General features: G+C 30.3%; 49 protein-coding genes (2 of these 49 cut by a window edge). 33 read left to right on the top strand and 16 right to left on the bottom strand.

Translation table 11 applies throughout. The features are described 5' to 3' along the window. Together Q0820_RS04275 and gltX are read right to left on the bottom strand one after the other, a co-directional pair. Positions 1-872 carry the 5' portion of an SPFH domain-containing protein gene (locus Q0820_RS04275; protein WP_298485413.1) on the bottom strand. The gene continues 85 nt to the left of window position 1, outside the view, so only the first 872 of its 957 coding nucleotides appear in the window; the start codon lies at positions 870-872; its stop codon lies beyond the left edge, outside the window. 88 nt (positions 873-960) lie between these two features. Then, positions 961-2,469 carry a glutamate--tRNA ligase gene (gene gltX, locus Q0820_RS04270; protein ID WP_298485411.1) on the bottom strand — a complete coding sequence of 503 codons (1,509 nt, stop codon included), beginning with the start codon at positions 2,467-2,469 and terminating at the stop codon, positions 961-963. 153 nt (positions 2,470-2,622) lie between these two features. On the opposite strand from gltX, the gene Q0820_RS04265 reads away from it, so the two are divergent. From Q0820_RS04265 to Q0820_RS04235, 7 genes are all read left to right on the top strand, one after another. Continuing rightward, positions 2,623-6,042, top strand: a complete 3,420-nt coding sequence (locus Q0820_RS04265; RefSeq protein ID WP_298485408.1) for a hypothetical protein — start codon at positions 2,623-2,625, stop codon at positions 6,040-6,042. Then, positions 6,035-6,454, top strand: coding sequence for an rRNA maturation RNase YbeY (ybeY, locus tag Q0820_RS04260; RefSeq protein ID WP_298485406.1), 420 nt, complete (start codon positions 6,035-6,037; stop codon positions 6,452-6,454). The genes Q0820_RS04265 and ybeY overlap by 8 nt, the downstream gene beginning before the upstream one ends. A gap of 4 nt (positions 6,455-6,458) precedes the next feature. Continuing rightward, complete coding sequence (mnmG, locus tag Q0820_RS04255; RefSeq protein WP_298485404.1) at positions 6,459-8,327, top strand: tRNA uridine-5-carboxymethylaminomethyl(34) synthesis enzyme MnmG; 1,869 nt, start codon at positions 6,459-6,461, stop codon at positions 8,325-8,327. Next, the gene (locus tag Q0820_RS04250; protein ID WP_298485402.1) at positions 8,324-8,800 is read left to right on the top strand and encodes a hypothetical protein; all 477 of its coding nucleotides are present in this window, start codon (positions 8,324-8,326) and stop codon (positions 8,798-8,800) included. Before mnmG ends, Q0820_RS04250 begins: the two co-directional genes overlap by 4 nt. An 84-nt stretch (positions 8,801-8,884) precedes the next feature. Further along, the gene (locus Q0820_RS04245) at positions 8,885-9,436 is read left to right on the top strand and encodes a hypothetical protein (RefSeq protein WP_298485400.1); all 552 of its coding nucleotides are present in this window, start codon (positions 8,885-8,887) and stop codon (positions 9,434-9,436) included. Further along, positions 9,414-10,241, top strand: a complete 828-nt coding sequence (locus Q0820_RS04240; protein WP_298485398.1) for a class I SAM-dependent methyltransferase — start codon at positions 9,414-9,416, stop codon at positions 10,239-10,241. Before Q0820_RS04245 ends, Q0820_RS04240 begins: the two co-directional genes overlap by 23 nt. Positions 10,242-10,534: 293 nt before the next feature. Continuing rightward, on the top strand, positions 10,535-11,041 hold the full coding sequence (locus Q0820_RS04235; protein WP_298485396.1) for an OmpH family outer membrane protein: 507 nt from the start codon (positions 10,535-10,537) through the stop codon (positions 11,039-11,041). Positions 11,042-11,207: 166 nt separating this feature from the next. On the opposite strand, the gene Q0820_RS04230 is transcribed toward Q0820_RS04235, so the two are convergent. Both Q0820_RS04230 and Q0820_RS04225 read right to left on the bottom strand, forming a co-directional pair. Beyond that, positions 11,208-11,606, bottom strand: coding sequence for a DoxX family membrane protein (locus Q0820_RS04230; RefSeq protein WP_298485394.1), 399 nt, complete (start codon positions 11,604-11,606; stop codon positions 11,208-11,210). A gap of 13 nt (positions 11,607-11,619) precedes the next feature. After that, complete coding sequence (locus Q0820_RS04225; RefSeq protein ID WP_298485392.1) at positions 11,620-12,771, bottom strand: DNA polymerase III subunit delta'; 1,152 nt, start codon at positions 12,769-12,771, stop codon at positions 11,620-11,622. A gap of 174 nt (positions 12,772-12,945) precedes the next feature. Between Q0820_RS04225 and Q0820_RS04220 the strand changes: the two genes are divergently transcribed. The 3 genes from Q0820_RS04220 (at position 12,946) to Q0820_RS04210 (ending at position 16,914) form a co-directional block, all read left to right on the top strand. Further along, the gene (locus tag Q0820_RS04220; protein WP_298485390.1) at positions 12,946-14,136 is read left to right on the top strand and encodes a phosphoglycerate kinase; all 1,191 of its coding nucleotides are present in this window, start codon (positions 12,946-12,948) and stop codon (positions 14,134-14,136) included. Positions 14,137-14,252: 116 nt separating this feature from the next. Beyond that, positions 14,253-15,896, top strand: a complete 1,644-nt coding sequence (locus tag Q0820_RS04215) for a LysM peptidoglycan-binding domain-containing protein (protein WP_298485389.1) — start codon at positions 14,253-14,255, stop codon at positions 15,894-15,896. Positions 15,897-15,906: 10 nt separating this feature from the next. Then, entirely contained in the window at positions 15,907-16,914 is a 1,008-nt protein-coding gene (locus tag Q0820_RS04210) for a DUF4837 family protein (protein WP_298485387.1), read from the top strand. Positions 16,915-17,023: 109 nt separating this feature from the next. On the opposite strand, the gene Q0820_RS04205 is transcribed toward Q0820_RS04210, so the two are convergent. The 6 genes from Q0820_RS04205 to tatA all read right to left on the bottom strand — a co-directional run bounded on the left by Q0820_RS04205 (position 17,024) and on the right by tatA (position 28,388). Continuing rightward, positions 17,024-17,194 (bottom strand): DUF6747 family protein, encoded by a 171-nt coding sequence (locus Q0820_RS04205; protein ID WP_298485385.1) that lies wholly within the window; start codon positions 17,192-17,194, stop codon positions 17,024-17,026. Positions 17,195-17,509: 315 nt separating this feature from the next. Beyond that, entirely contained in the window at positions 17,510-17,680 is a 171-nt protein-coding gene (locus Q0820_RS16960; RefSeq protein WP_366135784.1) for a DUF6747 family protein, read from the bottom strand. A gap of 215 nt (positions 17,681-17,895) precedes the next feature. After that, the gene (locus Q0820_RS04200) at positions 17,896-20,340 is read right to left on the bottom strand and encodes an OmpA family protein (protein WP_298485383.1); all 2,445 of its coding nucleotides are present in this window, start codon (positions 20,338-20,340) and stop codon (positions 17,896-17,898) included. 11 nt (positions 20,341-20,351) lie between these two features. After that, entirely contained in the window at positions 20,352-21,287 is a 936-nt protein-coding gene (locus tag Q0820_RS04195; RefSeq protein ID WP_298485381.1) for a type IX secretion system membrane protein PorP/SprF, read from the bottom strand. 4 nt (positions 21,288-21,291) lie between these two features. Then, positions 21,292-27,909: a gliding motility-associated C-terminal domain-containing protein gene (locus tag Q0820_RS04190; protein WP_298485379.1), complete on the bottom strand. Its 6,618-nt coding sequence runs from the start codon at positions 27,907-27,909 to the stop codon at positions 21,292-21,294. 293 nt (positions 27,910-28,202) lie between these two features. Further along, on the bottom strand, positions 28,203-28,388 hold the full coding sequence (tatA, locus tag Q0820_RS04185; protein WP_298485377.1) for a twin-arginine translocase TatA/TatE family subunit: 186 nt from the start codon (positions 28,386-28,388) through the stop codon (positions 28,203-28,205). A gap of 175 nt (positions 28,389-28,563) precedes the next feature. On the opposite strand from tatA, the gene Q0820_RS04180 reads away from it, so the two are divergent. The 20 genes from Q0820_RS04180 (at position 28,564) to purD (ending at position 50,095) form a co-directional block, all read left to right on the top strand. Then, positions 28,564-29,433: a M23 family metallopeptidase gene (locus tag Q0820_RS04180; RefSeq protein ID WP_298485375.1), complete on the top strand. Its 870-nt coding sequence runs from the start codon at positions 28,564-28,566 to the stop codon at positions 29,431-29,433. 5 nt (positions 29,434-29,438) lie between these two features. Further along, entirely contained in the window at positions 29,439-30,944 is a 1,506-nt protein-coding gene (locus tag Q0820_RS04175) for a GH3 auxin-responsive promoter family protein (protein ID WP_298485373.1), read from the top strand. Positions 30,945-30,974: 30 nt separating this feature from the next. Next, positions 30,975-32,666, top strand: a complete 1,692-nt coding sequence (locus tag Q0820_RS04170; RefSeq protein WP_298485372.1) for a hypothetical protein — start codon at positions 30,975-30,977, stop codon at positions 32,664-32,666. A 1-nt stretch (position 32,667) separates the two neighbouring features. Beyond that, a complete protein-coding gene (locus Q0820_RS04165) occupies positions 32,668-33,675 on the top strand; it encodes a hypothetical protein (protein WP_298485371.1) in 1,008 nt (335 codons plus the stop codon). Beyond that, a complete protein-coding gene (gene rfbB, locus Q0820_RS04160) occupies positions 33,676-34,740 on the top strand; it encodes a dTDP-glucose 4,6-dehydratase (RefSeq protein ID WP_298485369.1) in 1,065 nt (354 codons plus the stop codon). 3 nt (positions 34,741-34,743) lie between these two features. Further along, positions 34,744-35,601 (top strand): glucose-1-phosphate thymidylyltransferase RfbA, encoded by an 858-nt coding sequence (rfbA, locus tag Q0820_RS04155; protein WP_298485367.1) that lies wholly within the window; start codon positions 34,744-34,746, stop codon positions 35,599-35,601. A gap of 5 nt (positions 35,602-35,606) precedes the next feature. Next, positions 35,607-36,149: a dTDP-4-dehydrorhamnose 3,5-epimerase gene (rfbC, locus tag Q0820_RS04150; protein ID WP_298485365.1), complete on the top strand. Its 543-nt coding sequence runs from the start codon at positions 35,607-35,609 to the stop codon at positions 36,147-36,149. Next, positions 36,146-36,931, top strand: coding sequence for a dTDP-4-dehydrorhamnose reductase (rfbD, locus tag Q0820_RS04145; RefSeq protein ID WP_298485363.1), 786 nt, complete (start codon positions 36,146-36,148; stop codon positions 36,929-36,931). The genes rfbC and rfbD overlap by 4 nt, the downstream gene beginning before the upstream one ends. Then, positions 36,928-37,935, top strand: coding sequence for an NAD-dependent epimerase/dehydratase family protein (locus Q0820_RS04140; protein WP_298485361.1), 1,008 nt, complete (start codon positions 36,928-36,930; stop codon positions 37,933-37,935). Before rfbD ends, Q0820_RS04140 begins: the two co-directional genes overlap by 4 nt. A gap of 9 nt (positions 37,936-37,944) precedes the next feature. Further along, positions 37,945-39,198, top strand: a complete 1,254-nt coding sequence (locus Q0820_RS04135) for an oligosaccharide flippase family protein (RefSeq protein ID WP_298485359.1) — start codon at positions 37,945-37,947, stop codon at positions 39,196-39,198. Positions 39,199-39,209: 11 nt separating this feature from the next. After that, positions 39,210-39,785: an acyltransferase gene (locus Q0820_RS04130; protein ID WP_298485357.1), complete on the top strand. Its 576-nt coding sequence runs from the start codon at positions 39,210-39,212 to the stop codon at positions 39,783-39,785. Between the two features lie 21 nt (positions 39,786-39,806). After that, positions 39,807-40,592 carry a glycosyltransferase family 2 protein gene (locus Q0820_RS04125; protein WP_298485355.1) on the top strand — a complete coding sequence of 262 codons (786 nt, stop codon included), beginning with the start codon at positions 39,807-39,809 and terminating at the stop codon, positions 40,590-40,592. Positions 40,593-40,912: 320 nt separating this feature from the next. Next, positions 40,913-41,776, top strand: coding sequence for an O-antigen ligase (locus Q0820_RS04120; protein WP_298485354.1), 864 nt, complete (start codon positions 40,913-40,915; stop codon positions 41,774-41,776). Then, positions 41,773-42,858 (top strand): glycosyltransferase, encoded by a 1,086-nt coding sequence (locus Q0820_RS04115; protein ID WP_298485352.1) that lies wholly within the window; start codon positions 41,773-41,775, stop codon positions 42,856-42,858. The genes Q0820_RS04120 and Q0820_RS04115 overlap by 4 nt, the downstream gene beginning before the upstream one ends. Continuing rightward, on the top strand, positions 42,859-44,013 hold the full coding sequence (locus tag Q0820_RS04110; protein WP_298485350.1) for a hypothetical protein: 1,155 nt from the start codon (positions 42,859-42,861) through the stop codon (positions 44,011-44,013). A 4-nt stretch (positions 44,014-44,017) separates the two neighbouring features. Next, a complete protein-coding gene (locus tag Q0820_RS04105) occupies positions 44,018-45,133 on the top strand; it encodes a glycosyltransferase family 4 protein (protein ID WP_298485349.1) in 1,116 nt (371 codons plus the stop codon). Positions 45,134-45,342: 209 nt separating this feature from the next. After that, on the top strand, positions 45,343-46,383 hold the full coding sequence (locus tag Q0820_RS04100) for an O-antigen ligase (RefSeq protein WP_298485347.1): 1,041 nt from the start codon (positions 45,343-45,345) through the stop codon (positions 46,381-46,383). 43 nt (positions 46,384-46,426) lie between these two features. Further along, positions 46,427-47,791: a sugar transferase gene (locus tag Q0820_RS04095; protein WP_298485345.1), complete on the top strand. Its 1,365-nt coding sequence runs from the start codon at positions 46,427-46,429 to the stop codon at positions 47,789-47,791. A gap of 9 nt (positions 47,792-47,800) precedes the next feature. After that, a complete protein-coding gene (locus tag Q0820_RS04090; RefSeq protein WP_298485343.1) occupies positions 47,801-48,772 on the top strand; it encodes a UDP-glucuronic acid decarboxylase family protein in 972 nt (323 codons plus the stop codon). A 51-nt stretch (positions 48,773-48,823) separates the two neighbouring features. Then, the gene (purD, locus tag Q0820_RS04085) at positions 48,824-50,095 is read left to right on the top strand and encodes a phosphoribosylamine--glycine ligase (RefSeq protein ID WP_298485341.1); all 1,272 of its coding nucleotides are present in this window, start codon (positions 48,824-48,826) and stop codon (positions 50,093-50,095) included. Here purD and Q0820_RS04080 read toward each other — a convergent pair. Further along, positions 50,090-50,311, bottom strand: a complete 222-nt coding sequence (locus Q0820_RS04080) for a uracil phosphoribosyltransferase (protein WP_298485339.1) — start codon at positions 50,309-50,311, stop codon at positions 50,090-50,092. The genes purD and Q0820_RS04080 overlap by 6 nt on opposite strands. Positions 50,312-50,351: 40 nt before the next feature. Between Q0820_RS04080 and Q0820_RS04075 the strand changes: the two genes are divergently transcribed. From Q0820_RS04075 to Q0820_RS04065, 3 genes are read left to right on the top strand one after another with little or no spacing between them, the layout of a single operon-like run. Next, on the top strand, positions 50,352-51,287 hold the full coding sequence (locus Q0820_RS04075) for a DUF6427 family protein (protein ID WP_298485338.1): 936 nt from the start codon (positions 50,352-50,354) through the stop codon (positions 51,285-51,287). A 30-nt stretch (positions 51,288-51,317) separates the two neighbouring features. Beyond that, on the top strand, positions 51,318-51,920 hold the full coding sequence (locus tag Q0820_RS04070) for a DUF4254 domain-containing protein (protein ID WP_298485337.1): 603 nt from the start codon (positions 51,318-51,320) through the stop codon (positions 51,918-51,920). Between the two features lie 17 nt (positions 51,921-51,937). Further along, entirely contained in the window at positions 51,938-53,005 is a 1,068-nt protein-coding gene (locus tag Q0820_RS04065; protein WP_298485336.1) for a glycosyltransferase family 9 protein, read from the top strand. A gap of 71 nt (positions 53,006-53,076) precedes the next feature. On the opposite strand, the gene Q0820_RS04060 is transcribed toward Q0820_RS04065, so the two are convergent. The 5 genes from Q0820_RS04060 to Q0820_RS04040 all read right to left on the bottom strand — a co-directional run. After that, the gene (locus tag Q0820_RS04060; protein WP_298485334.1) at positions 53,077-53,694 is read right to left on the bottom strand and encodes a TetR/AcrR family transcriptional regulator; all 618 of its coding nucleotides are present in this window, start codon (positions 53,692-53,694) and stop codon (positions 53,077-53,079) included. A gap of 301 nt (positions 53,695-53,995) precedes the next feature. Continuing rightward, on the bottom strand, positions 53,996-55,051 hold the full coding sequence (arsS, locus tag Q0820_RS04055; protein ID WP_298485332.1) for an arsenosugar biosynthesis radical SAM (seleno)protein ArsS: 1,056 nt from the start codon (positions 55,049-55,051) through the stop codon (positions 53,996-53,998). 103 nt (positions 55,052-55,154) lie between these two features. Further along, positions 55,155-55,490 carry an arsenosugar biosynthesis-associated peroxidase-like protein gene (locus tag Q0820_RS04050; protein ID WP_121064259.1) on the bottom strand — a complete coding sequence of 112 codons (336 nt, stop codon included), beginning with the start codon at positions 55,488-55,490 and terminating at the stop codon, positions 55,155-55,157. Between the two features lie 2 nt (positions 55,491-55,492). Beyond that, on the bottom strand, positions 55,493-56,356 hold the full coding sequence (locus Q0820_RS04045) for a metallophosphoesterase family protein (RefSeq protein WP_298485330.1): 864 nt from the start codon (positions 56,354-56,356) through the stop codon (positions 55,493-55,495). Continuing rightward, positions 56,341-57,671: the 3' portion of a sodium:solute symporter gene (locus Q0820_RS04040; protein WP_298485328.1), read on the bottom strand. Its footprint extends 49 nt past the window's final position; 1,331 of the gene's 1,380 nt are visible here — the last part of the coding sequence; its start codon lies beyond the right edge, outside the window; its stop codon occupies positions 56,341-56,343. Before Q0820_RS04040 ends, Q0820_RS04045 begins: the two co-directional genes overlap by 16 nt.

The raw sequence follows: 57,671 nt of genomic DNA, 5'->3' as shown, positions 1-57,671 counted from the left end.
GACGCTGTGAAAGATGCAATCATATTATTTAGCATATCGCTACCAGCTTGTGGCGAGTTTGGTAATAATATTAAGTTAGAATTAGTTTCTTCTCCAATAGATTGTAAGGTATCGTAATGTTGTGTTACTACAATAAGAGCAGACGCTTCTTGTGAGTTAATACCAACGTTATTTAAAACGTCTACAGACTCTTCTAAACCACGAGCAATTTCTCTACGTTGGTCTGCAATACCTTGCCCTTGTAAACGCTTACTTTCTGCTTCTGCTTTTGCTTTTTCTACAATAAGAATACGAGCAGCATCTCCTTCAAACTGAGCGGCAATTTTTTCTCTTTCAGATGCATTAATACGGTTCATTGCTTCTTTTACTTGTGCATCTGGATCAATATCCGTTACTAAGGTTTTAATAATTGTAAAACCATAATTAGTCATCGCATCTTGTAATTCTGCTTTTACGGCAATAGCAATATCATCTTTCTTTACAAAGACATCATCTAATTTCATTTTAGGAACTTCCGCACGTACCACATCAAAAACATAAGAAGTAATTTGATCGTGAGGATATTCTAACTTATAAAAAGCATCATATACTTTATCTTTATGTACAACGTATTGCACAGATACCTTTAGTTTGGTAAAAACATCATCAAGTGTCTTAGTTTCTACAATTACATCTAATTGCTGAATTTTTAAACTTACACGTCCGGCAATACGCTGTACAATTGGAATTTTAAATTGTAATCCAGATTGGCGAATGCTACTAAATTTACCGAAGCTTTCTATAATTACTGCGGTTTGTTGTTTTACTATAAATATCCCAGAAAAAAGAATTACTGCGACTAGTACTAAAATGGGTATTAATGTTAAATTCATGGTTGTGCGGTTTTAGGTTAAAAAATCAATTTACAAACTCTTTCACTAATTTGTAGGTAAAATACTCCTTTTGTTACACTTTTCTCTCTTAAAGAGTATTAATTGCTTTTTTAATCCTTGCAATGGTTTCTTCTTTTCCTATCATTTCTAGTATGTCAAAAATATGTGGGCCCTTCATATCGCCAACAATAACAAGACGTAATGGAGGCATAACTTTACCAAAAGAAAGCTCTTTATCTGTAATCCACTTTTTTACAATAGTTTCTACATTAGCAGAATTAAAATCTTCTATTGTACTTATTACAGAAAGTACTTCTTTCATGATATCTGGTGTGCCTTCTTTCCATTGCTTTTTTACAGCTTTTTCTGGATAGGAGGTAGGAGCAACAAAAAAGTAATCACTTAAACCCCAAAAATCTTTTACAAAAACTGCACGTTCTTTAATTAAAGAAACTACTTTTTCTATCCATTCATCATTATATTCTTGTGAAGGAATCTGTTTTTCGGCAAGTATTATTTTAAATAACGAGGCCAATTCTGCATCCTTCTTATTTTGTAAATATTGCTGATTGTACCACTTTGTTTTATCTGGATCAAAACGTGCTCCAGATTTGTTTACACGTTCTAAACTAAATTCTTTTACTAATTCTTCTAAGCTAAATATTTCTTGCTCGGTTCCAGGATTCCATCCTAATAATGCTAAAAAGTTTACTACGGCTTCTGAAAAGTATCCTTCTTCTTTATATCCAGTAGATTCATTCCAAGATAAAGGAAATACAGGAAATCCTAATTTTTCCCCGTCACGTTTGCTTAGTTTTCCTTTACCAACAGGTTTCATAATAAGTGGTAAATGTGCAAAAGTAGGAGCAGACCAACCAAAAGCGTCATACAATTGTTGGTGTAATGCAAGAGAAGGCAACCATTCTTCCCCACGAATAACATGGCTAATTTCCATTAAATGGTCATCTACAATATTTGCTAAATGGTATGTTGGCATACCATCACTCTTATAAAGAACTTTATCATCTAACACATTGGTATCTATAGTGATTGTTCCACGAATAACATCTTGTAAAACTAGAGTTTCGTTTTCTGGTGTTTTAAATCGTATAACATAAGCATCCCCATTATCTAATTTTTCTTGGGTTTCTTCTTTAGTTAACGCAAGTGAATTATCTAACTTTAATCTATTATGCCAATTGTATATAAAGGTTTCCCCTTTTTCTTCGTGGTCTTTTCTATGCGCATTTAAACTATCGGCAGTATCAAAAGCATAATAGGCCATTCCTTTTTCTATAAGCTCATCGGCATATTTTTTGTACAAATGTTTACGTTCGCTTTGTCTGTAAGGACCAAAAGCACCTTCTTTTCCTGGGCCTTCATCAAAAGAAAGTCCGCACCAATTTAGTGCATCAACAATATAGTTTTCTGCACCTTCTACATATCTATTTTGGTCTGTATCTTCTATTCTAAGAATAAAATCTCCGCCATTTTTTTTTGCAAATAAATAATTAAATAAAGCAGTACGCACACCGCCAATATGTAAAGGTCCGGTAGGACTAGGTGCAAAACGTACACGAACTTTGTTATGAGCCATTATTTTCTAATTTTTAAGGTGTAAAGATAGGTTTAACGGCCTTAAACCCCAAAGCCCTTTTTTTGTAACTTTGGTATAAATTTATTTGTATTGCACAGTTACCAAGATGTACTATTTAAAATAAACCTCTTTATTCGTAAGTATTATACCAATATGCTTATTAAAGGGGCTTTGCTTTTTATAGCATTTGGTTTTCTTTTTTTAATTGCAGTATTAGGAGTAGAGTATTTTCTCTGGCTTAATTCAACAGGCAGACTCTTATTATTTGTATTAGGAATAGGTATTATTACATACCTTCTTATTACATATTTATGTATTCCGTTATTCTACTTATTTAGATTAAAAAAAGGGTTATCTAACAAAGAGGCAGCTGTAATTATTGGTAAACATTTTCCAGAAGTAGGAGATAAGCTCTATAATCTTTTAGATTTAGAAGAAGACCCAAATAAGTCGGAATTATTATTGGCAAGTATAGAACAAAGAAGTAAAAATTTACAACCAATTCCTTTTGTAAATGCCGTTACTTTTAAAGACGGATTAAAGTATATAAAGTATGCTGCAATTCCTCTAGTTATAATTTTAATTATTGGTTTAACAGGAAATTTAAAATCGTATTTTGCTTCTTATAAAAGAGTTGTTAATTATGATTTAGCATATGAGCCACCTGCACCTTTTTCTTTTCACTTGTTATCTACTAATTTAACCGTTTTAGAGAACCAAGATTTTACTATACAATTAAACGTTGTTGGCAAAATAAGACCAGACGAAGTTTACATTATTGTAGATGGTAAAGAAATGTTACTGCAAGAAAATAATGGGGAATATGAATACACTTTTAATGCGCCTTTAGTTTCCACTAATTTTTATTTTAAAGGGAATGAAGTTGCCTCTAAAACCTATTCACTTATTGCATTAAAAACGCCGGGCATTGAAAATTTTAAAATGATTTTAGACTATCCAAACTATACAGGACTGTCTAATGCTATTATAGAGAGTACAGGTAATGCAAGTTTTCCGGAAGGCACAAAAGTAAGTTGGAATATTATTGGGAAAAACACCGATGCTATTCATATTAATACAAAAGATTCTATCTATACTTTTCTAAATAATAATAACACGCATACACTTTCGGATCGCGTATATAAGGATAGGGAGTATACACTTACTACCTCTAATAAAAATGTCTCTGATTTTGAAAAACTTAATTATACTTTTAAAGTTGTAAAAGATGCTAGTCCTACTATTTCAGTAAATCAGGTAATAGACAGTTTAAACCCAACTATTTCCTATTTTGTTGGTAATGCCACTGATGATTATAAGTTAAAAGAACTTAGGGTTGTTTGTTTTGAAAAAGGACAACCAAATTCTTCACAAAGTATTGTTTTAGAGAAACTTAACACTAATTATAACCAATTTTATTATACGTTTCCTTCTGGCTTTTCTTTAGTGAAAGGTAAAGAATATAGTCTTTATTTTGAAGTAACAGATAATGATGCCTTGCATAATGGTAAAACTACAAAAAGTGAAGTATTTAATTTTGGATTATTAAATGATAACCAATTAAAAAACAAAGAATTAGAGTCTCAAAAATCATTGATTAATAATTTGGATAAGTCCTTAGAAAAGGCCAAGGAGCAGAAGCAAAGTCTTAAAGAAATTAATAACAATCAAAAAGAAAAAGAAAACCTTAGTTATAATGAGAAAAAGAATATTCAAGATTTTCTTGAGAAACAACAAGAGCAAGAATCTTTAATGCAAAAATTTAGTAAAGAGCTTAAAGACAATTTGGATAAACAAGACAAAAATTCTGAGAAAAATAAATTATTACAGGAGCGTTTAGAGAGACAAGAATTACAAGCTAAGAAAAACCAAAAATTATTAGAAGACTTAAAAAAGGTTGCTGATAAAATTAATAAAGAAGACTTATCCAAAAAATTAGAAGAGGTTGCTAAAAAACAAAAGAACAGTGAGCGAAATTTAGAGCAATTACTAGAGCTTACAAAACGTTATTATGTTACCGAAAAACTAAATCAACTTTCTAAAGATTTAAAAGAACTTTCTGAAAAACAAGAAGAATTATCTACAAAAAATGAAGAAGAAAATGCTTTAGAAGAACAATTAAAATTAAATAAAGAGTTCCAAGAAATATCTAATAATATAGAAGAACTTTATAAAGATAATCAGGATTTAAAAAAGCCATTAGATTTAGATACAAATCCTGAAAAGCAAAATGCAATCAAGGATAACCAAAATGATGCTAAAGAATCTTTAGAAGAAAAAAACAAAAAATCTTCTCAAGAGAGTAAAGACAGCGAAATAAAAAATGCGAGTTCTAAGCAAAAGTCTGCTGCCCAAAAAATGAAAGAATTAAGTGAAGCAATGGAAGAGAGTTCTAGTGCTTCTAGTGGTTCTTCTTCGGTTGCAGAAGATGCAGAAATGTTACGTCAAATCTTAGATAATCTTATTACATTTTCTTTTAAACAGGAAGCTCTTTATAAAAAAATGAATGTACAAGATGGTGGTCAAAATGTTTTTGGTAATAACATTAAAGAACAACAACAGCTAAGACTTTTATTTGAACATGTAGATGATAGCCTTTTTGCACTTTCTTTGCGGAGAGAAGAATTATCAGAATTTGTTAATGAACAAATTACTGAGGTTTATTATAATGTAGACAAGGCCTTAGAAAATGTAGCTGATGGTCGTTTATATCAAGGTGCATCTAATCAAAAATATGTTATTACAGCTGCCAATAGTTTATCTGATTTTCTTGCTAATATTTTGGATAATATGCAACAAAGTATGCAAATGGGAAAAGGTGAGGGGGATAGTCAAAAAGGTTTTCAGTTACCAGATATTATTAAATCTCAAGGCGATTTAAAGGAGAAAATGAATGGTAGTGGTAAACCAGGACAGGGCCAATCTGGTGGTAAATCTGGTGAAGGTAAGAGTGGTGCTAATGGTGAAAAAGGAAAAGGTAAAGAAGGAAATAATCCAGGCGGTAAAAATGGTTCTGGTTCTGAAAAAGGTGCCTCTGGATCTACTAGTAAGGATGGCAAAGGACAAGGTAAAAAAGGAAAAAACGGAGAAGGTCAAGGCGAAGGAAAACAAGGTATCGGTAATGGAGCTTCTAATGGTGGAGGTTTAAGTGAATCTGAGTTAAAAGAAATTTATGAAATTTACAAATCCCAGCAAACCATACGTAAAGCTTTAGAAGACCAACTTTCTAATATGATTAATAAAGGGGATAGGGACCTTGCTAAAAAGTTACTAAAACAAATGCAAGAATTTGAGAATGATTTATTGGAGAATGGTATAACCAAACGTACAACAACTAAATCTAATGTTATTCAATACGAACTTCTTAAGTTAGAAAATGCTGCTTTAAAAAAAGGAAAAAAAGAAGAAAGAGAGAGTAATAGTAATAAAACTACTTTTACAAATCCTATACTTACTAAGCCCTCATTATTAGAGGATTATCATAATGAAACCGAAATATTAAATAAACAAAGCTTACCTTTGCGCCACATTTTTAAAAACCGTGTAAAACTGTACTTTAAATCTAATGATTAATTTTCACTATGAAACAGATTTTAATGCCTTACACCAAGAGCATTATAATACTTGGATTAATGCTATTTTAGAATCTGAAGATTTTAATTTAAGTACGTTGGATTATATTTTTTGTGATGATGAATATTTACTTAAAATTAATCAGGATTATTTAGACCATGATACCTTTACAGATATAATTACTTTTGATTATACTGTTGGTAAAATTATTGGAGGAGACATTTTTATTTCCGTGGAGCGGGTAAAAGAAAATGCTTCTAAATTTAATGTTGATTTCCTTAATGAACTACATCGTGTTATGGCACATGGGGTTCTTCATTTAATGGGATATAAAGATAAAACTAAAGAGGAATCTTTAGTTATGAGAAATAAAGAAGAGGAAAAAATTAATATGTTCCACGTGGAACAATAAGGTTATGTTTGGAGAAATATATGATGTTATCGTAGTAGGAGGCGGTCATGCTGGTGCAGAAGCAGCAGCGGCAGCTGCAAATATGGGTTCTAAAACTTTATTGGCAACAATGAACTTAGAAACCATTGGACAAATGTCTTGTAATCCTGCCATGGGTGGTATAGCAAAAGGACAAATTGTTCGTGAGATAGATGCACTTGGAGGTTATAGCGGAATTATTACAGATAAGTCTGCTATTCAATTTAAGATGCTTAATAAATCTAAAGGACCTGCAATGTGGAGTCCACGTGCGCAAAGTGATCGTAGACGTTTTTCTGAGGAATGGCGTCTAATGTTAGAGCGTACACCTAATGTAGACTTTTACCAAGAAATGATTTCTGGTTTACTTATAGAAAATAATAAAGTTGTTGGTGTTAAAACATCTTTAGGAATTTCCATTAGAAGTAAATCTGTTGTGTTAACAAATGGTACTTTTTTAAACGGACTTATCCATATCGGTGAGAAACAATTCGGTGGTGGCAGAGCAGGAGAGAAAGCTGCAACTGGTATTACGGAACAATTAGTAAGTATTGGTTTTGAAAGTGGCCGTATGAAAACGGGAACACCTCCAAGAGTAGACGGCAGGTCATTAGATTATTCCAAAATGATTGTTCAACCTGGTGATGCAAGACCTGAAAAATTCTCATATTTAGATACTGCTTTTCTTGAAACGCAAAGAGATTGTCATATGACACACACCTCTGAAATGGTTCATGATTTGTTGCGAGAAGGTTTTGATAGGTCTCCTATGTTTAACGGAAGAATTAAAAGCCTTGGTCCTCGTTATTGTCCTTCAATAGAAGATAAGATAAATAGATTTGCCGATAAGAATAGCCATCAAATTTTTGTTGAGCCAGAAGGTTGGGATACTGTAGAGGTTTATGTAAATGGGTTTTCTACATCATTACCAGAAGATGTTCAATTTAAAGCATTGCGTTCTGTGGTTGGTTTTGAAAAAGTAAAATTCTTTAGACCAGGATATGCAATAGAATATGATTATTTTCCACCTACACAATTACAGCATACATTAGAGACAAAGCTTATTGAGAATTTATATTTTGCTGGTCAAATTAATGGAACTACTGGTTATGAAGAAGCTGCATCACAAGGTTTAATGGCTGGTATAAATGCTCATTTAAAGATTAATAATAGAGAGCCTTTTATTCTAAAAAGAGATGAAGCTTATATTGGAGTTTTAATAGATGATTTAATTACGAAAGGTACAGAGGAGCCATACCGTATGTTTACTTCTCGTGCAGAATATAGAACATTATTACGTCAAGACAATGCAGATTTACGTTTAACACCCTTAGGCTTTAAGCTTGGTATTGCCAAAGAAGAACGTCTTATTAAAATGGAAGAGAAGGAAGCTAAGTCTAATATGTTTGTAGATTTCTTTAAAAATACTAGTGTTGTTCCAGAAGATATTAATCCAATTTTAGAGAATGTAAATTCTGCATTAGTTAAGCAATCCGATAAGATGTTTAAAGTATTTTCTAGACCTAAAGTTAAGATGGAAGATATGCTTAAGCTAGATAAAGTTTCTTCATTTGTAGAAGAACATAATCTTAATAGAGAAGTTTTAGAGCAAACGGAAGTACAAGTAAAATATGCAGGATATATTGCTAAGGAAAAAAATAATGCAGACAAACTTCAGCGTTTAGAAAATGTAAAAATCCCCGCTAATTTTGACTATACCAAACTAAAATCTTTATCTTATGAAGCAAGAGAAAAGCTTACAGCAATACAGCCTGTAACTATTTCTCAGGCATCTAGAATTAGTGGTATTAAACCAAGTGACATTAGTGTGCTTTTAGTATTTATGGGAAGATGATACAATCTCTTTTTTACAAACAAAAGAAACCTTTAACAGCATTAATTCTTGGGTATATTTTGTTAGTTGTTTTATTCTCTTTATTAGTTACTAATTCTGGGCCTTTAAATCAACATATTGTTCTTGGGATTATTACTTTTTTTCTTATTGGATATTCTATTTCTTATGAAGTTTCTAAAGATTTTATTCTATTTAAACATCTAAAAGTATTTGGGATTACCCTTTTTAAATCTATAATACATTTTCCTTTTCCAGACTATTTAATAGTTTTTTCTGCTACATATAAACAAGGGGCAGAGTGGGGTTCTGTTGCTGCTATTGGAAAAGAACGTGGTGGTCATAATTATGTTATTAGATTGTTTAAAGGAAATAAACATTTTACGATTTATCGTACTAATTCTTTAGAAGATGCCAAAGAGAAAGCTAGTGAATTATCTGTTTTTCTTAATGTAGAAATTCGTGGTAAAATGTAAATTGTTCCACGTGGAACAATTTTGAAGATTGTTTTTTGGCGTAGTTTTTGATGCGTAAAAGCAACAAAATAAAGCCATTAAAAAATGAAGAAACTTCTATATGTTTTTGCTTCTGTTGCCTTCCTTACTTCTTGCGTTCCTATTCGTATTGCACCAAGCATTTCTGATTACAATGTTACTAAAGGAAAAAAGTTTAAACGAAGTTTGTCTAAAAGGCAAATGTTTATTTTTGAGGACCCTAAAGTAGCAAATGATTTTTACAATTATGTGAATACTAAATATGATTTGCAACATATAGATGTGTACGATAATGTTCCTTTTAAAATTAATGGAGAACAATATTTCTTTTCTTTTTATGAAGTAAAGATTCCGGATAAAGCAATTAATTTTTTTCCTTTTGTAACTAGCGTTTTATTCAATGCTGCAATTGGCAATTTTGAGGACGCAGAGATTGAGGACCCAACTATGGACAGAAAAGATAATTGGTATTTGGCTATTGAAGTGTATAGCGATTTAGAAAAAGATTGTTTAGAGATGAATTCACTTTCTAGAGAAGTTGTTTTAAAGTATCTTCGTACTTTGAAAAAAGAATATTTGTCTACCCACAATTACAATGAAATTGTATTTAAATACTAAAGACTTTTTAATAACAGGAGAGGAGTTTCAATTAGAATATAATTCTGATTTGGATATGTTGGTTACAAAACCCCAACCAGAAAATTTAGATTTGTATTACGAGAGTGATGCTTATATTTCACATTCTGATGCTTCTGTTTCTTTTTTGGATAAGATTTACCAAATTGTAAAAAAGTATAGTATTCAAAAAAAAGTTTCATTAATTACTTCCTACACAGTTTCTAATAAAAATGTATTAGATGTTGGAGCAGGAACAGGGGATTTTTTATTAGGAGCAAAAAATGCAGGTTGGCAAGTTTGTGGAATGGAACCAAATACTACTGCAATTACAAAAGCATTGGAAAAAGGAATTACACTGTATCCAGATTTTTCACAATTAGAAAATAAGAAATTTAATGTTATTACCCTTTGGCATGTTTTAGAACATCTTCCAAATTTAGAGGACCAAATACAAAACTTAAAGAACCTGCTTACTGAAAATGGAACCCTAATTATAGCCGTTCCTAACTATAAATCTTTTGATGCAAAATGGTATAAAGAAAATTGGGCAGCTTATGATGTACCAAGACACCTTTGGCATTTTTCAAGAACCTCTATTTCTAAATTATTTACAAAGCATAACATGCAAGTTGTAAAAACAAAACCCATGTGGTTTGATTCTTTTTATGTTTCTATTTTATCCGAAGAACACCAGCCAGGAAGAAAAAATATTTTTAGAGCATTTATAGTAGGTTTGTGGTCCAATATCCGTGCACTGTTCAATAAAGAATGTTCCTCTGTAATTTATATCCTTAAAAAGGTTTAATTCTTGTTTTAAGCGTGTTTAAGAGCTTTTTACACCAGGGCACTTGTAATCTAATTACTTTTTTTAGTAGCAGCGCTGAGCGTATTCTATTACATCTAAATAGTATAAACGATATTTATGATAAATTCGTGTTTTAATAGATTTTAGCTATACAGTAAATTTGTGAGGAATTTTGAAGTGTTGGTGTGCAATTTTAACAAATATGAGTATAAAAGCTTTCAATTTAAAAAGCTTTGTTATTTTAGCACAGCAGAAAAATAATTTCGGCAATAAGAAATATTAAAGAGAACAAAATGAAAAAGATTTTATTAGTATTAGCTGTATTAGGAATGGCTTCTTGTCAGCAAGAGAAGATAGGTTATGTAGATAACGTAAAGCTAATGGATGAATACCAAGAAAAAATGGATGTAGAAGCTAAGTTTAAGACAAAATTAGAGGCTTTAGCAAAAAAGAGAGATAGTATTTCTCAAGCTTTTCAACTAGAAGCTCAGGCTTTTCAAATAAAAGCACAAAAAATGTCTCAGAAAAAAGCGCAAGAGGAGTATGGCTTAATGCAACAAAAAGGGCAAGTAATGGGGCAACAATTACAACAAGAAGACCAACAATTACAAGCTGCTGGACAAGTAGAGATGGATAGCATTGTAAGTAAAGTAAAAAAACAAATTAAAGCTTTTGGTAAAGCACAAGGATACACGTACATCTTAGGAGGTGGCGATGGTGGTAGCGTTCTTTACGGTACAGATGCTAATAATTTAACAGATAATATTCTTAAAATCTTAAACGATGATTATAAGAAGTAAGTAAACTACCTCGGGGCAATCCCAGGAGTTTTAGAAGGAAAATTAGTATTGATTTCGACGCAAGCGTCGGAGCATTTAAATCTTGATTATCTAGTAAACTTACTTTACGTCATAAAAAATCCCTCTAATTTTTAATTAGTGGGATTTTTTTGTTCATTTTTTTAAATTACCCCTGCAACAAAAACACCAAAAATATAGCAGGTATAAAGTAAATAGCTATAGTTCTTGCACCATCATAATCTTTTGCAACACGTTGTCCAAAAAGAAGCATTAAGAGTACTAGACAAGATAATATAGCACCATACATAGCCATGATGGAAACTCCATCACTACATAATTGGTATATGCCAAGAATACACAAAACACCAGCAATAATTTCTGTAATTAAAATTATTGCAACCATTGCGGGAACTATATTTTTAAGAGGTGTTTCTGCAAAGTGACCCTTTAACCAAGAAACGTTACCATTCCAATCGGCAATTTTATCGTATCCACTTTGTAAAAAAGTAATGATTAAAAATAGAAGAATAAGAATTTCTGTAGCGTTGGTAAGTAATGGTTCCATAGTTATAGTTTAGTTAGGCTGCTTTTGCGTGCAATAGTCTGGTTAATCGTATAGAAAGGTCAGTTAATATTAGTTTAGAATTGCCGTTACGTTCTATATGGTAAATAGCAGTTTCTAATTCTTTTACAATATTTACAATATTATTTTCATGTATAAAGGGCGCAAACTTTTTAAGCTGAAACCCTTCAGATTCTATATGCATATAGGCAAGCTCTTTGGCATTAAAGTTAATAAGCATGGCTTGGCGCATTACTGCCATACAGTAGAGTAAAAACTTTTTTTGTGTTTCTCTACCAGTTTTAGCAACCTCTTCGCTCCACAAAATTAAATCATGAATAGCAGCTTTATTTCCTTTAGCTTTAAAAGCACTACGTACCCATTGTACAAACCATTTTTCAAAAACTAAATCTTCAGAATCTTTGTTTAATAAATCTAACGCTTTATTAAAATTACCATCGGCTTCATGAGCAAGACGTAATGCTTCTTCTCTATTTGCTCCTTTTTCAATAAGGGCATTGGCAATAGCATCTTCTGCAAGCGGAGGAAAATGTAGTATTTGGCATCTAGATTTTATAGTTTGTAGTATTTGCTCTTCGTCCTCAGCAAGTAAAAGAAAAACCGTTTTATTAGGTGGTTCCTCAATAAGTTTTAAAAGTTTATTGGCTGAAGAAACATTCATTTTTTCGGCCATCCAAATTAGCATCACCTTATAACCACCTTCGTAAGATTTTAAGGCTAATTTTTTAACAACATCTAGTGCTTCATCAACCCCAATTTGCCCTTGTTTTTTTTCAATATCAATTAATCTATACCAATCAAATAAATTACCATAAGGTTGTTCGGTTATAAATTGTCGCCACTCTTGCATATAATGGTTACTTACTGCATGGCTTTTTACTTTGTCTGAGTTAGCAACCGGAAAAACAAAATGCATATCTGGGTGCGCATAGGAATCAAACTTGGTATTGCAGGAACTATTGGCTCCATTATTTTCTTCATTGGTGTTTCCACAAATAATATATTGCGCATAAGCTAATGCCATAGGCAGTAAACCACACCCTTCTGGCCCTACAAATAGTTGTGCATGTGGTATTCTACCAGCATTGGCACTTGTTGCTAAATGTTTTTTAATATGGGAAAGCCCTAAAATTTGACTAAATAACATAAGCTCAAAGATAGCTTTTTTGGTCTATTCTTTAATTATAACGTTATAGTAGATTTATTAAGCCTTATACTTTAGCTAAAGGTCAGAAATCTTTACCTTTACCATTCAAGAAAGCATATTTAGAAGTGTTTAATGATAAGTTAAACCAAATTAAAAACAAACACACAGCAATAGATGAAAGTAATTAACGATTTTAATTTTGAAAACAAAAAAGCACTTATACGTGTAGATTTTAATGTGCCTTTAGATAAAGATTTTAATGTGGCAGATGCAACAAGGATTGAAGCTGCAAAACCTACAATTATTAAAGTTTTAGAAGATGGTGGTAGCGCTGTTCTTATGAGTCACTTAGGAAGACCTAAAGGATCGCGTAATGCCGATATGTCTTTAAAGCATATTTGTGATAAAGTTTCTGAAATTTTAGGTGTTGCTGTAAAATTTGTAGAAGACTGCGTTGGAGAAGCTGCAGAAAAAGCAGTGGCAGAATTAAAAAGCGGAGAAATTTTATTATTAGAAAACTTACGTTTTTATAGAGAAGAAACTGGCGGAGATGTTGCTTTTGCTGAACAACTTTCTAAATTAGGAGACATTTATGTTAACGATGCTTTTGGAACAGCACACAGAGCACATGCTTCTACAACTGTTGTTGCACAGTTTTTTCCAGAAAATAAATGTTTTGGACTTTTACTTGCTAAAGAAATAGAGTCTATAGAAAAAGTTATGCAAACAGGAGAAAAACCTGTTTTAGCAATTTTAGGAGGAGCCAAAGTTTCTTCTAAAATAACAATTATAGAAAATATATTGGATAAGGTAGACCACCTTATTGTTGGTGGCGGAATGACCTATACTTTTGTAAAAGCACAAGGAGGTAAAGTAGGAGATTCTATCTGTGAGGATGATAAAATGGAATTAGCTTTAGATATTTTAAAGCAAGCAAAAGAAAAAGGAGTAGAAGTACATATTCCTGTAGATGTATTAGCTGCGGATGATTTTAGTAATACTGCAAATACACAAGTGGTAGATGTAAATGAAATTCCTGACGGATGGCAAGGTTTAGACGCTGGTCCTAAAACATTAGAAAACTTTAAAGAGGTTATTTTAAAGTCTAAAACTATTCTTTGGAATGGCCCAATAGGTGTTTTTGAAATGGAATCTTTTGCCAAAGGAACTATTGCATTAGGAAATTATATTGATGAGTCTACAGAAAATGGAGCTTTTTCTCTTGTTGGTGGTGGTGATTCTGTTGCTGCAGTAAAACAATTTGGCTTTCAAGATAAAGTAAGCTATGTATCTACAGGCGGAGGCGCAATGTTAGAGAGCTTAGAAGGAAAAACGTTACCAGGAATTGCTGCTATATTAGCATAGTAGGTACGCTATCGACCAACGGTAATAAATTAAAAATCGCACATTTTAAGAGAGAAAATTTTATTCTCCCAGAAAAATGTGCGATTTTCGTTAGTCCCGAAATAAAATAACGTACTATGAATTTTTTAAAAAAGCGTTTTCATTATAGTATTGCGCTATTCCTTTTTGCGTTTCCACTACATGCACAAGAAGAAGATACTACGCCGCAAAACGAAGTGAAAATTATAGAGTCTAAGGATATTCCTTTAGACACCTTAGCGTTACCATTATTAAAAAAAGAACCTGTAACTATTACAGATGTTACTGCAGTTATAAAAGATAATCCGTTAGCGCTTTCTGTAAAAGAAAATACACCAGCTAAGTACGATTTAAAAGACCATGAGCATGCTGCAAAGTACGATAGTTTGTGGATGAAAGAACTTTTAGAAACTAACGTTCTTTTTGAGGATATGTATGCCGAAATAGAAAATTTAGATTTGGATACAACCTTTGAATCTGAAATTAACACCGATTCTTTAAAAGTAAGACTAGAACGTTTAAACCAAAAAACGCCATTTAATATAACCTACAATCCATCTTTAGAAAGTGTTATTAAGTCTTTTTTGAGTAGAAAAAGAGGTTTAATGGAGCGAATGCTCACCGTTAGCCAATTTTACTTTCCACTTTTTGAGCAGCAATTAGACAATTATGATATTCCTTTAGAGATGAAATATTTGGCTATAGTAGAATCTGCATTAAACCCTAGAGCAAGGTCTAGAGTAGGAGCTACAGGACTTTGGCAATTTATGTACAGTACAGGTAAAATGTATAAATTAGATGTTAGTAGTTATGTAGATGAGCGTAGCGATCCTATAAAAGCTACCGAAGCGGCCTGTAAATATTTAGGAAGACTGTACGATATTTTTGAGGATTGGGATTTAGCATTAGCAGCCTATAATTCTGGCCCAGGGAATGTAAATAAAGCAATTAGAAGGTCTGGAGGACAAAAAAATTACTGGAATATAAGAAGAAACCTTCCTAGAGAAACAGCTGGTTATGTGCCAGCATTTATAGCAACTATGTATTTGTTTGAGTATGCAGAGGAGTATGGTTTAAAAGTAAAAGAAGTAGACCGTAATTATTTTATCACAGATACCATACATGTAAAAAACCTAATAACCTTTAAACAAATATCGGAATTAGTTGGTGTTGATATAGAGGAACTAAAACTTTTAAATCCGTCATATAAATTAGACGTTATTCCTTATGTAGATGGTAAAGATTATGCATTGCGCTTACCAGTTGCTGCTATGGGTAAGTTTGTGGCAAATGAAGCTGCTATTTATGCACATGTAGAAAAAGAATTAAAGAGTAAAGAAAGTCCTTTACCACAATTAGTAAAAGCGCAAGACCAAATACGTTACAAAGTTCGTAGCGGAGATTATTTAGGAAAAATAGCAAGTAGGTATGGAGTAGGAGTTAGCCAAATTAAACGTTGGAATGGTTTACGAAGTAATAATTTACGAATAGGGCAAAGGCTTACTATTTTTACAAGAAACCCAAATGTTACTACTTCTAAGAAAACAGTAGCAAAAACTACTAAAAAAGTGGTGATTCCGCCAGGAGCAAAGGTGCATACGGTACAAAGTGGAGATTCTCTATGGACTATTTCAAAAAAATATCCTGGAATTAGTATAGAGAATTTACGAGAATGGAACGGTATTAGTGGTAAGAACTTAAAACCAGGAACAAAGCTTAAATTATGTGCTTGTCCATCATAAAAAATATACCATGAATAAGAAATTAAGGATGTTTTCTGTGCTGCTTTTTGTAGCAGTGCTTTTTGGCTGTAAAGAAACCAATAAAAAAAGTTATTTACCAGAGTCTATAGGAGCAATAAATAACCTTACGGTTGTTATAGAAAACGACTTATGGAAAGGAGAAGTAGGAGACAAAATTAGAGAACATTTTGCGGCTCCTGTTGTTGGCCTTACTTGGGATGAGCCTTTATTTAATATTACCAATGTTCCTGCTAGTGTATTTTCTGGTGCTCTAAGAAATACAAGAGCAGTATTATATGTGCAAAAAGACACTTTAAATATTGCACATATAAAAACAGATATGTATGCTAGACCTCAAAAAATAGGGGTTATAAAAGGGCATAATAATCAAGAAATAATAGCCAATATAGATAAAAAGGCTACCGAAATAATTGCGACATTTAAAAAACAAGAGATTGATGAGGCTCAAAAAAGATTTTTACGTTCTTTAAACAAAGAAAAAGCTTTAGAAAACCAGTTTAATATTAGCCTAAATATACCTTCTATTTATAAAGTAGGAAGAGAAGCAGATAATTTTGTGTGGATAGACCACCAAATCCCAAAAGGAACAGTAAATATAATAGCCTATACATTACCTGCAAACAGTTTTAAAACAGATTCTACTTTAGTAAAGGATATAGTGCGTATGAGAGATTCTATTGGAGAGAAATTTATTCCAGGACCAGATGTAGAAGGCAAAATTACACACATGCGTACAGAGCCAGCTTTTTCTCCTAATATTTTCCCTGCAGAAATAAGCGGAATGAAGGCTATAGAGGTACGTGGTATTTGGGATATAAAAAACTATCCTATGGCAGGACCTTTTATAACGTATATTATTGAGGATACTAAAAACAATAGAAAATTAGTACTAGAAGGTTTTACGTTTGCACCAGCAACAGAAAAGAGAGATTATATGTTTCAGTTAGAAGCAATCTTAAAAACACTTAAGATTAATATAAAAGAAGGCAAGAAATAGACCTTTTAAGGCGATGTTTTAATAAACTCACTCTTTACCTTGTTTAAAAATAAAAAGCTCATTAGCGACTGCTAATGAGCTTTTTATTTTTATAACTTTGATTTGCTTTTTATACAAAGGCAAATCCAGTAGACATTCTAAATATTAGTGCATATAAGGCAACAGCAATTAAAAAAACGCACACCCAAGAAAGCACTTTAAAATATCTTTTTAAAAACTGGCTTCCCCAATTTTTAAAAGCTTCAAAATAAATTTCTTTTAATAGTAATAATTTCTCCATAGTAAACAATATTTGGTTCGCTGCAAAGTTCCGATATGTTTTGAATGAGGGAAAAACCTTTGGCTAAAACGCTGAATTAAAAGGATGTAAGGGGTTTATTTGCAGGCGCATAGATAAACAGCAATTTTATGGGCTAACTTACTAAGAGAGTTTTAAGCATTTGCTTACAAAAAACAGGCAATTACCATTTTTTCGTATTTATTTGTAAGATTTGTCTTTGATTCTTATAGATTTAAATTTCAGAATTAGTCATGAAAAAAGAAAAAGCGTCTTAAAAAGACACTTTTTCTTAAAATTGGTTGGTTGTAATATTTTTTATTGAAACGGGAAACCAGTAGCTATTCTAAAAATAAGAGCATAGAGCACTACAAGAAAACTGGCAAAGCAAAACCAAGTGAATATTTTAAAATATGATTTTACAATTTTACTCCCTAAGCTTTTAAATGCTTCGAGATAAATCTCTTTAATAAGTAGGACATTTTTCATGATTTTTGGGATTTGGGGTTAAAAAGTATTATGTATACATAACTATAAATGAGCTTATAAGGTATGTATTAGTCTTGTGTTTGTTGTGAAAATACCCACTTTTGTTGTGAAAAATTAATTTGTGCTTATTTAAGTATTAGACAGTAGAATATTAGGCAATAAAAAAGCCCATAGATCTCATATATCTATGGGCTATTATATGGGTTAAAAGTTTTTTACATTTTTACTATTATAAATTCTGATCTACGGTTTAGGTAGTGTTTTTGCTCTGTACACCTAACAGTACCATCACATTCATTCATTAACCTTTCTTCGCCATAACCTATAGCACTTTCTATACGTTCTGCAGCAATACCTTTAGAGATTATATAGTCTCTAGAAGATTTAGCCCTTTTGTCTGATAGGTATTTGTTATAGGCTCTTTTACCTCTAGAATCGGTATGAGACTCAATTTTAATAACCATATTAGGATATTCTGTCATTACTTCTACAAGTTTGTCTAGTTCTACAGCAGCATCTTCACGTATGTAAGATCTATCAAAGTCAAAGTGAATCATTTCTGTTTTTAGCTTCTTAATACCATCTTCTACAGCAATCATTTCTTTTAGCTTACGTAAAGAAACATCTACACTAATTGTATCGTTTTCTTTTGTAGTAACCTCTTGCAAGTCATCAAAATAAGTGCCTTTAGTGGTTTTTATAACATATTTGGTTGTAGCTTCTAAGTCTTCGAAAATAAAGCTACCATCATCACCAGTTATTACTTCTTTTAGTTTAATGTTATTTTCATCTAATAATTCTACTAATGCTTTTGGCATAAAATCACCTGTAATTAACTCAGTTACAACACCAGCAATTGCATTTACATTAGCAGGCACTTCTTCTAAAACTAAGTTTTTAAAGGCATAAATATCATCATCTCCTTTACCACCGTCTCTATTAGAAGCAAAGTAGCCTTTTTGAGTTTCTTCATCTATTATATAAGAGAAATCATCTTTATTACTATTAATAGGTTGTCCTAAGTTAACTACATCTAAAAAGCCTTCCTCTTCTTCAAAAGATACTTCATAAACATCTAAACCACCAAGACCTGTATGCCCGTCTGAAGAAAAATAAAGTTTTTTATCATTAATAAAAGGGAACATTTCTCTTCTTTCAGTATTAATTTCTGGCCCTAAATTTCTAGGTTCAGAAAAACTACCATCTTCACGAACATCTACCATAAAAATATCGGTTTCTCCAATACTTCCTGGCATATCAGAAACAAAGTATAATTCTTTACCATCTGGACTTAAAGCTGGGTGTCCTGTGGAGTAATTATCACTATTAAAAGGTAGTTCTGTAGCCTCTGTCCATTCTCCATCTACTTTTTTAGATTGATAAATTTTAAGGTGGTTTACCCCTTTTTTATCTCTCTTTAATTTTTTACCATAATTATTTCTTGTAAAATACATGGTTCTGTTATCTGGAGCAAAAGTCACTGCTGCCTCATGGTATTTTGTATTTACCTTTTTAGAAAATTTAATAGCATCTTTTAGCTCTTGAGATTCTTCATTTATCTTGGCAACATACAAATCTAGGTATGGCTGATCGTTCCATTTATACCGTCTGGTATTAAAAAAAGAAGAGTCTTTAGCAGAAGCATATACAACCCTATTATCATCATGAAACATTGGAGAAAATTCTGAATATTCTGAGTTTACAGAAAGATTTTTTACTTCAAACTTTTTGCTTGTTCCTAAAATATTATCTAAAACAATTTCATTAGGAGTAGCTTTCTCTGTATTATTTATTGGACTAAGGTCTTCTCTCTTTAATTTTCTATTGTATAAACGCATTAAACGTTTAGATCTAGCGTATTTACCTGTTCCTTTAAGAGAGTGTGCGTATTTAAAAATATTATCGGCAGACATTTCTTTTTCATACTTTTCATAAAGTATGTTATACCAATGGTATGCTTTTTCCATATCGGTATTAAAGTAATGGGAATCTCCTGCTTTTTGTAAAACATCGTAGGAGTAATTTTTTTCGTTCTTTTTAAGAGCTATTTCATATAAATCTGCTGCTTCTGCGTACCACATTTTATTAAAATAGTAATCTGCTCTTTGAATAAGTTTACTTTTGTTAGGGGTACCGTCTATGTTTTTAGAGGTTAAATTTTCGCTAATACTTTTTTCTGAAGAATTATTTGTAATAAAATCTTCTTTAGTAGGATTTTGCATAGCGGGTTTGCTATTCTCTACTTCCATTATCCAAACTTCATCTTTAAATTTACCATTAAATTTAGATGTTACTTTTGTTATAGACTCTTTCCAATCACTCTGATAATCAATATATAAGTAATTTAATCTATTTTCAGGGTTTAAAATGTAACCAGAGTTATACCCTTTTTTCTTATATTTTTTAGCAGCTTTTTCTTGATTTTTATTAAAAACACCAGCAATTATATAATAGCCATTATAAATATCAGTAAGGTTTGTAAAAGTTCTATGTGCAATAGTATTTGCTTCTGCTGCCTGAGCAAAAGAAATTTCATTTGTTTCTTGCTCCAGTATGGGGCTAAGATTTGTGCCTGGTTGTAACATAGCACTATTTTCTTTCTCTTGCGCACTAAGGCTTAAGGATAGAAAAAAGATAAAAGCTGTAAGTAGTTTTTTCATGACTTGGGTAATTAGAAAAACCTTGGGGATTTAATTTTGGTTAATTTAGATATTAGTTGGTATCGTATAAAAATCTCGTGCGTACCCGAGTTATAAGCATTTAGTTCATTAGTATTGTAATCATAAGCGTACCCTATGTTAAATTGTGGGCTAATTTGAAAGCCAAAAAGTGCTCCGACAGAATCATCCCATCTATAGTTAACGCCTAAATTTAGTCTTTCGTATAACAAGAAGTTTAGAGAAAGGTCTGCTATAAGTGGAGCTCCCTCTACATACTTAACAAAAGTAGATGGCTTAAATTTTAATAAAGGGTTTATATTAAACACATAACCACCTATAAAATATAAGTGCATGCGGTCTTTGCCAACGGACTCTTCTAAAACGTCATACCGTTTGTTATATAAAATATTTGGGGTAGAAACTCCTAAATAAGCATTACCAGTATAGTAAAAAAGACCAGCACCAACTGTTGGTAAAAATTCACTATTTATATTCTCATTAAAGAGAACATCTGGGTCTCTAAATGTTCCTTTAGACCAGTCTACACTTAAAAAACGTCCACCGGCTTTTACTCCAAGAGCTAATTTGTGTCCTTTTCTATTTAATATAATATTATGGGCATAATTAACATCAATAAAAGTTTCACTAGATGGGCCAATTTGATCTTGTACAATAGATAAACCAATTCCGTCAAACTTTTCAAAAGGAGAATCTAATCCCAACGAAATAGTTTTTGGAGAACCCTCTAAGCCAACCCACTGACTTCTAAATAGTGAAATTGCAGCAAAATGCCCTCTAGAACCCGTGTACCCGGGATTTACCGTCATGGTATTATAGTTGTATTGGGTGTATTGCGGTTCTTGCTGTCCAAATAGGTTAGGAACACATAGGAGAAACATTGCAATGAAACTTAATTTTGGAATTATATGTCGTTTTTTAGTATTCATTTTTTTAACGTGTAATGTATAACCATCCTGTTTTTGGTTCTTTTTGGTTTTCATTTAAAAGAAGGATATAATAATATGTGCCAATTGGTAATTTTTGTTCTGCATTTGCAGTAGCTCTACCCTCAGAAGTACCATCCCAATTATTGTTGTATCCTTTTGTTTCATAAACTAAAGTTCCCCAACGGTTAAATATTTGCAGAAAATTATTTGGATAATTTTCTATACATTCAATAAAAAAGAACTCGTTACTACCGTCATTATTTGGTGAAAATTCATTGTAAATAACTAAGCATTCTTCTTCTACAGAAATGGTAACTTCAGATTCATCATTATCTGTATTTAAATCCATTTGGTCTACAAAAGACATTCTTGCTACATTAGTATAATTTGTTCCCTCTATTACTTCTACCGTTAGATTTAATTCTGCAGATTCATTAGTGTTTAATGAAGGAATGGTCCAACTACCAATAGTATAATCATAAGTTCCATGTGAAGTGTTTTGTGACACAAACTCAAAACCATTTGGTATAATTTCTTCTACTTCTATGTTTGTAGCTTCTATGGTTCCTAGATTTGTAGCGCTTATAGTAAATACCAATTGATCCCCAACCGCCGCTGTAGTTATAGATGCGGTTTTGTTTATTGCAATATCTGTAGTTGCATTTGTAATTATATATTCACTTTCATCATCTTCATTAGGAGTATTAGCATCATAATTATCTGGAGTAGAATCTATATCTAATTCATTAGTCCTTGTAACCTGTACTACATTTTTATATTCATCTGTAGCTCCTGTAGGTTCATTAATACTAACAGAGTAGCTTAAAATTATATCTCCAGGTGTTATAGAATTTATTACCCATGTAATTGTATTGCCAGCGTAGATTCCTCCATTAGAAATAGAAGACGCATCTACATTTAGACCAATAGGTATGTAATCTTCTATTACTATTCCTGTTGCTGTATCTGTTCCTGAGTTTGTTACTGTAATCTCAAAAGTTACTTCTTCTCCAATATTTGGATTTGAACTAGAAGTTGATGCTAGTTGTTTATCTAAACTTAAGTCTACCGTTGCAATAGAAACATTATCTACAGTATCTTCATCATCTTCAGACTGGTCGCCATCATCATTATTTGGTGTAGAGTCTGGATCTATTTGATCACTAGCGGTTACTTGTGCAATATTTTTATATTCATCTGTTGCGCCAGTAGGTGCATTTACAGAGACCTCATAAGTTAAAGTAGTTGTACCGTTTGTTACTGTTGCTAAATTCCAAGTAATGGTATTTCCAGAAAGAGAACCACCGTTAGAGATAGAAGTAGCATTTACAGTATACCCAACAGGAACTATATCTTGGATGCTAACATTAGTGGCATCATTAGGTCCATTATTGATAAGGTCTATAGTAAAAATTATAGAATCTCCAATATTTGGATTGGTATCAGAAACAGATTTGCTAAGTGATAAATCTGCTTGTTCATTTACAGAAACATTATCTACGGTATCTTCATCATCTTCAGACTGGTCACCATCATCATTATTTGGTGTAGAATCTGGATCTATTTGATCACTAGCGGTTACTTGTGCAATATTTTTATATTCGTCTGTTGCACCAGTAGGTGCATTTACAGAGACCTCATAAGTTAAAGTAGTTGTACCGTTTGTTACTGTTGCTAAATTCCAAGTAATGGTATTTCCAGTAATGGAACCGCCGTTAGAGATAGAAGTAGCATTTATAGTATACCCAACAGGAACTATATCTTGGATGCTAACATTAGTGGCATCATTAGGTCCATTATTAGTAAGGTCTATAGTAAAAGTTATAGAGTCTCCAATATTTGGATTGGTATTTGAAACGGATTTGCTAAGCGATAAATCTGCCGAGTCATTAGTAGTTGAAATTAAAAACGAAACAGCATTACAAAAGCAGTTTCCAACAGCTGGTTCTAATTCTATTAATAAGTTAGTACCTACTCCACAAAAAGTAGTAGTTGTAAAAGAATCGGTTTCGTTAATAGTATTTCCACTTAGTATTTCGGCATCTAAACTTCCTGTATAAATTGCAGGTCCCGATTTATTATCTGATGTATCGGTACAATAAACAGAATAACTTGCTCCAGATGCAATGGTATATGCACCAATATTATCAATACTAAAATCTATAGAATAGGTATAGTCCGAACCACTATTGCTATAAGTTCCTTGTGGAGTTACAGAAGATAATGCTATTTCCGATTTAAATGTTTCTAGTGGAATTGTGCTGTCTCCTGTAAAAATTTCTGTAGTACCACACGCAACTCCATTACAATTTAAAGCATTTGTAGTTACAAAGGTTGTTACATCTATATTTGCAGAGGTTGTACAGCTAGTAGACTGGTTCGTAATATTAAAACTATAAGATAAAATATCTGATGCCGTTGCTCCTTGCGGAAGTTGTAGTTCTACTTCTTGATGATTACCAACCGTATTTGTAGTAATATAAGTTAATTGTAATGCACTTGTGGATGCAAAAGAAGAAGGTACATAATGTACGCCATCTGGAAGAATTATTCTTACAAAATCACTAGTACCAGTAGTACCATCTATAATAGAAGTGGTAACATCTACTGTTTCTGGTGTACAACCTTCTAAACGAGCAGCGTTTGTTATAGATAAAGAATTGTCTGTACTATAAGGGGGTTCTGCACCAGTAATAATTATTGGATTAGCTGCTGTTCTACTTCCACTACCTGTTGCTGGGGTACCATAAGGATTATTTCCTGTTACGGTATATGCTGTTCCAGTGTTAGAAACGTAATTACATTGCGGACTTAAATCTAAACTAATTATTGCAATTTGCTCATTTATATTTGCAGAATTTAGAGAACCTACGAGTCCGTTATTTGCTGCAATTAAGGTATGATCTAATAGATTTACAGATACATTATTGCCTGTAATTGTTGGGGTTATACTTTCTGTATTACCAGAACCTCTAGGGTATTCTATAATAATGTCATTAATTAATATAGCCGAGATGTCTCCAGGAACATCAAAATTCATTACAGGAGAAATTAAATCGGCTTCCCCAGCATTTCTTGTTTCTAATACAATGTCATAGTCTGTACAGGTATCTACTGTTGTTGTTGGCTCACTTAAAATTTGTAATTGTATAGCTGCTGGTGCAGGTTCTAGTGTAAAAACTTCTTCATGGAAAAAAGCTATGCTACTAAAGTTAGTTGGATATGCGACACAATCATAATTATGAGATATTCTTAAATCTATAGGAGCACTAGAAGTATAAGTTCCTTCAAAACGAATTTTTCTACAAATCCAATTACCAGCTTGCATATTTCCAAACTGTATATAAGTAACATCATTTTCTTCTGTAAAAGTTAAAGGTGTTTCCGTTGCACCATTAACTAAAAATGCATTTGTAATAGTATAATCTGCTCCTGTATCTATGCGTAACCAGTTATTATTTATTTCGCCAGCATCTTGTTTACAGATGTCTATTATGAAACCTTCAATTTCTGAGTTTCCTATTTCCACCGCATTATCTGAAGAAATCCAATAGTTTGGTATTGTATAATTAAAATCTTTAACATCACTTTCGGTTTTTTGTACAGGGCTATCTGCATAGGCATATTCATCATAGGTAACCGAAATGTTATGAGAACTTAGAGCAGGTGTAGCACTAGTTGCTGTTAAACTTATAGATACACTAGGGTAATAATTTCCTCCTTGGTCTAAATGTGAAAATCTTGGACCAGGTGTTATGGTTACAATATTTCCTGAAACTGAGTAATTTAATCCATTATTCCAAGATGCGGGATCTTGGTTTTCTGGCATAACATTTGGATACCCGTAACTACTTGCAAGATTATTAAATTGCATACCGTCTGGTATTTGTATTGTAGTATTATCCCATAAAAGTGGTGGTCTAAATTCATCTGGAAATTTGTCTGCAACACCAGATGCTTGTGATAGTCCTACATATAACCATTTTTCATCGCAACCGTTGACAGAATCGTTTATATCTGCATTAATTTCTATTGTATTTTGAAAAAAGAAAGCTCTTTCATTATAGGTACCACAACCTACCTCATTACTAGAGCCATCTAAACTATAAAAACGACCTTGGAAAGAATAAAATTCATATAGTCTAGCCTCTTCAGGAAAATCTTCCTTGAATTCAAAATTTAATTCTAAAGAAATTTCATCAGCCTCTAAACCTTCTCCATATTGGTATGTACCAGATATTAAAGATTGATAAGAAGATAAATCTAAAGTAAAGAAATTATCATTTGTTCCTTGTGTAGTTATTACTGGGCTATTGGTAATAGGAAAAGTTTGAGGTGTTCCAGTAGATATATCGTTTATAGTAATTGTACCATCTGTAAACGTTATAATATCTGCCATGCTTTGGCCATTATCTGTAACATAACGCATTTCAAAATGTAAATTATCTTGTGTACTACTTTCCATTATAGCACTAGAGGTAACAACCATTTTATCTTTGGCCATGTAGTACTTTGTAGCATGTATATTTGGGTCTAATGTTACTTTAGTACTCATACTATCATCTGTCCATCCAGAAGTGGTTCTATGTGCATCAAAACTTGTTGTAGTAGGACCTGTGCAAGCATTAGGACAATGTGTGGTTATATTAAACGCACCACAATGCAAGTCTTTATCATAACAAGAACTTTCATAAGAAGTAGTATAATTTAAGGTTAATTCTTCTGGGCCAGAATAGGTGCTACAATCTATATTTAATGGAAAATTTATAGGAATACGTAAAGCATAAGAATTGTATTCAAAATCTTCTAATTGTGTTTCGGTAAAAATAATTTGATTCCCAACTTGTACATATCTAGAGTCTGCACTAGCATCTAATGTTATACCATTTTCTATATCTAAAACGGCTCTATAAATAGTAGAAGGATCGTTAGAAAACATTTCTATTCCATTACAAGTAGGAGATTGGTTAGATGCTACAAAACTTCCTATAAAATTTAGATTAAAAACAGAACCATCTTCTGCATCTAAATCATAATCTTCTGGAAAATCCCAATTAAATAGGGCATCTCTTCTTACATAATGTCTTTCTAATTCTTTTCTTAAGGTTTTATTACTATTGTTACATTTATTTACTGTCCAAGTATCTAAATTTAAACTTAAGCTTTCTGAGTAGGTTCCATTATAGGGGTCACATGCAGGGTTTAGTTGTAGCATAGTAAGGTCTACACTTATTTCGGTAGATGCACCAGGTAACATATCATCATAAAAACCATCTCCATCTAAGTCTTCTAATCCGCCAGCGCCATCTGGATCACTAGTAAAAAAATCTGCTCCAAATAAATAGGAGCCTAGTCCAGTACCACTTGTTGTTGTAGTTGGCCATCTTTGTGGTGAAAAATTTGTGCCGCCAGAAAATCTAAAATTTGACAGTTCTCTATTTGTATTATTGTCATCTCCATACATAGGGTTAAAACCAGTAGAAGAATATCTACTATCCCATGTAAATCCAATATTAAAGTTTACATTATAAGCATTATCTGCACTAGCGTCATTTTCTAGTCTGTAAGTATAGGTTACTGGTGCATCCCAACGTGGTCGTGGCTCGCTTACGGTATATAAATATATGTCTGACCATTCTTGGTCTACACCAATGAAACCAGGAATTTGTACGCCTATTTGGCAATATGTGCCAGGAGAACATCCCCATTTTGGACTATGCCTAGTTACTTGGTTGTCTGCACAATTAGTTAGGATTAGTCTTTCATTAAGAACAATATTTTCATTTTCAAAAAGAGCATCTCCATCTCCAACTTGCCCAGCAAACGGAGCAGTATTAAGGTCTATTTGGTAGGTATATATATTACCATTTATAGACGGGGTAAGTATAGTACCGTTAAATGATAATTCGTAATTGCTTTGTAAACCAGATGAAATTTCTACATCATGAACAAAGGATTGTATGCTACCGTTACCTGAGTTTGTTATAGTAATAGGTCTATTTGTAGTTTGCCCAACAAGAGCATTTTCTGTAGTAATATCTTCTACGGCAAGGTAGGCACTTAAAAAACTATAGGCATTTACGGTTACGTCTGTATCATTATGGGACCTAGCCGATGTTCCTTGTATATAAGTTATAGTATGTGCATCTTTAAAAAGCCCGCCATTATAGGAATATTGTACAGCTTCACAAGCAGCTGTTTTACTAAAAGTAAATTCTACAAAATCAGAAACTTGCCAATTTGCATTACTTGGCCTTTCTATTTGAAAGATGGGATTATTTAAATCTGTGATATCAAATTCTGATAATGTAAAGTTAGAGGAACCTGTTTGGTTTGTTATAATTGCTGTTCCTGTCTGGTAAGTTACACCATCTGGTAAATCAAAATTAATTTTAAAAGTATTTATGTTCGCCATCTTGGCTGTAATACCAACGGTACTTACACCATCATTACTGCCTCCGCAAGGCCCCATATTTGTAGAACTTAGGTCTACTCTAAAATTTCCATTATTTATTTGAGAGAACCCTGTGTTTAATGAAAACAGAATAAAAATAAATAATAGTAATAAATGGACTCTATTAGATATAGATTTATTTAAATCGAGGAAACTTTTAACATGCATAGCTTTCTGATAAACACAAGCGTCATATTTTTTTGGTAGCTTATGGTTTATCGCAAATCTATATATATAGTAGGAGGAGGAATATTTTTTGTTGTGAAAGACCTATAAATAGAGGTAAAGTCTAAACTTATGTTAATTTCCTACAAAGCTAATTTTTAAAAAGGTAATGCAATTTGAATATTAAAAAGGGATAATGATTTTATAATTTATGTAAAAAAGATAGTAATTGTGGAAAAAGTGAGCCATAAAAAAACCCAGCAAATGCTGGGTTTTTTTATGGTTTTATATAAAGATTATTCTTCTTTATTTTCTTCTAATTTGTCTTCGTCTTTAGAGGCATCTTTAAATTCTTTAATGCCGCTGCCTAAGCCTCTCATTAATTCAGGTATTTTTTTACCTCCAAATAATAAAAGAACTACTACTACTACTAATATTATTTGTGGTGCACCAATGGCTAAAAATGTTTGTAAAGCTATCATCTTGTATGATTTTTATAGAAAACAAAGATACTAAAAAGTTTATAGAATTGTATTAAATTTTAAAAAGCGAAATTATTAAATAATAAAACAGCAATTATATATATTTATAATGCTTAATAAGATAATTTATTGTTGTGCTAGTTAAAGTTTAATACTAGCATTATATTTGTGACTAATGGCTAAGAAAACAAAGAAAAGGAAAGAAATAAAAAGAAAACTACTTCATAAGTATCGTTTAGTAATATTAAACGAAAGTACTTTTGAAGAAAAAATATCTTTTAAGCTTAGTAGGTTAAATGTTTTTGTAACAGGAACACTATGTATTATAGCACTAATTGGCCTTACTACTTTATTAATAGCTTTTACTCCTTTGAGAGAATATATTCCAGGGTATTCTTCTACAAAATTAAAAAGACAAGCCACTGTACTTACTTATAAAACAGACTCTCTGGTAAGAAGATTAAATTATACCAATAGGTATTTGGATAATATTCGTAAAGTTTTAAGAGGAGATATAGAGAATAATGAAGTGAGTAGAGATTCCCTTTTTGGGAAGTTTAAATTGGATCCTTCTACAGTAGATTTAACACCCATTAAACAAGATTCTTTATTAAGAGCTGAGGTGGCTTTAGAGGATAAGTATAATTTGTTTGAACAAAATACAACAAACACAGATTTTATTCTTTTTCCTCCAATTTCAGGAATAATTTCTCAAGAATATGATGCAAATGCAAAACACTATGCGGTTGATGTGGTTGCACCTAAAGATTCTCCAGTAAAATCTATTGCAAACGGCATGGTTATTTTTGCAGAATGGACAGCAGATACTGGTTACGTAATTATCATAGAACATAAAGATGGTTTATTAAGTATTTATAAGCATAATGGTTCTTTAAACAAAAAACAAGGAGAAGTAGTTAGGGCAGGAGAAGTAATTGCTTCTGTTGGTAATACAGGAGAGTTAACTACAGGGCCGCATTTACATTTTGAAATTTGGAATAATGGTACGCCAGTAAACCCATCAGATTTTATAGATTTTAAATAAAACCTATGTCATTAAAATCCGTAGCCGCAAAAATATTTGCAAAGAATATTGTAAATAAGACTTTAAAATGGGTAAATAACCCAATTAAAGCACAGGAAGAAGTGTTTAAGAATCTTATTAATTCGGCAAAAAACACCTCCTTTGGAAAGGATCATAATTTTGATAAAATATCTTCTTTTCAAGATTTTTCTAAAGCAGTACCAGTTAGAGATTATGAAGAGCTAAAGCCTTATGTAGAGGAGGTTTTAAAGGGTGAAGAGGATATTCTATGGCCAGGAAAACCTATATATTTTGCCAAAACATCTGGAACAACTTCGGGGGCAAAATATATTCCAATTACAGAAGGGTCTATAAAAGAACAAGTAAACGCGTCTCGTAATGCAATATTAACTTACATACACGAAACAGGTAATTCCTCTTTTGTAGATGGTAAAATGATTTTTTTACAAGGAAGCCCAGAATTAGAACTAAAAAATGGAATTAATTTAGGTCGCTTGTCAGGAATATCGGCACATTATGTTCCAAACTATTTACAAAAAAACAGACTTCCTAGTTGGGAAACAAACTGTATAGAAGATTGGGAAACTAAAGTAAATGCTATTGTAGAAGAAACCATAAATGAAGATATGACTGTTATTGCAGGAATCCCTTCTTGGGTACAAATGTATTTTGAAAAGCTAAATGAAAAATCTAAAGTAAAAGTTGGCGACTTATTTAAAAACTTTAATCTATTTATTTACGGAGGTGTAAATTACGAACCATACAGAGCCAAGTTCGAGAATTTAATTGGAAGAAAAGTGGATAGCATAGAACTGTTTCCTGCAAGTGAAGGCTTTTTTGCTTACCAAGATTCTCAAAAAGAAAAAGGGATGCTTTTGTTACTAAACTCTGGAATATTTTATGAGTTTATAAAGACAGATGATTTTTTTGAGGAAAACCCAGAAAGACTCACGATAAAAGATGTTGAAATTGGTGTAAATTATGTAATGATTATATCTACAAACGCAGGTTTATGGGGCTATAATCTTGGAGATACCGTTCAGTTTATTTCTTTAAAACCCTATAGAGTAATAGTTTCTGGACGTATAAAACATTTTATATCGGCATTTGGAGAACATGTAATAGCAAAAGAAGTAGAACAAGCAATGCAAAAAGCTATTGGCGCAACTAATGCTAGTGTAAATGAATTTACTGTTGCACCACAAATAAATCCGAAAGAAAATGAACTTCCATATCACGAGTGGTTAATAGAGTTTGAAAGGGTACCAGATAATATGGAAAAGTTTATTGAAATTTTGGATGCATCTTTACAAAACCAGAACAGTTATTATTACGATTTAATAGTTGGAAATGTGCTTCAAACATTAAAAATTACTGAAATAAGAAATGGAGGTTTTACTTCTTATATGAAATCTATTGGAAAATTAGGAGGCCAGAATAAAGTGCAACGTTTAAGTAATGATCGTAAATTAGCGGACGTATTACATAAGTATAGCACTACAATTAGTTAAATTTAAATTGTAATTTTACGTGAAATAGATATGGGAAAAGCAATAATTACAACTAGAGCACAAGAATCTACAAATGCTATAGAACGCTTATATATTACAATGCGTCATTTATTTAATCGTGGGTTTTATAAGCCTACAGGAATATCTGGCCAAACACTTAAAGACGCTTTACTTTTATTACGCCCAGAAATTTATGGTTCCATTGCAGAGGAAAAGTCAGAATTAAATGGCCTTATCTACGTTTTAGAACGCTTACCAGAAGGTATAGAGCAATGCAGATTTATTAACCTTACTGCAGATGAAGGGTATAGTAAATCTCACTTTAAAGCTATAGTCCCTCCAAAAAGAAGAAGAAACTGTTATAGAATAGATGAGGAGCAAATGAATATTGAAATAACCAGAGGACGCTCTGATATTTATGATATTCTAACTCATATCACTTTTTTAATTATAGAGTCCGAAAAAATATGCAAACGTGTATTAATAGAAGATACAAACAAAACCATAAGAGACTGGGCAAAGTTAGAAGCCGCAGTTAATAAAAAGAAACTATCTCAATCCGAAAGAGAAGTTGCATTAATACATACAGCAAATATATTAGGACGTTCTTTTCAAGAAATTATTAGTGTTTATGATAAGTTTGCAACCAAAACTGATCCGGAAAGATTCTTAAGAATAATATACTGGTTAGGCAAATTAGCAATAGAGGAAGAGGTTTCTGGAAACAAGCGAGCAATTACATTTAGCGCTATACTTAGAGAAACCCTAGGTCACCATATCTATGGAGAACTTTGGGCAAATACAATAAAAGAAACTTTAGTAGCTAATAATTTACTAAATAGACCCATCCATATTATTAGTGCAAACATGCATAGTGTAATGAATTCTTTATTTGCAAGAAAAGCACTTAAAAACGAATTTAAAGACACGAATAACGATTTAGAAATATATGAAGCCTTAAGTGCTCCAGAAAACGGTAAATTAAGGGATAAGGTTAAAAGTGTTGCCTTAAAAAATGGGATGATTTGTATTGACGATAAATCTGGAACTAATATAGATATTCAGATTTTTGATATGGCTAAATTAGGAAAAGATAGTTGTTTTTATTCTTTTTCAGATACTTTAAAAGAAGAAGAGATACCAGTAATTTTTGTAATGGACTATGCATTTGGAGAACAAGCTTATGAAACTATAGATGAGTTTTTAAAACCATTTAAAAAAGAAGGTAAAGAGCCACAATTTTTAAATATAGATTCAATCTCCGTAATGGGTAAAGCAGGTATATTAGATGGCGGGAAAGGAGATATAATGATTCCGTCTGCTCATATTTTTGAAGGTACAGCAGATAATTATCCTTTTAAAAATGAATTATGCGCAGAAGATTTTAAAGGAAACGGACTGCAAGTTTTTGAAGGAACAATGGTATCTGTTTTAGGTACGTCGTTACAAAATAAAGATATTCTTAAGTTTTTTTATGAGTCTACCTGGAATGTAATTGGTCTAGAAATGGAAGGCGTACATTACCAAAAAGCAATACAATCAGCATCTAAAATACGTAAGAGTATAAAAGAAGATGTAAAAGTAAGGTACGCCTATTATGCATCAGATAATCCGTTAGAAACAGGTAGCACATTAGCTTCTGGTGGACTTGGAACAACAGGGGTTAAACCAACCTACTTAATTACAGATAAAATTCTAAAACAGATATTTAATAAAAAATAAAATGGGAGATAATTTACCAAAAAACACTAGTAATTCTTCTGATGAAGTAGATTTGGGGGAGTTGTTTTTATTAATAAGAAGAGGTTTAAACAATGTGTTTAAAAGCTTTTTACGGGTCTTTTTATTCTTTAAGAAAAATATATTAATACTTATAGGACTTGTTCTTGTTGGTCTAGGTATAGGGTATGGATTAAATCAAATATCTGAAACCACAAAAAAGACTGAGGTAATTGTAAAACCAAATTTTGAAAGTAAGGACTATTTATACGGAATAGTATCAGAATTACAATCAAAAATTAAGGGCAAGGATTATAACTTTTATAGTAATTTAGAAATTGAATTAGAGCAACTTAAAGGTTTTAAAATTGAGATTGAACCTGTACAAGCAAAATCTAATGCTGATTTAGAAAAGTCGCTTAAGTATTTAGAGTATTTAGGAAATCTTAAAGATGATAATTCTATAAAAGAAGTTATTAAGAATGAAGTATTAGAAAGTAGTTATGTAAACCATAAAATTTCTTTTTATTATAAGAATGAAAAATTAGGACAAGATGCAGCAAAAAAGATAATGGCTTTTATTAATGATAATGACTATTTTAAAGAATTAAAGGAAATATATTTATTAAATTCAGAATCTAAGATTAAAGAGAATGAAGAACTTATTAGCCAAATTGATGTTTTAATAACCAATTATTCTAGAGCATTAGGAAGTAAGTCTAATAGTAAAGAGAATGGAGAGGGAATGGTTTTATTAGGTGGAGAAGAAGGACTTAATATTCCACAACTATTAAATTTAAAAAATGACTTAATAGAAAGTACTGCCAACAATAAACTATTAAAAAGAGAATACAAAGAAACTATAAAGATTTTAAGTTTTGGAGGTTCCCAACAAATAAAAAAAGATTTTTTTACTGCAAAAATCACATTAATTCCAACAATATTAATAGGTTTATTTTTTATGTGGTCGCTATTAAAATTCTTTAATAATAAGTCAAAAGAATTGTTATAAATGAATACAACAAGCCAAAGAGTATTAATTACAGGAGGGGCAGGCTTTATAGGGTCTCATGTTGTAAGGAGGTTTGTTGTTAATTACCCAAATTACTATATCTATAATTTAGATGCACTCACTTATGCTGGAAACTTAGAAAACTTAAAAGATATTGAGAACCAATCAAATTATACATTTATAAAAGGAGATATAACAGATGCTAGTTTTATAGATTTTATCTTTAAAAAGTATAATTTTGATGGGGTTATTCATTTAGCTGCAGAATCGCATGTAGATAGGTCTATTACAGATCCATTAGCCTTTGTTAAAACCAATGTAATTGGTACCATGAATTTGCTAAATGCAGCAAAGGAATTATGGAAAGATGATTTTACAGGTAAAAGATTTTATCACATTAGTACAGATGAAGTATATGGCTCTTTAGGAGAAACGGGTTTATTTAAAGAAGATACTGCGTATGATCCAAACTCCCCATATTCTGCTTCTAAAGCAAGTTCTGATCACTTTGTAAGAGCTTATGGTGAAACTTATGGTTTGCCATATGTTATTACAAATTGCTCCAATAATTATGGGCCTAATCATTTTCCTGAAAAATTAATCCCACTTTTTATAAATAATATCATTCAAAATAAACCTTTACCAGTATATGGGGATGGAAAACAAACGAGAGATTGGCTATTTGTTATAGATCATGCCTTAGCTATAGATTTAGTTTTTCACAAAGGAAAAAATCATGAAACGTATAATATTGGTGGTTTTAATGAATGGAAAAATATAGATTTAGTAAAGCTTCTTTGTAAGCTAATGGATCAAAAGCTAAATAGAAAAGAAGGAGAAAGTGAAAAGTTAATTACCTATGTTAAAGATAGGCCAGGACACGATTTAAGATATGCTATTGATGCTAATAAAATTAAAAAAGAGTTAGGCTGGGAACCATCGGTTACTTTTGAGGATGGGTTAGTAAATACAATAGAATGGTATCTTAATAATAAAAGTTGGCTTAATAATGTAACATCTGGCTCTTATAAAGATTACTATAAAAAACAATATCATTTAAACTAAACAATGAAGGGGATTATATTAGCAGGTGGATTGGGGTCAAGGTTATACCCACTAACTTTATCGTTAAGTAAACAATTAATGCCTATTTATAATAAGCCAATGATATACTACCCATTGGCTACTCTTATGTCGGCCGGAATTAGGGAAGTATTATTTATTACAACACCTAAAGACATTGGTTTGTTTAAAAATTTACTAGGAAACGGTTCTCAATTAGGATGTTCTTTTAAATTTCTTTCTCAAGAAAATCCTAACGGATTAGCTGAAGCTTTTATATTAGGAGAAGAATTTATCGGAGATAGTAAAGTAGCATTAATTTTAGGAGATAACATATTTTATGGAACTGGCTTAGCAGAATTACTTCAAAAAAATAATAATCCTGATGGAGGAATTATTTATGCTTATAGGGTAAACGATCCAGAAAGATATGGAGTAGTTGAGTTTAATAAAGAAGAAAAAGCTATAAGTATAGAGGAAAAGCCATTAGAACCAAAATCTAATTACGCAGTACCTGGTATATATTTTTATGATAATGAAGTTATTAAAATTGCCAAAAACATTAAACCAAGTAAAAGAGGAGAATTAGAAATTACGGATGTTAATAGAGAATATTTACGAAGAGGTAAGCTAAGTGTGAGTATCTTAGATAGTGGAACAGCTTGGTTAGATACCGGAACCTTTAATTCTTTGATGAAAGCATCTCAATTTGTTGAAGTAATTGAAGAAAGACAAGGATTAAAGATTGGAGCAATTGAAGAGGTTGCTTACACTATGGGCTACATTAATAAAAAACAGCTTCAAGAATTAGCAAAACCACTATTAAAGAGTGGTTATGGAGAATATTTATTAGATTTAAAGTAATAGCATTGAAGATAATCGAAACAAATTTACATGGTTGTGTAGTAATAGAACCAACTATTTTCGAAGATGAAAGAGGTTCTTTTTTTGAAAGTTACCAAAAAGAGAAATTAGATAAGATACTGGGCTTTGAAGTTAATTTTGTTCAAACCAATCAATCTATATCTAAAAAAGGAACCCTAAGAGGTCTTCACTTTCAAGAAGGTAAACACGCACAAGCTAAATTAGTTTCTGTTGCTAAAGGTAGGGTATTAGATGTTGTAGTAGACATAAGAAAAGATAGTTCTAGTTACGGTAAACACTTTAAAATAGAGCTTTCGGAGAATAATAAGAAATCAATTTTTATACCAAAAGGTATGGCTCATGGTTTTTTGGCATTGGAAGAAACCATTTTTATTTATCAATGTGATAACTACTACAATAAAAGATCAGAAAGAGGAATAATATATGATGATGAGGTTTTAAATATTGATTGGGATTACCCGAAATCTAAAATGATAATTTCATCAAAAGATAAAGAGCTAACCCTATTTTCTGAATTAAATTTATGAAACGTATTTTAGTTACTGGGGCAAATGGACAGTTGGGAAAATCGATACAGGAAGTTATAAATAATTATCCTGACTATATTTTCGATTTTAAAACTTCTAAAGAATTAGATATAACAAATAGTAACCAAGTTCGTGATGTTTTTTCTTCAAATAAATATAACTATTGTATTAATTGTGCAGCATATACTAACGTGGAGCAAGCTGAAAAAAAGCCAGATATAGCTTATCTAGTAAATGCAAAAGCAGTAAAAAATTTAGCAAAGACATGTGCAGAATACAACACAATTTTACTACATATTTCTACTGACTATGTTTTTGATGGTGAAAAGAAGGAACCTTATACAGTAGATGATATTCCAAACCCGATTAATGAATATGGGAAATCTAAATTGGAGGGAGAAAAATACATTCAAAAAATATTAAAAGAGTATTTTATAATTAGAACTTCTTGGTTGTATAGTAAAAAAAATGGCAAAAATTTTTATAAAACTATTTTAGAAAAAGCAAAGAAAGGAGAGGATTTAAACATTACAGACTCTCAAATTGGGTGTCCAACAGATACTAATAATTTAACAAATTATATAATTAGCTTAATAATTAGAAATAACCAAAAATTTGGAATTAAACACTTCACAGATAACCAAGTATTAACATGGTATGATTTTGCAAAAAAAATTCTTATAGATAATAATTTAGAAGATCGGGTATCTTTAAAAAAGGTTAAGAATTATTGTACTTTTGCTAAAAGACCTATTAATAGTGTTTTATATTTTAAGAAATGAAGATTTTAGTTACAGGTGCAGCAGGATTTATAGGTATGTTTTTATCTAAAAAACTAATTAGTTTAGGTCACAAAGTAGTTGGTTTAGATAATATAAATGATTATTACAGTGTAGATTTAAAATATAATCGTTTATTACAATTAGGGGTAAACAAAACAGATATTATAGAGGGTAAATTAATTAAAAGTACTGTAACTTCTAATTTTAAGTTTATAAAAACAGACATTAATAATTATAATGTTTTAGAAGAGTTATTTGTTTCTGAAGAGTTTGATACTGTTGTTAATTTAGCTGCGCAAGCAGGAGTTAGATATTCAATAGAAAACCCATTCTCATATATACAATCTAATGTAGTAGGTTTCTTAAATATTCTTGAACTTTGTAGACATAAAAATGTAAATCATTTAATTTATGCCTCAAGCTCTTCTGTTTATGGCCATAATAAAAAAATTCCTTTTGAAGAAACGGACAATGTGGATTACCCAGTTAGTTTATACGCAGCAACAAAGAAGAGTAATGAATTAATTGCTCACTCTTATAGTCACTTATATGGAATACAAACCACAGGGTTGCGTTTTTTTACAGTTTATGGACCTTGGGGAAGACCAGATATGGCTCCTATGCTTTTTGCAAATGCATTAATGAATAAAAAACCAATTAATGTATTTAATAACGGAGAGATGGAGCGAGATTTTACTTATATAGATGATATTATAAATGGAATTGTAAACTGTTTAAACTATCAGAATATAAATAAACCTCCAAATGAGGTTTTTAATATTGGAAATTCTAAGCCTGTTAATTTATTGAAATTCATTGAAATTTTAGAAAATAAAATAGGAAATGTTTCTCCTAAGAACATGCTGCCTATGCAACCAGGAGATGTAAAAAGAACTTATGCTAGTGTAGAAAAATTGAAAGCTAAAGTTGGTTATGATCCGCAAATAGATTTAGAGGAAGGACTATCTTCTTTTAGCACTTGGTATAAAGAATATTATAAATAATTCATTTTTATGTTAAATAGATTTACACAATCTATTACTAAATATAGGATTCTATTAAGTAATCTAGGATACTTATCTATAATTAAGGTTTTTAATTTAATACTACCGTTACTTATTTTCCCGTATTTATTAAGAGTTTTGGGGAAAGAAAATTATGGGTTAATTATTTTTGCAGAATCGATAATTACCTATTTTGTTATTTTTATTAATTATGGCTTTAATCTTTCAGCAACAAAAGAGATATCTATTCATAGAAATGATAAAAAAAAGGTAAACGAAATTATTAGTAGTGTCTATATTATAAAAGGTATATTTTTTATAATAAGTTTTTGTTTTCTTTTCATAGTTTTTTATTTATCGGACATTGCAGAAACAAATAAAATGTTGTTTTTCTTGACGATGTCCTTAGGGGTATATGAGTTTTTAAACCCAGTCTGGTATTTTCAGGGTATTGAAAAATTAAAGCCTATAACGATAATTAGCCTAATTAGTAAATTGGCTTTTTTAATAGCAATTTTTCTTTTTGTTAAAAATCAAGAAGATTTTTTATTAGTGCCATTAATAAATGGTCTATGTTTAACTACACCTCTTTTGGTAATATTATCTATACTCTATAAAAAAGAAAATTTATCATTAAAATTTCCTCAAAAGCATATTTTATTAAAATATTTTAAAGAAAGTTCTTTGTATTTTACATCTTCAATTTCAATACAAATTGTTACTAATACGAATAGATTTTTAATAGGTAGTTTAATAGGGTTAGATAAATTAGCAATTTATGACATTCTTGAAAAGTTTATTAGAATATTATCTGTGCCAACTTCAATGTTAAGACAAGTTTTACTACCATATGTTTCCTTAAATAAAGATAAAATAATTGTCAGAAAAACTACAATTTTGATGACTACATTTGGATGTTTAATAGTTTTATTGGGCTTTGTTTTTGCAACAGAAATTTTAGAATTATTATTTGAAGACAATACTAAAGAAGCAAGTTTTTGGTTAAAATTATATTTACCGATAATTATTCTGTTTAATATTAGTAATTATTATGGAGTTGTATCTTTAAATGCGTTTAATCTTCAAAAATATTTTTTGAAAGGAACTTTATATTCTGTACTTACTTTTTGTTTTGGTCTTTTATTTATTTATTTATTTAATGAGTTTTTTGAAGTAAAATATTTAATAATAAATAGTTTACTAATCGAAATAGTATTTGCATTTTATGTTTATAAAAAAATAATTAAGAATAAATTATTATAATTTAAATACTAATGAAGTTTATATATTATCAAATATTAAAAATAAAATATAATTTAATTAATACTTTTTATTTTTTTCTTTTTGGAGTAAAGAAAAATGAAAATTTACGAATAAATGGAATCCTTTTTTTAAGAGCAAAAGGAAATCTCAAGTTTGGAAAAAATGTAGTAATTAATTCTAGTTTTAAATTCAATCCTATTGGCGGACAAACTTTTATGAGTATTGTTGTAAATAATAATGCTATTTTAAAAATAGAGGATGGGGTAGCAATGTCAAACTCATCAATTTATTGTGTAAATAATATTTTCATTGGAAAAAAAGTGTTTATTGGAGGAGATTGTAAGATTTATGATACTGACTTTCATTCAATCCATTTAAAAGAAAGAATTAAAGAGCCACAATCTGGTATTAAAACTAAACCTGTTTATATTAGTGATGGAGTGTTTATTGGCACAGGATCAATAATTTTAAAAGGAGTTAATATTGGTTGTAATTCAGTGATTGCCGCTGGAAGTGTTGTTTCTAAGAATATTCCTCCTAACGAAGTTTGGGGAGGAAATCCTATTAAATTTATTAAGAAAATATAGTCCTTAAAGTATATAGTTTATATGAAAATTTCCATTATTACGGTTTGTTTTAATAGTAAAGTTACAATAGAGGAATGTATGAATTCCGTTTTAAATTTAAATGGAATTAATGATTCCTATAGTTTAGAATACATTGTAATTGATGGTCTATCAACAGATGGCACTTTAGAAATAATACAATCTTTTGAAGGTAAATTTGAGGAAAAGGAAATAGATTTCAGTTATAAAAGCGAGAAAGATAAAGGGATTTATGATGCATGGAACAAAGGTGTTAAGCTGTGTTCTGGTGACTTAATAGGAATTTTAAGTAGTGATGATTATTTTTTAAAAAATAGTGTTTTAGATGTAGTTTCTGCAAGTAATAACCTATCAGGTAATTATATCATTACTGGGTTAAGGAATCAGATTACTTTTGAAGGAAAGTATAAGGATACAAAAGGATATAGAAGACCATTAAATGTAAATATTAAATGGAGAATGCCAATAAATTTTACAGCTACATTTATAAGTAATGGTGTATATGAAAAAATAGGTTATTATAATGATGCATATAGATTGTCTGCAGATTATGAATTCATATACAAAGCTGTTATTAAGGAGATACCTTTTTATTTTATAGATTCTGTGATTATAAACATGCGAGATGGTGGGGCGACATATAAAAGCAGTAATTTAGTTTTATCGGCTAAAGAGGATAATTCTATTCGAAAAAGCATGGGAGTAAATATTTTTTTATCAAATTATATATACATAAAGAGAAATATTGAAATTTTAGCAATCCGATTTAGAAATAATTTTTTAAAATGAAATTTTCTATAGAAAAATTAATTTTTAGTGTTGCTATACTTTCTTTGCCACTTATAGGGGTCTTTGACTTGGCAGAAAAGATTTCATTGCCATTGTTTATTTTTATAATACTTTTTATTGTTAGTTGGGATAAGATAAAATTTAATACGATAGATTTCTTTTATATTTTTTTCTTGTTTTTTCTTGTTTTTTCTACTATGATTAATGCTTATTGTAACATAAGTAGTCTCTTATACATTATTTCATTTGTTGTTTTATATTTAGTTTTTCAAAAAAGTATTATATTTTGGTACTCTAAACATAGTAAAGTGTTTTACAAGATGTTGTATTACGCGTTAATGATTACTAGTGTTTTTGTTATTTATGAGTTTATAACATTAAACTTTAAACCCGCTTTATTTATTGAGCTCCCAAGACAAAGAGTAAATACTTATGGGGCTACTTTTCTAGGGTTGTTTTATAGACCAAGAGGTTTTGCCGAAGAATCTGGTCATATGTCTCTTTTCTTTGAGTTTTGTATACCTTTATTAATTCCTTATATAAAAAATTTAAAATTTTCGCATAAAATAGCTTCTATTCTAATTGTTTTAATAGCGTTAATTCTTCTTAGCTCTAGTTTTACCATTTTTATTTCTTTATTAATTTTAGGCACTTATTTCTTTATAAAAAGTTTACAAAACTTAAAAGTTCTCATCATAAGTTCAATAATTGCTCTAAGTTTTATTCTTTTCGTAGCAACAAATGAAAAGTCTAGAGATTATGTAGATAAATATTCTAATTCTATTTTTAAAAAGGTTAGTCTAAATAAAGAAAATAACTCTGTTAATGATAGAACCATTAGATTTCAAGAGGCAATAGGGCTTGTTAAAGATAATTTCTTTTTTGGTATCGGAGCAATGGCTTTTAAAGAGTATTCTTCTAGTGCTTCTAGTTTAAATATGGTGTTAGACTTATGGATGTTTTCTGGTTTTCTAGGTCTCTTATGTTTAGTTTTTTTTACTTTTGTCACCTGTCTTAATTATTATTATGCAATAACTCCCAATAAATTTGGAGTATTTTTAGCTTTATTTATTTTAATTATACATTACCAAATAATAACCAATTTTTGGTATCCCTTTTTGTGGGTTTTATTTGGAATAATGCAAGCGGAAACTAAAAAATATAATGCATTGAAAACTGTATGAGAATATTACATGTAATTAATAATCTAAAAAGAGAGGGTGCACAGAAATTATTGATAGATATAGTTTCTAATGAACTTAACAGGGAAAATGAAATTGATATAGTTTTATTAGAAAACAAGAATGACTTTGAGGATGCAATTGCATCGCATAATAATATAAAAGTAATAGTTTCTGTATACGGAAAATATAGTTTAGGAAATTTTAGAACTATTTATAGTCTGATTAAAAAGAAGAACTACAATGTAATGCATAGTCATTTATTTCCAGCAAATTATTATTGTGCTTTTGTAGCTCCTTTTTTTAAAAAGGTAACTAACATTACAACAGAACATAGTACAAATAATAGAAGAAGGAACAAATTAATATTCAGAATAATAGAATCTTTTTTATATAAGTCTTATGATATAATAATTGGAATAAGTGATGCAACTACCCATAAATTAAAATCATTTCTTTTCTTTAAAAATAATATTTTAACGGTTAATAATGGAATAGATTTTACAAAAATAGAATCTATAAAAAATGAACAATCAAAAGATTTAGAACGTATTAAAGAACTTAAAAAAGAGGGTTTTTTTATTTTAATAATGATTGCTAGGTTTACAAGTTTAAAAAACCATAAAATTGTAATAGAAGCTCTTAATATTTTAGATAAAAATTTCCATTTAGTATTAATTGGTGAAGGAGAAACTTATGAAGAGATTAATAACAATATCAAAACATATAATTTATGTAATCGTATACATTTTTTAGGAATACAAGAAAATATATTTCCATTTTTAAAACAAGCAGATATCTCTATAATTCCATCTTTATGGGAAGGTTTTGGTTTAGTTGCTATTGAGTCAATGGCTTGTGGTATTCCAACAATAGTTTCTGATGTGGATGGTTTATCTAATATTGTTGAAAATGGAGCTTTAAAGTTTAATGTTAATAAAGCAAGTGATTTGAAAGAGAAAATCATGACTTTATACAACTCTGATGAATTAAAAAATGAATTAAAAGAAAAGGGTCTTTTAATTTCTAAAAAATATAATATTACTAATACAATTAAAGCATATCAATCTATATATAATAGCTAAATGAAATATATATTATTATTATTTTGTTCAAATTTGATTTTTTGTCAAAAAATTTCTACAAAAAATGTCATTGAAAATGAGATAAATATAAAAAATTTTTTTTCTGAAGAGTCTAGCATTCATGGGGGTTACCAAACTAATTCATTATATATAGATTCTGATAATTTTTTTTTTTGTAAGGAAGAAAATAAGAATACCAACATTTATCTTTTTTATAATAAAAAGGAAATAAAAGTTACTGATTTTAAGAATATTGATATTTATAAAGATGTTAATCACTTTGGGTTAACATTAATATTAAATAATAAGCTTAAGAAGCTATTTTTTGCAAATAACAATACTATTTATGTTGTAGATTTTTCACAAATTGAAAAAATGAAAGCGGAATGTATTTTTGAGGTGCCAAAAAAATATACACTATGGGCACCTTTGCATATCACAAATGAGGGAGATTTTTTATCCTTTACTTTGAGTATTGGAAAAATTTCTTTCTTAGCTAGATTAAATATATTAAGTGAAGAATTGTTATTAAAAAAATCTCCTTTTGTAGGTACAGAAAAGCCAACTGCAAATCATGTTCAAATTTGTCCATGGGACTCTAATATTATAATGTTTGCTCATGAAGGTTCCTGGGTGCAAGACAGGGTTTGGAAATGGAATATTGAAAAAGACACTTTATTTAATGTTTGGCAATCTAATAAGTATGTAGAAGTTGGGCATGAGTTTTTTGATAAAATGGGACAAGATGAGAATGATATTTTTCTAATTCAATACGGTAGTCCTGCTAGAAAAATTTTGAGTGGGTTATTACAATATAAGGAAGAATTAAAGGAATTTGTTCCTTTGTTCTATACAAATGAGTTTTACGTTAGCCATGCGTCTAATTTTAAAAACCTTGTAGTTTTAGATACTTATAGGAAAACGTTTAAAAAAACTAATTGGATACTAATTTATGATATTAATGCAGATAAGTTGTATAGAGTATGTCCAGTAAAGGTATTTAACCATCCAGCACATCCGCATCCATATTTTAATGTTGATGGGAGTAAAATAATCTTTAATCACTATAATTCTGAAAAAAATAAAATTGAACTTCGAGAAATAGAAGTTAACAAAATACTTAAAGAGAAAAATATAATACGAACACAAAAATAGTATAATGTCAAAAAAAGTATTATTAATATCTAATACCTCTTGGTCCATTAATAATTATAGAACGGGTTTAATAAATGAATTGAGAAGTAAGGGTTATGAAATTTATGTTTTAGCCCCTTATGACAAATATGTTAAGAATTTAAAAAAATTAGGATGTAATTTTGTTGATGTGAAAATAGACGCAAAAGGGTTTAATCCATTTGCAGAACTAAAAGGATTTTATACTTTTTATAAAAAAATAAAAAAAATAAGCCCCAATTTTATTTTGTCATATACAATTAAACCTAATTTATATTCTTCTATTTCTGCTAGAATATTAAATCGTCCAATTTTAATTAATATAACAGGATTAGGGCAAGGTTTTTCAAGTGAAAACTTATTAAAAAAGACTTTAATTTTTGTGTGTAAAAATGCTTTTAGAAAAGTTAACACTGTTTTTTTTCAAAATAATGATGATAGGGAACTTTTTATTAAAAATGGAATTGTTAATGATAGTGTAGCAATAAATGTTCCTGGTTCTGGAGCAAATACTCAATATTTTAGTCCAATGCCTAAGTTAAAAGAAGAGAATGGTAAAATAGTATTTTGTGTAATAACAAGGCTATTATGGGATAAAGGTATTAATGAGTACATAAAAGCCATAGAAATAGTTAAGAAAGAATATAATAATGTTGAATTTCAATTATTAGGGAAGTTTGATTCTAAAGATAAGAAGGCAGTTTCAGAAGAGAAAATAAAAAGTTGGGAAGCAAAAGGCTTAATTAACTATTTAGGATTTTCTGATGATGTTCGTCAGCAGATAAGAGAAACGGACTGTATAGTCCTCCCTTCTTATTATAGAGAAGGTATTCCTAGATGTTTAATAGAGGCAATATCTATGGGAAAACCTATTATTACAACAAATCATATTGGTTGTAAAGAAATTGTAGAAGATACAGTAAATGGTTTTTTATGCGAAATTAAAAGTGAACATAGTTTAGCAGTAGCAATAAAAAGTTTTTTAAAGCTAGATTCTTACCAACGAAAAGTTATGGGAGATAAAAGTAGAGAAAAAGCTCTAAATGAATTTGATGAAAAAATTGTTATTGCAAAGTACATAAATAGAATGCAACAAATATGAATTTTTTTTTAATTATTAAAGAAAAATATTTATGTGAAAAGAACATTCAGCTTTTTTTACTTTTCTTTATATTTTCATTTCCAATATTACCTTTCTTTTTAGTGACAATGTCAATTACAGCATTCGTTTTATATGGAATTATAAAATTTGATAAAAAAAGAATAAGTGATAATTCTTTTCAGCTTTTTATTTTATTTACAGGTTTTTTTTTGATTTTAATATTCAGTTTATTTTATACTTCCAATCTGAAAGAAGGAGTAGACCTTATCATAAAACAATGCCCCATTTTACTAACGCCAATTTGTCTTATATTTTCTCCTAAAGTTATTCCAAACAAAAAAACATTAAATAAAACTTGGAATTATTTTGTGTTTATAAATGTAATTTTATGCTTATTTCTTATAAGTAATTTTATATATTACTACACCTCTAAGGTTGGTTTTTCTGCAAGGTTTTTTAGAGAAGTATTATCTAAAATAGAAGTTCTTGATTTGCACCCAACATATGTATCAGCATATATGGGAATAGCGGTATTATATCTTATTGATAAACTATCTAATAAAATAGATTATATAAAACTAGGAGCGGTAATATTATTAGTATCTGTTATTTTAGTTTTAACTTCAAGGATAGGAATTATAGCTCTTTTAGTAGCTTTAGTTATATACTTTGTAACTAGTATAAAAAAAAGAAAAAACACTATTTTTTTAGGAGGTATGTTATTTGCAGTAATTGCTTTGGTTTATAGTAATGACTTTATTCAAAAGAGATTTACAAGAATATATTCTTCAGGACTAGTAATGCCAGATTCTCACAATCTTACATCTACTAATTTAAGAACAGGTATTTTTTATTGTACTTTATTAATAACCAAAGAAGATTGGTTAACAGGTATAGGTGTAGGAGATTTACAATTTTATTTAAATGAATGTTATAAGGAAAATTTTGACACCACTCTTTTTCAAAGACGCCAATTTAACACCCATAATCACTACTTATTTTTATTTGCTTCTGCTGGAATATTTTCGGTATTAGCTTTTCTAATTTTTATAGTTTGGAACATGCGTTTTTTACATAGAAAAAAGAATTTTTTTTTAATCTCAATTTTTGTTTTTTTATTAGTTATTTTTTGTACCGAAAGTTTTTTACAAAGGGCTTATGGTATTGCAACATATAATATTTTTATCATAACATTACTTTGTGCAATTTTAGAGAATTCACAAAATAAAAAAGAGATAATTAAAGTTTAGTATTTTTGCATTTTATTTCGCTTGTCTTAAATATTTATCAATAATGATTAAAACACCTATATTAAATTCTATAGAAAGGAAGTTTATTCTTTTTGTTGGAGATTTGATAGTTGTACTGACCAAATTAAATGTGTTAATAAATCATTCTATAGATAGAGAATTTATTTCAGTAAAACTTAAAATTAGTCTTTTTTTAATTGGTGTTATTACTTATTTTTCCTTAGCATATATTTTAGATTTTTATAATTTAGAAAAAGTGTCAAAAAGGAAATATCTATTTTCTCAATCAGTATATATATCAGTATTATTTGTATTTATTGTTTTTATTCTCTCAGTATTAATTTTCGATGTTAGTTTTTGGAGGAAACCCTTATTATATTTTTTATTATTAACACCTTTAGAGATTTTTTTATGGAGGCTTTTTTTTAGAAATGTTTTTAAAATAATTCCTACTACTAAAAATGTTCTTTATATATATGAAGAAAAGTCTAAAAATGATTTAAAAAATGATGTCGAAGTTATTGACGGTTTTGACATGGAAACTTTTTATAAAGTAAAACTTTCCTATTGTATAAATGAAAATAACTTAATTACTAATAAATTTTTCACTGCAACAGATAAAATAGATACTTGGATAATAAATACCAAAGGCTATAGTAATTTTCCTCAAAAGTTAGAGAACAGACTTCTTCATTCAATATTAGAAGGAAAAGAAGCAATTTCATACACATCGTTTTATGAAAATGTTTACGAGGCTCTTCCAATTAAATCACACAATGATAGTTTTTTTGAAATTCTTCAACTACAGAACAGAAGAATAAGGTATCTTCATAAAGTATTTAGTTTTTTAATAAATTTTATTTTATCCCTTTTTGTGGGGTCAATATTTCTTTTTTGTGCGCCATTTGTATGGATATTAAATCTTTTTTTTAATAAAGGTCCTTTGTTTTATACTCAAAAAAGAGTGGGACAATTTGGAAGAGAATTTAATATTTATAAATTTAGATCTATGGTTGTTGATGCTGAGAAATTTGGTGCTAAAATGGCAGCTAAAAATGATGCAAGAATAACAGAATTTGGTAAAATATTGCGAAAATTTAGAATAGACGAATTACCTCAAATAATTTCAGTAATTAAAGGAGATATGCAATTCATTGGCCCTAGGCCGGAAAGAAAAGTTTTTACTGAAAAATTAAATGAAATAACGCCATTTTATAATATTAGACATCTTATAAGGCCAGGAATTACTGGATGGGCTCAAGTTAAATTTAAGTATGGAGAAACTTTAGAAGATTCTATCCAAAAATTAGAATATGATTTATATTACATAAAAAATAAATCTATAAATTTAGATTTACGAGTAATTTTTAAAACAGTTACAACTGTATTATTCTCAAGAGGAATTTAGTTAACAAATATGAAAAGAATACTAATAACAGGAGCGGCAGGGTTTTTAGGATCTCATTTATGTGATCGTTTTATAAAAGAAGGGTTTCATGTAATTGGTATGGATAATCTTATTACTGGGGATCTTAAAAATATAGAACACCTTTTCCCATTAAAACAATTTGAGTTTCAGCACCATGATGTAAGTACATTTGTTCATGTTCCTGGCAAGTTAGATTATATACTGCATTTTGCTTCCCCAGCAAGCCCTATAGATTATCTTAAAATTCCTATTGAGACCCTAAAGGTTGGTTCTTTAGGTACTTTAAATCTCTTGGGAGTAGCAAAACAAAAAAATGCAAGAATATTAGTTGCATCAACTTCCGAAGTTTACGGTGATCCATTAGTGCATCCTCAAAATGAAGAGTATTATGGCAATGTTAGCCCAATAGGTCCAAGAGGAGTTTACGATGAGGCTAAGAGGTTTATGGAGTCCATTACAATGGCGTATCATCGCTTTCATGGGTTAGATACTCGTATAGTTCGTATTTTTAATACTTATGGCCCTAGAATGCGTTTAAATGATGGTAGGGTTGTTCCTGCTTTTATGGGGCAAGCATTACGTGGAGAAGATTTAACTGTTTTTGGAGATGGTTCACAAACACGTTCTTTTTGTTATATAGATGATCAAGTAGAAGGGATATATAGATTATTAATGAGCGATTATACTGATCCAATTAATATTGGAAACCCGCATGAAACAACTATAAAAGAATTTGCGGAAGAAATAATAAAACTTACAGGAACCTCTCAGAAAGTTATATACAAACCTTTACCTCAAGATGATCCATTACAAAGACAACCAGATATTTCCAAAGCAAAAGAAATATTAGATTGGGAACCTAAAGTAGAGCGTTCAGAAGGATTAAAAATTGTATTTGATTATTTTAAATCCCTTTCTAAAGAAGAGCTTCTAAAAAAAGAACATCGTAATTTTTCTTAGAAAACTTAAATTATAAATTGGCATAACCTATTTTTGCCAAAATTTTTTACCATGAACATACTTATTCTTGGCTCTGGTGGCCGCGAACACACATTTGCTTGGAAACTTAAACAAAGTCCTAAATTATCTAATTTATTTGTTGCACCTGGTAATGCAGGAACAGCAGAGATTGCCACTAATTTAGCTATAGGTGTTAATGATTTTGAAGCTATAAAAAAAGCGGTGATTGAGAATACTATAGAAATGGTAATTGTTGGCCCAGAAGACCCTTTGGTTAACGGAGTTCATGATTTTTTTTTAAAGGATGATGCTTTAAAGAGTATTCCAGTAATAGGTCCGCAAAAAGCAGCAGCTACATTAGAAGGTAGTAAAGAGTTTGCGAAAGAGTTTATGTACAAACATAATATTCCAACAGCAAAGTATAAAAGCTTTACTTCTGCTAATTTAGAAGAAGGGTATACTTTTTTAGAAAGCTTAAATGCACCATATGTATTAAAGGCAGATGGTTTAGCAGCAGGTAAAGGAGTTTTAATTCTTAAAGATTTACAAGAAGCAAAAGATGAACTAAAAGCAATGCTGGTAGATTCTAAATTTGGGAATGCTAGTGCTACAGTAGTTATTGAGGAGTTTTTAGATGGTATAGAACTTTCTGTTTTTGTTCTTACAGATGGTGAAGGTTATAAGGTTTTGCCAACAGCCAAAGATTATAAACGTATAGGAGAAGGAGACACTGGATTAAATACCGGAGGTATGGGGGCTATTTCACCCGTTCCTTTTGCAGATGAAGACTTCATGGATAAAATCCATAAGCAAGTTGTTATTCCTACCGTAGAAGGGCTTAAAAAGGATAATTTACCATATAAAGGATTTATTTTTATTGGTTTAATAAAGGTAAATAATAACCCTCTTGTTATAGAATATAATGTTCGAATGGGAGATCCTGAAACCGAGGTGGTTATTCCAAGAATTAAAAATGATTTAGTGGAAGTTTTTCAGGCAGTTGGGAACCAAACTTTAGATGCTATTAATTTGGAATTAGATGATCGTACAGCAACTACAGTAATGACAGTTTCTGGCGGATATCCAGAGGCATATGAAAAAGGAAAAGAAATAACTGGTTATGATACTATAGAAGATTCTCTAGTATTTCATGCAGGAACAACAATAGAAAATGATAAGGTTGTAACTAATGGGGGGCGTGTAATGGCAATTACCTCTTATGGTAAAGATTTTAAAGAAGCACTAAAAAAATCTTATCAAAATATAGAAAAACTACATTTTGATAAGATGAATTATCGTAAGGACTTAGGATTTGATTTATAGGTAAGAGTGGCTTGTGCTACTCTTATCTTCTTCTCCTTTATCGTTATATTTTTTTAATTCTAGCATCCAATAAACCATAGCTATTGATCCTATTATCATAAAAATCCAATTAATGGTATTTGCAGCCCACCAACTCTCCATAAAACGTAATGTGTCTAAAGGAGCAAAAAGTACATTTACAAATAAATCTTGTATGCTTTCAAAAAATGCTTTCATCTTATAGTATATTTACGGTGCAAAAATATAAAAATCAAGGATGATTTCAAGCATTTTTGGCAAAACAAAGCCAATTAATTACATTATTGTCGCAACTTTTCTGTTTTTGCTCTATTGGTTAGTACAATTTTATCTCCCTAACACAGAATTAAAAACAGAGCAAATACTTATAAAAGCAACAATTGTAGTAATTTTAATGAGTAGTGTTTTTGTTTCTAATTTTATTATTCAGCGAAATAAAATTACAGGGGCAAATTCTTTTGCAATCTTGTTTTTTGCAGCATTATGCCTTGTTTTTCCTGAAACCCTACTAGATAGTAAAGCTATAGTAAGTCTTTTTTTCTTGTTGCTAGCAATTAGAAGAATATTAAGTATAAAATCTTTAAAAAGTATTAAGTTAAAAATTTTTGACGCCACTTTATGGATTTTAATAGCTTCATTATTTTACAATTGGTCTTTGTTGTTTTTAATACTTGTTTTTGCTGCAATTTATATTTACGAGCCTAAAAATATAAGAAATTGGTTAGTACCATTTGTAGGAATAGTTGCTTTTACTTCCATAACTTATAGCATTTTAATTTTAGCAAATTCTGCTTCTTTTTTTGTAGAACAGTATACCTTTAGCTTTCGCTTTAATAAAGAGTATTTTTTAAATTGGGGAACTAATGTTAAATATAGTATTTACATTTTACTAAATATTTTTATTAGTGTATTAGCTTTTCTTAAAATGGGTGCCTCGGGTGTTGGTAAAGTAACTACGATGCGATTAATTTCGTATGTTTTTCTTCTAGGTTTAGTAATTGTATTATTATCTTTTGGTGATGGAAACCCTATTATTTTAACTTTTTTCTCTTCTGCTATTTTTTTCACAAACTATGTAGAATCTATAGAAAAACCTAAATTTAAAGAAGTAGCATTAATACTAAGTATTTTAGTTCCTTTATTAGTTTTTTGTTCTACTTTATTCCTATCATAAAATAGGTATCTTTGTTTAAAATTTATTATTATGTTTAGTCAATTTGCTTTCGATATTTTTGAAAAAAGCATTCAGCAATACCATGTTTTGGATGATGTAAATCAGCCTTTTGAAAACCCATATCCAAAGAACGAAATTTCGCATCTTTTATATAGAAAAAATTGGATAGATACCGTACAATGGCATTATGAAGATATTATTCGCGATCCAGAAATTAACCCATTAGCTGCCTTAGAATTAAAACGTAAGATTGACGCTAGTAACCAGGATAGAACAGATTTAGTAGAGTATATAGATAGTTATTTTCTGAATAAATACCAAGCGGTACAAATAAAAGAAAATGCCTCTATTAATACAGAAAGTCCTGCATGGGCAATAGATCGTTTGTCTATTTTGTCTTTAAAGATTTATCATATGCAAGAAGAAGTAGACCGTAAAGATGCTTCTGCAGAACATATAACAACTTGTACTACAAAATTGAATGTTCTATTAGAGCAGAAAAAAGACCTTACAACTGCAATAGATCAATTATTATTAGATATTGAAGAAGGTTCTAAGTTTATGAAGGTCTATAAGCAAATGAAAATGTATAATGATGATGAGCTAAACCCAGTTCTTAGAGGTCAAAAATAAATTGAATTACATTTCTTGTGAGCGCACAAAAGCATATTCTTGTTATACGATTATCCGCAATGGGAGATGTAGCAATGACTATTCCTGTACTTTCTGCATTACTTAAGCAAAACCCTCAAATAAAAATTACGGTTTTAACTAGGGCTTTTTTTAAACCTATGTTTGCGCAATTAAAAAATGTAGAAGTTTATGAGGCAGATGTTAAAGGGAAGCATAAAGGTGTTCTTGGTTTAAGAAAACTATCTAAAGAACTTAAAGATTTAGGTATTTCTCAAGTGGCAGATTTGCATAATGTTTTACGAAGTAATATTTTAAAAACATATTTTGTTTTAGGCTCTATTCCTTTTGTTCAGATAAATAAAGGCAGACAAGAAAAAAAGGCATTAACGGCTCTTAAAGTTAAGAACATACATCCTTTAAAAACTACTCCTGAAAGATATGCGGATGTTTTTAGAAAATTAGGGTATACTATAAACCTTTGTAAAGAAAATGTATTACAAAGAGAGCCTATAGAAGATAGTATTGTAAAATTAGTAGGATCTTCTCCAAAAAAATGGATAGGAATTGCACCTTTTGCTGCTTTTAAAGGCAAAATGTATCCATTAGAATTAATGGAGAAGGTTATAAAAGAAATAAATGCTACAAACGAGAATACTATTTTACTTTTTGGAGGTGGAAAATCGGAAAAAAAGCAACTTCAAAAGTTAGAAGAAACGTATTCTAATTGTATAAATATTGCAGGCAATTTGAGTTTTAAAGAAGAACTTACCCTTATTTCTAATCTAGATGTTATGTTGGCTATGGATAGTGGTAACTCACATTTAGCCGCAATGTATGGTGTACCTACAATTACACTTTGGGGAGTTACACACCCTTATGCTGGTTTTGCTCCTTTTGGGCAAGAAATGGAAAATTGTTTAATATCAGACACTAAACAATACCCTTTCTTACCAACATCTGTTTATGGAAATAAATTCCCAGAGGGTTATGAAAGGGTAATGTATACTATAGAACCCAAAAATATAGTTCAAAAAATTGTGGATACTTTAAGTAAACTACCTCAGGGCAAGACCACAAGGCATTAGAAGTAAAATTAGCATTGATTTCTACGCAAGCGTCGGAGCATTTAAATCTCGATTATCGAGTAAAAGTTAATTTATACGCTTTCTGGCTTTAATTCTATACTTTTAAGATATTGCCTTAATTGCGCCATAAACCTGTATTTACGTGCACTTGGAGCAACATCGGTCATGAGTGTTCTAATACCAATAAAAGAGCTCATTAAATAGGTGGCAACGCCTTCACAGTCTACGTGTCTATCTATAAAACCATTAAATTTTCCTTTTTGTAATGTTGTAACTAGGTTTACTTCCCATATTTTTAAAACATCGGTTAAATGTTTCATTATGGTATCATTTTTACCATTAAATTCCGCAATTAAGTTACTTAACATAAAACCAAAGTCCATTTCATTATGAACAGCGGTCTCTAATGCATTATCAAAACAGTTTGTAATTAAGTCTAAAGGGTTATCATGGCCTTCTATAGGTTCAATTAACATACTATATACTCTACGAACAATAAGGTTGTCTATAATTTGAACAAAAAAGTCTTCTTTAGAATCAAAATGATAATAAAAAGCTCCTTTAGAAAGGGAAAGTTCTTTTAAAATATCGTCTACACTAGTGTTATAATATCCTTTTTTATAAAATAACTCTAGTCCTGTTACTTGCATTCTTTGCATGGTAGCCATGCGTTTTATACTATTACTCATAAGATTTGGGTTTTGGGTTAAACAGACCGTTAAGTCTCTATACAAAGAACCGCCGAACTTAGTTTTACTAGTATTTTAAAAGATGTAATGTTGTATAAAATCGTTAAAAAGTAAAAAGCTCGATGAACTACCATATTCTTCACTATAATTACAAACTACCTAGTTTGTTAAACGGTAGTATAAATAAGATAAACTGTTCTTTTTTAATTTTTAAAAGGGATTTAAAATACAAAAACCCCTAAATTAATAGAGGTTTTGCAAACATTTTTCCTGCCGGGGGAACTACGCAGAAAAATTTTTTTTAAGCAACTGTTCCTTGGCAGCTACTACCAGAACCAGCGGTACAACCATAACAATGTTGTGATATAATTATGTTTCTATCATTTAATATATCTTCATTATAATCTTTAATATGCTTTACCTTACTTGCAACCTTTAAATCTAACATTTGGTTAAAATCACAATCATATAGCCAACCATCCCAACTTATAGAAATAGTATTGGTACACATAACATTTGCAACAGTAGAAGGGTTATAAGCTTCTACTAATGCATACATATAGTCTTCATAATTTTCAGATGCTATTAGGTAATCTAAAAACCGCGCTATTGGTAAGTTAGTAATTGCAAATAAATTATGAAAATCTATATTAAAATCTTCTTTAAGAGCTTTTTTAAAATCTGCCTGTAAAGCCATTTGGTCTCCTGGTAAATATGCACCAGACGGATTGTAAACTAAATCTAATCGTAAGTCGCTACCAGGCATACCATAGCCACGTTCGTTTAATTCTTGTAATGCTTTTATAGACTTGTCAAAAACACCATCGCCACGTTGTTTATCTGTTTTTCCACGGGTATAATGTGGCATAGAAGATATAACGTGTACATTATGTTTTTTAAAGAAGTCTGGTAAATCGTAATACTTTTTATTTGCTCTAATTATTGTAAGGTTAGAGCGTACAATAAAATCTTTAATACCAGCTTTTGCGGCTTCTTCTACAAACCAACGAAAGTCAGGGTTCATTTCTGGAGCACCTCCAGTTAAATCTAGTGTATGCGCTCCAGTGTTTTTAATTACTTCTAAACATTGTTGCATGGTTTCACGTGTCATTATCTCCTTACGATCGGGACCAGCATCTACATGACAGTGCTCACAAACTTGGTTACACATATAGCCAACATTTATCTGAAGAATTTCTAACTTTTTTGGACGTAAAGGAAAATGACCAATTTTAGCAATATTATCCTTAAAATAAGGAAGCTCTCCATCTGCGAAAATACCTCCATTTAAAATTTCTAGTTGTTTATTAGCTATTGCTAAGTCTTCCCCCTTTGCTTGTAATGATTTTGTAGCCATTTTTTCTAATTAGTAAAAGTAATACATGCTTAGTACTCTATTTAACGTATTACTTTCATTTTAATAAAAATATTTTTTAGTTTTCCTTCAGATACTTAGAAGGTTACATAGATAATTTATCGTGCTTATTCATCATTTGTACACCATGCACTAGGGCAGCACCACTTTTTATGGCAGCACCTACATGAACGGCTTCCATCATTTCTTCTTTAGTAATTCCTTTTTGCAAACCATCTTTTGTATACGCATCTATACAATAAGGACATTTTTCTGTGTGGGCTACAGCCAATGCAATTAAAGATTTTTCGCGAGCAGTTAAAGCTCCTTCTTTAAAAACCTCGCCATAATAGTCAAAGAATTTTGTTCCTAAATTTTCACTCCATTCAGTTATTTTTCCAAATTTTCTTAAATCTTTTGGGTCGTAATAAGAATCTGCCATGTTTATTTTTTTATAGTTTGATATTCTTTTATATATGTTTCAAAATCATAAGGTATTCCTTGTAATTTCTTTTCTATTTCGGGTAATATTTCCATGTTATCCCATATACCAGAAACTAAGGTTTTAGTATATTCTATTGGTAAATTATTCTCTTCCATTAGGGAAGAAGCCTGTTCGTAATTATAATTTAAATACCTATGAGTATAATTTATGCTGCCTTCTATGTTTTCTAGAATCATATACCAAACTCTAGAAGTACCATCATTAGCAGGCATGCCTATTACACCGGGGTTTAGCCATAATCTTTCATTTATGGTAGAATGAAAAGGTAGACCGCAATGCCCTGCAAGAATAATATCAGAATTTAAGTTTTTTAAGCTTTCTTCTTTTATTTGGTCTGGTGTAGATTCAAATATAAATTCAGATATATTAGAATAAGAACCATGCACAACGCTAACTTTTTTAGAGCCGTATGTAAAAGAAATATGGTGTGGTAAAGTAGCCATCCAATTTAAAGATTCTTTAGATAATTTACTTTGTGCATACGGGTACCATAATTTAGAAAAATTGTCGCACCTACTCCCTTGTGTAAAATCACAACCACAATCTTCTGCTCCTTCAACTAATTGTAATTCTACATTACCTAAAATGCTTAATGCTTTCCACTCTTTAAATAGTTTTATTGTTTCTTCGGGCTGTGCACAATAACCAATAATATCTCCTGTGCAAATACAATTTTCAGGAGCAATACCTTCTTCTTTAGACACCTCTTTTAAGGCTTGTAATGCCTGTAGGTTGCTATAAACACCACCAAAAATTAGCATTTTGCCTTTACGCTCTCCAAGATGTATTATTTTTTTATCCATGTGGGAATAAAGTATAAGGTTACACAACTAAGAATACCCCAGAAATTAATCCAAAGTAAATCTGCATATTTACCAGTAGTAAAAATTAATTGCTGTGGAAATATTTTAAAAATCAATAAAAAACCAAAAATAATTCCAGCAAAAACACTTAAATGAAAACTAAGTGCTGCTGCTTTTTTATGCCAAAATATAAATACAGGGGTAAGGCCTATGACCATAGTACCGCTTATGGTAGTTGCAGAAAGTATTTCTGCATCAAGAAAAACTGGTATAGTGCCTAGAACAGCAATAGCTACCATAGAGCCTCTTCCAAATTTTAAAGTATTTCCAAGATTTAAATCTATAGATAGGAGTTTAGAAAATGAAGAAAAGGTAGAATCTAATGTTGAAGCTGCTGAGGTTATCATTATAAAATTAATTACAAGTAAAATAACTACACCAAAAGCTTTACCTACTTCTACTGCAGCTTGTCCTTTAAGCTCTGAATACTGGGCATAAACCCCAATTATGCTAAATAAAATAATACATATTGCCCCTATAAGAGTTGCCCATAAAAAGCTTTTTAAAGTTACTTTAGGACTACTAATAAACCCTCTATCTGTAAGAACAGGATCATGAAAAGGATAACTTAATGACTGTAGTAAAGCTGCAAAGAGTAAATTTAAACCCATTTCAAAAGACCAAGTTCCAGAAGATATTACTTTAGAGGCTGTAAAAGAAGCATCAGCATTAAATATAGCTCCAAGAATAACTAGTATTAATACAGAAAATAACCCCATCTGAATTACATCTGTGAAAATGGAGCTACTCATTCCACCTTTTAATACATAGGATAAAGTAAGCGCAGTAAAAACTAAAATAGACCAATAATAACCACTAGTGCCTATAGCACCAAAGTATGAGCCAATTACCATGGTGTTGCTCCAAACTTCATTAAACAAACGAAAAGCTATTAATATAGAGAAAACTGCAACGGCACTTTTACCATATTTAGTAGTTAAAAACTGATGAATGCTTGTATAATTTCCTTTGGTTCTCATTTTATAAATAACAATACCAGCAACTGCAAAGGATACATAATACGCTGCATAGGCAACACCACCAACTAAACCAAAAGCTAAACCTAAATTAGCGGCATTGGTAATACTCTTTGCAAATATCCAAGAGATTACCAAACTACCCATTAACATAAAGGCATTGGGGGCTTTTTTACGATGCTTAGCCATAAAAAACTGATTGGTATTTTTTGCTAATGGAGACAAGAAAAACAACACCAAACTAGATGTTATTACTAATGCCCATTGAATCCCCTCTA

Origin of the sequence: uncultured Maribacter sp., assembly GCF_947495965.1 — a bacterium.
Lineage (GTDB): Bacteria > Bacteroidota > Bacteroidia > Flavobacteriales > Flavobacteriaceae > Maribacter_B.
This window is presented reverse-complemented; position numbering and strand designations above follow the sequence as displayed.

Coding starts and splice junctions, on each gene's coding strand:
- Q0820_RS04165 (WP_298485371.1), top strand. CDS start 32,668: ATGGGAGATAATTTACCAAAAAACACTAGTAATTCTTCTGATGAAGTA.
- Q0820_RS04235 (WP_298485396.1), top strand. CDS start 10,535: ATGAAAAAGATTTTATTAGTATTAGCTGTATTAGGAATGGCTTCTTGT.
- Q0820_RS04225 (WP_298485392.1), bottom strand. CDS start 12,771: ATGTTATTTAGTCAAATTTTAGGGCTTTCCCATATTAAAAAACATTTA.
- Q0820_RS04095 (WP_298485345.1), top strand. CDS start 46,427: ATGATTAAAACACCTATATTAAATTCTATAGAAAGGAAGTTTATTCTT.
- Q0820_RS04245 (WP_298485400.1), top strand. CDS start 8,885: ATGAAGAAACTTCTATATGTTTTTGCTTCTGTTGCCTTCCTTACTTCT.
- Q0820_RS04175 (WP_298485373.1), top strand. CDS start 29,439: ATGTCATTAAAATCCGTAGCCGCAAAAATATTTGCAAAGAATATTGTA.
- Q0820_RS04125 (WP_298485355.1), top strand. CDS start 39,807: ATGAAAATTTCCATTATTACGGTTTGTTTTAATAGTAAAGTTACAATA.
- Q0820_RS04140 (WP_298485361.1), top strand. CDS start 36,928: ATGAAGATTTTAGTTACAGGTGCAGCAGGATTTATAGGTATGTTTTTA.
- Q0820_RS04230 (WP_298485394.1), bottom strand. CDS start 11,606: ATGGAACCATTACTTACCAACGCTACAGAAATTCTTATTCTTCTATTT.
- Q0820_RS04045 (WP_298485330.1), bottom strand. CDS start 56,356: ATGGATAAAAAAATAATACATCTTGGAGAGCGTAAAGGCAAAATGCTA.
- Q0820_RS04195 (WP_298485381.1), bottom strand. CDS start 21,287: ATGAATACTAAAAAACGACATATAATTCCAAAATTAAGTTTCATTGCA.
- Q0820_RS04170 (WP_298485372.1), top strand. CDS start 30,975: ATGGGAAAAGCAATAATTACAACTAGAGCACAAGAATCTACAAATGCT.
- Q0820_RS04220 (WP_298485390.1), top strand. CDS start 12,946: ATGAAAGTAATTAACGATTTTAATTTTGAAAACAAAAAAGCACTTATA.
- ybeY (WP_298485406.1), top strand. CDS start 6,035: ATGATTAATTTTCACTATGAAACAGATTTTAATGCCTTACACCAAGAG.
- Q0820_RS04265 (WP_298485408.1), top strand. CDS start 2,623: ATGCTTATTAAAGGGGCTTTGCTTTTTATAGCATTTGGTTTTCTTTTT.
- Q0820_RS04210 (WP_298485387.1), top strand. CDS start 15,907: ATGAATAAGAAATTAAGGATGTTTTCTGTGCTGCTTTTTGTAGCAGTG.
- Q0820_RS04105 (WP_298485349.1), top strand. CDS start 44,018: ATGTCAAAAAAAGTATTATTAATATCTAATACCTCTTGGTCCATTAAT.
- Q0820_RS04120 (WP_298485354.1), top strand. CDS start 40,913: ATGTTGTATTACGCGTTAATGATTACTAGTGTTTTTGTTATTTATGAG.
- Q0820_RS04250 (WP_298485402.1), top strand. CDS start 8,324: ATGATACAATCTCTTTTTTACAAACAAAAGAAACCTTTAACAGCATTA.
- Q0820_RS04110 (WP_298485350.1), top strand. CDS start 42,859: ATGAAATATATATTATTATTATTTTGTTCAAATTTGATTTTTTGTCAA.
- Q0820_RS04050 (WP_121064259.1), bottom strand. CDS start 55,490: ATGGCAGATTCTTATTACGACCCAAAAGATTTAAGAAAATTTGGAAAA.
- purD (WP_298485341.1), top strand. CDS start 48,824: ATGAACATACTTATTCTTGGCTCTGGTGGCCGCGAACACACATTTGCT.
- rfbB (WP_298485369.1), top strand. CDS start 33,676: ATGAATACAACAAGCCAAAGAGTATTAATTACAGGAGGGGCAGGCTTT.
- rfbD (WP_298485363.1), top strand. CDS start 36,146: ATGAAACGTATTTTAGTTACTGGGGCAAATGGACAGTTGGGAAAATCG.
- Q0820_RS04090 (WP_298485343.1), top strand. CDS start 47,801: ATGAAAAGAATACTAATAACAGGAGCGGCAGGGTTTTTAGGATCTCAT.
- tatA (WP_298485377.1), bottom strand. CDS start 28,388: ATGATAGCTTTACAAACATTTTTAGCCATTGGTGCACCACAAATAATA.
- Q0820_RS04060 (WP_298485334.1), bottom strand. CDS start 53,694: ATGAGTAATAGTATAAAACGCATGGCTACCATGCAAAGAATGCAAGTA.
- Q0820_RS04215 (WP_298485389.1), top strand. CDS start 14,253: ATGAATTTTTTAAAAAAGCGTTTTCATTATAGTATTGCGCTATTCCTT.
- Q0820_RS04075 (WP_298485338.1), top strand. CDS start 50,352: ATGATTTCAAGCATTTTTGGCAAAACAAAGCCAATTAATTACATTATT.
- gltX (WP_298485411.1), bottom strand. CDS start 2,469: ATGGCTCATAACAAAGTTCGTGTACGTTTTGCACCTAGTCCTACCGGA.
- Q0820_RS04200 (WP_298485383.1), bottom strand. CDS start 20,340: ATGAAAAAACTACTTACAGCTTTTATCTTTTTTCTATCCTTAAGCCTT.
- Q0820_RS04130 (WP_298485357.1), top strand. CDS start 39,210: ATGAAGTTTATATATTATCAAATATTAAAAATAAAATATAATTTAATT.
- Q0820_RS04190 (WP_298485379.1), bottom strand. CDS start 27,909: ATGCATGTTAAAAGTTTCCTCGATTTAAATAAATCTATATCTAATAGA.
- Q0820_RS04240 (WP_298485398.1), top strand. CDS start 9,414: ATGAAATTGTATTTAAATACTAAAGACTTTTTAATAACAGGAGAGGAG.
- Q0820_RS04070 (WP_298485337.1), top strand. CDS start 51,318: ATGTTTAGTCAATTTGCTTTCGATATTTTTGAAAAAAGCATTCAGCAA.
- Q0820_RS04080 (WP_298485339.1), bottom strand. CDS start 50,311: ATGAAAGCATTTTTTGAAAGCATACAAGATTTATTTGTAAATGTACTT.
- Q0820_RS04135 (WP_298485359.1), top strand. CDS start 37,945: ATGTTAAATAGATTTACACAATCTATTACTAAATATAGGATTCTATTA.
- Q0820_RS16960 (WP_366135784.1), bottom strand. CDS start 17,680: ATGAAAAATGTCCTACTTATTAAAGAGATTTATCTCGAAGCATTTAAA.
- rfbA (WP_298485367.1), top strand. CDS start 34,744: ATGAAGGGGATTATATTAGCAGGTGGATTGGGGTCAAGGTTATACCCA.
- Q0820_RS04115 (WP_298485352.1), top strand. CDS start 41,773: ATGAGAATATTACATGTAATTAATAATCTAAAAAGAGAGGGTGCACAG.
- Q0820_RS04205 (WP_298485385.1), bottom strand. CDS start 17,194: ATGGAGAAATTATTACTATTAAAAGAAATTTATTTTGAAGCTTTTAAA.
- mnmG (WP_298485404.1), top strand. CDS start 6,459: ATGTTTGGAGAAATATATGATGTTATCGTAGTAGGAGGCGGTCATGCT.
- Q0820_RS04180 (WP_298485375.1), top strand. CDS start 28,564: ATGGCTAAGAAAACAAAGAAAAGGAAAGAAATAAAAAGAAAACTACTT.
- arsS (WP_298485332.1), bottom strand. CDS start 55,051: ATGGCTACAAAATCATTACAAGCAAAGGGGGAAGACTTAGCAATAGCT.